Origin of the sequence: Psychrobacter nivimaris, assembly GCF_009812035.1 — a bacterium.
Taxonomy (GTDB): Bacteria; Pseudomonadota; Gammaproteobacteria; order Pseudomonadales; family Moraxellaceae; genus Psychrobacter; species Psychrobacter nivimaris.
Window position 1 is genome coordinate 1 of record NZ_VZIZ01000018.1, and the last position, 45,642, is coordinate 45,642.

The 45,642-nt window shown below is 43.5% G+C and carries 39 protein-coding genes, 2 tRNA genes and 3 pseudogenes; 22 read left to right on the top strand and 22 right to left on the bottom strand.

The genetic code is table 11. The features are described from left to right. Nucleotides 1–150: 150 nt before the first annotated feature. Nucleotides 151–582, bottom strand: a complete 432-nt coding sequence (locus tag FQV37_RS14300) for a pirin-like C-terminal cupin domain-containing protein (protein WP_277342689.1) — start codon at nt 580–582, stop codon at nt 151–153. Here FQV37_RS14300 and truC point away from each other — a divergent pair. Continuing rightward, on the top strand, nt 472–1,245 hold the full coding sequence (gene truC / locus FQV37_RS07935; RefSeq protein WP_240990983.1) for a tRNA pseudouridine(65) synthase TruC: 774 nt from the start codon (nt 472–474) through the stop codon (nt 1,243–1,245). The two genes, FQV37_RS14300 and truC, sit on opposite strands and share 111 nt — an antisense overlap. Before the next feature lie 304 nt (nt 1,246–1,549). Here truC and FQV37_RS07940 read toward each other — a convergent pair whose 3' ends face one another. Together FQV37_RS07940 and FQV37_RS07945 are read right to left on the bottom strand one after the other, a co-directional pair. Further along, complete coding sequence (locus FQV37_RS07940; protein WP_101206349.1) at nt 1,550–2,422, bottom strand: alpha/beta fold hydrolase; 873 nt, start codon at nt 2,420–2,422, stop codon at nt 1,550–1,552. 7 nt (nt 2,423–2,429) lie between these two features. Then, nucleotides 2,430–3,221: a class II aldolase/adducin family protein gene (locus tag FQV37_RS07945; RefSeq protein WP_240990984.1), complete on the bottom strand. Its 792-nt coding sequence runs from the start codon at nt 3,219–3,221 to the stop codon at nt 2,430–2,432. 85 nt (nt 3,222–3,306) lie between these two features. On the opposite strand from FQV37_RS07945, the gene FQV37_RS07950 reads away from it, so the two are divergent. The 8 genes and pseudogenes from FQV37_RS07950 to FQV37_RS07985 all read left to right on the top strand — a co-directional run. Further along, nucleotides 3,307–3,996 carry a Crp/Fnr family transcriptional regulator gene (locus FQV37_RS07950; protein ID WP_160022193.1) on the top strand — a complete coding sequence of 230 codons (690 nt, stop codon included), beginning with the start codon at nt 3,307–3,309 and terminating at the stop codon, nt 3,994–3,996. A gap of 141 nt (nt 3,997–4,137) precedes the next feature. Further along, nucleotides 4,138–5,835, top strand: a complete 1,698-nt coding sequence (locus FQV37_RS07955; RefSeq protein WP_160022195.1) for a phosphoethanolamine transferase — start codon at nt 4,138–4,140, stop codon at nt 5,833–5,835. A gap of 49 nt (nt 5,836–5,884) precedes the next feature. Next, a complete protein-coding gene (locus FQV37_RS07960; RefSeq protein ID WP_160022197.1) occupies nt 5,885–6,580 on the top strand; it encodes a response regulator transcription factor in 696 nt (231 codons plus the stop codon). A 127-nt stretch (nt 6,581–6,707) separates the two neighbouring features. Next, nucleotides 6,708–8,048: a sensor histidine kinase gene (locus tag FQV37_RS07965; protein ID WP_160022199.1), complete on the top strand. Its 1,341-nt coding sequence runs from the start codon at nt 6,708–6,710 to the stop codon at nt 8,046–8,048. A gap of 177 nt (nt 8,049–8,225) precedes the next feature. Next, complete coding sequence (locus tag FQV37_RS07970; RefSeq protein WP_160022201.1) at nt 8,226–8,696, top strand: diacylglycerol kinase; 471 nt, start codon at nt 8,226–8,228, stop codon at nt 8,694–8,696. Nucleotides 8,697–8,763: 67 nt separating this feature from the next. Beyond that, nucleotides 8,764–9,588, top strand: a complete 825-nt coding sequence (locus FQV37_RS07975) for a PAP2 family lipid A phosphatase (protein ID WP_160022203.1) — start codon at nt 8,764–8,766, stop codon at nt 9,586–9,588. Between the two features lie 104 nt (nt 9,589–9,692). Next, nucleotides 9,693–10,205, top strand: coding sequence for a c-type cytochrome (locus FQV37_RS07980; protein ID WP_240990985.1), 513 nt, complete (start codon nt 9,693–9,695; stop codon nt 10,203–10,205). A gap of 58 nt (nt 10,206–10,263) precedes the next feature. Continuing rightward, nucleotides 10,264–10,569, top strand: a pseudogene (locus tag FQV37_RS07985) (c-type cytochrome); the annotation flags it as partial. A gap of 27 nt (nt 10,570–10,596) precedes the next feature. Here FQV37_RS07985 and FQV37_RS07990 read toward each other — a convergent pair. The 13 genes and pseudogenes from FQV37_RS07990 to FQV37_RS08050 form a co-directional block, all read right to left on the bottom strand. After that, nucleotides 10,597–11,010, bottom strand: coding sequence for a PaaI family thioesterase (locus tag FQV37_RS07990; RefSeq protein ID WP_160022205.1), 414 nt, complete (start codon nt 11,008–11,010; stop codon nt 10,597–10,599). 62 nt (nt 11,011–11,072) lie between these two features. Next, the gene (locus FQV37_RS07995; protein WP_160022207.1) at nt 11,073–11,615 is read right to left on the bottom strand and encodes a DUF3124 domain-containing protein; all 543 of its coding nucleotides are present in this window, start codon (nt 11,613–11,615) and stop codon (nt 11,073–11,075) included. 44 nt (nt 11,616–11,659) lie between these two features. Continuing rightward, nucleotides 11,660–12,361, bottom strand: a complete 702-nt coding sequence (locus FQV37_RS08000; protein WP_160022209.1) for a potassium channel family protein — start codon at nt 12,359–12,361, stop codon at nt 11,660–11,662. An 89-nt stretch (nt 12,362–12,450) separates the two neighbouring features. Next, nucleotides 12,451–14,211 (bottom strand): TrkH family potassium uptake protein, encoded by a 1,761-nt coding sequence (locus tag FQV37_RS08005; RefSeq protein WP_160022211.1) that lies wholly within the window; start codon nt 14,209–14,211, stop codon nt 12,451–12,453. Between the two features lie 254 nt (nt 14,212–14,465). Beyond that, a complete protein-coding gene (locus tag FQV37_RS08010; protein WP_160022213.1) occupies nt 14,466–15,395 on the bottom strand; it encodes a DMT family transporter in 930 nt (309 codons plus the stop codon). A 78-nt stretch (nt 15,396–15,473) separates the two neighbouring features. Beyond that, a complete protein-coding gene (locus FQV37_RS08015; protein ID WP_160022215.1) occupies nt 15,474–16,628 on the bottom strand; it encodes a flavin monoamine oxidase family protein in 1,155 nt (384 codons plus the stop codon). A 131-nt stretch (nt 16,629–16,759) separates the two neighbouring features. Continuing rightward, a complete protein-coding gene (locus tag FQV37_RS08020) occupies nt 16,760–17,182 on the bottom strand; it encodes a tetratricopeptide repeat protein (RefSeq protein WP_160022217.1) in 423 nt (140 codons plus the stop codon). 432 nt (nt 17,183–17,614) lie between these two features. After that, the gene (locus FQV37_RS08025; RefSeq protein WP_160022219.1) at nt 17,615–18,103 is read right to left on the bottom strand and encodes a M48 metallopeptidase family protein; all 489 of its coding nucleotides are present in this window, start codon (nt 18,101–18,103) and stop codon (nt 17,615–17,617) included. Between the two features lie 220 nt (nt 18,104–18,323). Next, the gene (gene betT / locus FQV37_RS08030) at nt 18,324–20,369 is read right to left on the bottom strand and encodes a choline BCCT transporter BetT (RefSeq protein WP_160022221.1); all 2,046 of its coding nucleotides are present in this window, start codon (nt 20,367–20,369) and stop codon (nt 18,324–18,326) included. Between the two features lie 292 nt (nt 20,370–20,661). Next, a complete protein-coding gene (gene betA / locus FQV37_RS08035; RefSeq protein ID WP_160022223.1) occupies nt 20,662–22,362 on the bottom strand; it encodes a choline dehydrogenase in 1,701 nt (566 codons plus the stop codon). Nucleotides 22,363–22,480: 118 nt separating this feature from the next. Then, nucleotides 22,481–23,983 carry a betaine-aldehyde dehydrogenase gene (gene betB / locus FQV37_RS08040; RefSeq protein WP_160022225.1) on the bottom strand — a complete coding sequence of 501 codons (1,503 nt, stop codon included), beginning with the start codon at nt 23,981–23,983 and terminating at the stop codon, nt 22,481–22,483. Nucleotides 23,984–24,132: 149 nt separating this feature from the next. Beyond that, nucleotides 24,133–24,702, bottom strand: coding sequence for a TetR/AcrR family transcriptional regulator (locus FQV37_RS08045; protein ID WP_220456015.1), 570 nt, complete (start codon nt 24,700–24,702; stop codon nt 24,133–24,135). A gap of 1 nt (nt 24,703) precedes the next feature. Next, nucleotides 24,704–25,051, bottom strand: a pseudogene (locus FQV37_RS08050) (DMT family transporter); the annotation flags it as partial. 502 nt (nt 25,052–25,553) lie between these two features. Here FQV37_RS08050 and FQV37_RS08055 point away from each other — a divergent pair. The 3 genes from FQV37_RS08055 to FQV37_RS08065 all read left to right on the top strand — a co-directional run bounded on the left by FQV37_RS08055 (nt 25,554) and on the right by FQV37_RS08065 (nt 27,204). Continuing rightward, a tRNA-Asn gene (locus tag FQV37_RS08055) sits at nt 25,554–25,629 on the top strand. Nucleotides 25,630–25,819: 190 nt separating this feature from the next. After that, on the top strand, nt 25,820–26,149 hold the full coding sequence (locus FQV37_RS08060) for a hypothetical protein (protein ID WP_057761113.1): 330 nt from the start codon (nt 25,820–25,822) through the stop codon (nt 26,147–26,149). A 323-nt stretch (nt 26,150–26,472) separates the two neighbouring features. Further along, nucleotides 26,473–27,204 (top strand): hypothetical protein, encoded by a 732-nt coding sequence (locus FQV37_RS08065; RefSeq protein WP_160022227.1) that lies wholly within the window; start codon nt 26,473–26,475, stop codon nt 27,202–27,204. A 104-nt stretch (nt 27,205–27,308) separates the two neighbouring features. Here the strand turns inward: FQV37_RS08065 and FQV37_RS08070 are convergent. From FQV37_RS08070 to FQV37_RS08080, 3 genes are all read right to left on the bottom strand, one after another. Further along, a tRNA-Ser gene (locus FQV37_RS08070) sits at nt 27,309–27,399 on the bottom strand. 92 nt (nt 27,400–27,491) lie between these two features. After that, nucleotides 27,492–28,640 (bottom strand): type I glyceraldehyde-3-phosphate dehydrogenase, encoded by a 1,149-nt coding sequence (locus FQV37_RS08075; RefSeq protein ID WP_160022255.1) that lies wholly within the window; start codon nt 28,638–28,640, stop codon nt 27,492–27,494. Nucleotides 28,641–28,808: 168 nt separating this feature from the next. After that, nucleotides 28,809–30,746 carry an AAA family ATPase gene (locus FQV37_RS08080; RefSeq protein WP_160022229.1) on the bottom strand — a complete coding sequence of 646 codons (1,938 nt, stop codon included), beginning with the start codon at nt 30,744–30,746 and terminating at the stop codon, nt 28,809–28,811. A 507-nt stretch (nt 30,747–31,253) separates the two neighbouring features. Between FQV37_RS08080 and exaC the strand changes: the two genes are divergently transcribed. The 9 genes from exaC to FQV37_RS08125 all read left to right on the top strand — a co-directional run bounded on the left by exaC (nt 31,254) and on the right by FQV37_RS08125 (nt 42,856). Then, nucleotides 31,254–32,780 carry an acetaldehyde dehydrogenase ExaC gene (gene exaC, locus FQV37_RS08085; protein WP_160022231.1) on the top strand — a complete coding sequence of 509 codons (1,527 nt, stop codon included), beginning with the start codon at nt 31,254–31,256 and terminating at the stop codon, nt 32,778–32,780. Between the two features lie 236 nt (nt 32,781–33,016). Further along, the gene (gene adhP, locus FQV37_RS08090; protein WP_160022233.1) at nt 33,017–34,045 is read left to right on the top strand and encodes an alcohol dehydrogenase AdhP; all 1,029 of its coding nucleotides are present in this window, start codon (nt 33,017–33,019) and stop codon (nt 34,043–34,045) included. A 180-nt stretch (nt 34,046–34,225) separates the two neighbouring features. After that, entirely contained in the window at nt 34,226–34,552 is a 327-nt protein-coding gene (locus FQV37_RS08095) for a DUF779 domain-containing protein (protein WP_160022235.1), read from the top strand. A gap of 190 nt (nt 34,553–34,742) precedes the next feature. Next, nucleotides 34,743–36,371, top strand: a complete 1,629-nt coding sequence (locus FQV37_RS08100; RefSeq protein WP_160022237.1) for a GMC family oxidoreductase — start codon at nt 34,743–34,745, stop codon at nt 36,369–36,371. 459 nt (nt 36,372–36,830) lie between these two features. Further along, entirely contained in the window at nt 36,831–38,471 is a 1,641-nt protein-coding gene (locus FQV37_RS08105) for an ABC transporter substrate-binding protein (protein ID WP_160022239.1), read from the top strand. A gap of 276 nt (nt 38,472–38,747) precedes the next feature. Then, nucleotides 38,748–39,764: an ABC transporter permease gene (locus tag FQV37_RS08110; protein ID WP_057761126.1), complete on the top strand. Its 1,017-nt coding sequence runs from the start codon at nt 38,748–38,750 to the stop codon at nt 39,762–39,764. Between the two features lie 140 nt (nt 39,765–39,904). Then, complete coding sequence (locus FQV37_RS08115; protein WP_160022241.1) at nt 39,905–40,819, top strand: ABC transporter permease; 915 nt, start codon at nt 39,905–39,907, stop codon at nt 40,817–40,819. Nucleotide 40,820: 1 nt separating this feature from the next. Beyond that, entirely contained in the window at nt 40,821–41,888 is a 1,068-nt protein-coding gene (locus FQV37_RS08120; protein WP_205962071.1) for an ABC transporter ATP-binding protein, read from the top strand. Beyond that, nucleotides 41,885–42,856 (top strand): peptide ABC transporter ATP-binding protein, encoded by a 972-nt coding sequence (locus FQV37_RS08125; RefSeq protein ID WP_160022243.1) that lies wholly within the window; start codon nt 41,885–41,887, stop codon nt 42,854–42,856. The genes FQV37_RS08120 and FQV37_RS08125 overlap by 4 nt, the downstream gene beginning before the upstream one ends. Nucleotides 42,857–42,898: 42 nt before the next feature. On the opposite strand, the gene FQV37_RS08130 is transcribed toward FQV37_RS08125, so the two are convergent. The 3 genes from FQV37_RS08130 to FQV37_RS08140 form a co-directional block, all read right to left on the bottom strand. Next, nucleotides 42,899–43,945, bottom strand: a complete 1,047-nt coding sequence (locus FQV37_RS08130) for an NERD domain-containing protein (protein WP_160022245.1) — start codon at nt 43,943–43,945, stop codon at nt 42,899–42,901. A gap of 40 nt (nt 43,946–43,985) precedes the next feature. Then, nucleotides 43,986–44,735 carry a DUF3239 domain-containing protein gene (locus FQV37_RS08135; RefSeq protein ID WP_160022247.1) on the bottom strand — a complete coding sequence of 250 codons (750 nt, stop codon included), beginning with the start codon at nt 44,733–44,735 and terminating at the stop codon, nt 43,986–43,988. A gap of 153 nt (nt 44,736–44,888) precedes the next feature. Further along, nucleotides 44,889–45,380, bottom strand: a complete 492-nt coding sequence (locus tag FQV37_RS08140; RefSeq protein WP_160022249.1) for a hypothetical protein — start codon at nt 45,378–45,380, stop codon at nt 44,889–44,891. Nucleotides 45,381–45,515: 135 nt separating this feature from the next. Here FQV37_RS08140 and FQV37_RS08145 point away from each other — a divergent pair. Then, nucleotides 45,516–45,642: pseudogene (locus tag FQV37_RS08145) on the top strand (IS3 family transposase); the annotation flags it as partial.

Consider the following 45,642-nt stretch of genomic DNA (forward strand, 5'->3'; position numbering starts at 1 on the left):
TGATCGCATTAGTAAGCATTTAATCTAAATGGCAGTTACACAGAATCTGGGATGGGCTCGAGTTAAATTTTATTCTATTACAATTTACATTGTAATTATTCAGTCGTACAATATATACAGGCTATATATATCAATACATGTAAGACATTGTCACAACATGTACTTTAGTCGACCTACTTTGACATGGTAGAGGTTATCAGCTACGAAGTTCCACCACATTAGTACTTGGTTATTCAGCGGTTCGCCGCCGATAAACATGATACGTGTGCCCTTTTTAGCAGCCAACTTAATACTTTTGTTATTAGCAATATCGCTATTATGAAAACGGAATAACTGGTCTTGCTGACAAACCTTGCCTTCGGACGCTACCTCTCCTTCTGAAACCAAGATACCGTACTCAAAGTCTGACTCTAAATTTATTATGCCACTACAGGTACAATAAAAAGGATATATAATTGACGCATCTAAAATATGAGCAATAAAAACATGGATATCGAAGGCAATACTGCTGATCAAATAGAAATTATCTATGAAGATGAGTATATAGTAGCGATTAATAAAGAAGCTGGTCTGTTGGTGCATCGCAGTTGGCTGGACAAAGGCGAGACACGCTTTGCCATGCAGCTCACCCGTGATGCGGTAGGCTGTCATGTATTTCCAGTGCATAGGTTAGACAAACCTACATCAGGTGTATTGTTATTTGCCAAGAGCTCAGCCGTTGCACGTAGCCTTACCGAAGCGTTTACTGAACGCAAAGTGACTAAGCAATATTTGGCCGTGGTGCGCGGCTTTATGTCTGAACAAGGTACTGTTGATTATGCGTTGAGCTTTAAGCCTGATGCCATTGCCGATAAATTTGCCAACTTAGATAAACCTGCTCAAGAAGCGGTCACCCACTGGCAGAGTTTGGCACAAATTGAGCTGCCATTTGCAGTATCAAAGAAGCATGCCACTAGCCGCTATAGTCTGGTGCGCTTAACGCCTGAAACTGGGCGCAAACATCAGCTACGTCGGCATATGAGACATGTATTCCATCACATCGTGGGTGATACCAGTCACGGCGATATACGTCATACACGGTTTTTTCGTACTCACTATGATTGCACGCGTATGTTGCTGCATGCACAGACTTTGGCACTCAGCCACCCCGTCACTGGTGAGCCACTAGTACTACAAGCAGGATTAGACGAGCAATGGATGCGTATCTTAGAAGAGTTCTCTTGGACAGATAGTGTTGAGGTTTAAGTCCCTAGTGGGGACTGGAAAAGACAACCTCTTATAATACGCTCCAAAACCTCAAGTTTTTCAAAATATCTTTTTTATCAAATCATCAGTATCTTGTAGCACCACGCATATAGACCACTCAATCATAATTAGCCATTTATTAGTGATCATCTTATCAAAAACCTTTTCCACAGCTATGTGACTACGCTCACGGATGTTAGTCTCATTTAAACTTACACATTTTTCTTGAAAGCTAAAAGATAACAAGAGAATAAAAAACGCAGAGCACCATTTGAAGCCCTGCGTTTGTTAGATTGAACTGTATTTACAGGATACTGTATCTAAATTGCAGATAGGCCGCTGTGATTGCCACTGCATCTTCTACCTGCGGATAATGGCCTAACATAGGCATATTGGTTATATCAGCGTTGGGTATCAGCTGGCGATAACGATCAATCATATGCTGACCTGAGATAGGATCTTTGGCACCTGCGATCAATTTCACTGGTACAGTACTGTTGATAATCGCGCCTACCCATCGCTCGCGGTACTGCTGACGCTGTGGCATATAGTTAATCAGCTTATGCATCACACCCAACCCATCATTGTGATTTAACAGCTGCCATAGCGTGTCTATCACCTCTACTGTGGGCGGCGTGTTTGGGCCAAATATCCGCTGTAGACTGCCTGCAAATTTCTGTTTATTAATCAGTTTTGATACCATAGGACCTAATGGTGATAGCAGTAGTTTCTGCACCAAGATAGGTTTGTGCGTCTCAGGGAATAGACCACCGTTTAAGAAGCATACGCTGGCAATGTGTCGCTCAGCGCTCCCTTCGACTTGTCTGGCTAGCAACTCCTGAGCTACCGTATCACCATAGTCATGCGCTAAGATATGATAATCACTGACGTCCAGTTTTTGCAAAACAACTTGATAAATATCAGCCTGTTCACTGATTAGATAGCGCGCGTTTTTGGGTTTGTCTGATAATCCAAACCCCAGCATATCAAGCGTGATGACATAATAGTGCTCGGTTAGCGCATCCCACATGCCCTCCCAGTCCCAACTGGCACTAGGATAACCATGAATCAATAGCAATACAGGTGCACTTTTATCCCCTGCATACCGAGTAAAGATTTGATGCCCATGAATGGATTCATACTGCCCCTGCCGTTGCCACTCATCAAGAGTTATCATTAGCGACTTACTCCTCAAATGATGGGTCAGTACGGCGCAGTTTTCTTAGTAACGCAGGCCATGCGATATCACCATTTGCGCCTCTGGTCACTTGCTCTGATGCCGCTTGGATACCGGCCAATATTTGTGCTGGTATCGGCGTCAATGCACCACCCCCACTCTGCGCTTTGATCTGAATCTCGCAGGCTCTTTGCATGATATACATGTATAAGAACGCATTGGCAACCGTATCGGCACAGGTGAGCAGACCATGGTTACGCAAAATCATAAAGTGAGCATCGCCTAAATCAGCAACCAAACGAACCTTTTCTTCAGGGTTTAATGCGACACCTTCGTAGTCGTGGTATGCCAAATTGGATAGCGGAAATAATGATTGTTGCGAGATAGGAAGTAGGCCTTTTTCTTGCGCTGAGACGGCCACGCCATCATTTGTGTGCAAATGAATGACGCAATGTGCATCGTCGCGAGCTTCGTGCACAGCACTGTGGATGATAAATCCAGCTGGATTTACGTCGAACTCTGATGGCGATACTTTTTCGCCTGCTTTATTGACTTTAACTAAGCTAGAAGCGGTAATCTCTTCGAATAACATTCCGTATGGATTGATTAAAAACTCATCCTCAGTACCTGGTACGCGCGCAGAGATATGAGTGAATACCAAATCGTCCCAACCATAAGAAGCAATCATTCGATAACAGGCGGCAAGATTTACGCGCATCTGCCACTCTTGTTCGCTCATATTATGGTGTACACTCGAGGTTGAATCGGTTGATGTCGCGGTTTGCATAGTTGTTTGCATGGTGTATTCCTTTACTGTGTTAGATATCCTGAATGATTACTTTACACCATTTCATAAAACCAAATCTGTCAAAAACATTACACTTATGAATATCAATCATTATTTGAATAACGACCCATGGTTTAGTCAATTGCCAGTCATTGTGCAGCCGCTACTGGCAGGCGATGCGGTGCTAAAGGTATACCAAAAAGGCCAAATGATTCATGCCATCGGTGACAACGATGATGCGGCGCTACACTTTGTCGTGTCGGGTACGATTAGAGTCTGTAACGTGAGCGCTAGTGGCCATGCCATGACGTTGGCGCATCTATCTAGTGGTGAGTGGTTTGGTGAGATATCTATCATAGATGACAATCCTCGCACCCATGATGCGTGGACGATTAACAAAGTAACGCTCATCTCAATCCCAAGAAACCTAGTCATTCAGACAGCGCAGTTGCATCCTATTTTATACAAGCATCTGGCGCTTATAACTTGCCAGCGGATTCGCCGAGCATTTGATTGGATTGACGATGCTACCTCACTCAATACCTCAGCGCGATTGGCTAGCATGCTGATTGGACTGATCGACACTTATGGACAGCAAATAGGAGACGATATCAAAATAGATCTGCGCTTATCGCAAGAAGAGCTTGGCTTTATGCTTGGTACTACCAGACAAACCATCAATAAAATCATCCAATCGTGGCAAAAGCAGCACCTTATCGATATGCACTATGGTTTTATCACCATAAAGGACAAACCCCAATTGATGGCAATGATGAATCCTACCTGACTTAAATGTATAAAATCATCTCAGAAAACACCTCACCATCTAACTTATTCTAGTTAGCATCAATCGCCTTAACATCTTCTTAACAGACCACTTGCTATGGTAAGGAATGACGTTTCCTACCATCTGTTGAGAAGTATCTGTATGTCCATACCTCAAGCCATCAAGACCAATGTGCTCAAAATCAAAGCAAAAACCAGCTACCTTAGCAGGCTCTATGATCGTGAGATAAATCTCAGTTATCTTATTATTATCGTGGCTTTATATTTGGTAGCGACTGCAAATATTGCGTTCTTTGAGCAGGTGCTGGCGGTCTATCCATTTAGCACAAACATGGGTTTTATACTCTCCATCACAGGTTTGTTATTTGGACTGATGTGGCTGGTATTACAGCTGCTTTGCTATCGCCCTATTGCCAAACCAGTGTTGATTGCGCTACTGATTACTGCCGCTATCTGCGGTTATTTTACCGATGCTTATGGGACGATATTTGACACCAACATGCTGATTAACAGTCTGGAGACCGATCAAGCAGAGGCGATGGGATTGTTTGCCCCCAGCATGGTCATTCGACTGCTGATATTAGGCGTGTTGCCAGCATTTATCATTAGCAAAATTCGTCTAAAACGCTTTACTTGGCAACGCAGTATTCTACAAAAAACAGCCACGTTGATATTGTCTATCGCATTGATCGCAGCGTGTCTTTTACCCTTTGGTGACCAGTACGCCAGCTTCTTTCGTCAGCATAAACAAGTCCGTTATTATGCTAACCCGATCACGCCTATTTACTCTACGATCAAACTTGGCGAAAACTATATCGATGAGCTACGCCGTCCTGATACTTTCACGCTACATGCGACAGATGCAAAGCGTGTGTCACCTGCTAATAGTGTGAGTGGCAATGCTAAACCAAAACTGATGGTGTTTGTGGTTGGGGAAACGGCTCGCGCTGATCACTTCGGTTTAAATGGCTATACACGCAACACCACACCGCTGCTCTCAAAACAATCAGACCTCTATAGTTTTCAGAATGCTGTCTCTTGCGGCACCTCTACGGCCTACTCCGTACCCTGCATGTTCAGCTATGCAAATCGAGCAGACTACGATATCGATACAGCCAAGTATAATGAAAACGTACTAGATACACTAAGTAAGCAAGGGGTTAATGTTATTTGGCGCGACAATAACTCCAGCTCTAAAGGCGTGGCTGATCGTGTTACTTTTGAGGACTACAAAACGGCTGATACCAATCCGAACTGTGATGTCGAATGCCGAGATATCGGTATGCTTGATGGGTTTGATGCACTGGTAAAGTCAGGCAGCTCACCGAAAGAGATACCGGAAGATACACTTATTTTGTTACACCAAATGGGTAATCATGGACCCGCCTACTATCAGCGCTACCCTAAAGAATTTGAAAAATATAACCCTGTCTGCATGACCAATGAGCTGTCTAAATGTGATGCTCAGTCTGTGATAAATGGCTACGATAATGCGATTCGTTATACCGATTATTTTTTGAACAATGTGATTGATACGTTAAAACCTTATGAGCAAGATTATGATGTGGTAATGGTATATATTAGTGATCATGGGGAGAGTTTGGGTGAAAATAATATCTACCTGCACGGCTTGCCCTATAAGTTTGCGCCAGATACCCAAAAACACGTGCCTACGATAGTTTGGTCGCCTAATAGTAATAATGTTGATACTGAGAGTCTTTCTAGTATTGTCAATCAGCCTGTGTCACACGATTTTATTACGCCAACATTGCTTAGCTTTTTTGGTATTACGACCGATGAAGTCAAAGGTGCAGCAACTTTTTTTAAAGTAAATAACTAAATCCGTTTCTATATTGTTTTAGGTAACCACTATTTTTTAGGTCAGCATCATGTACAAGATACTCGTTATTGAAGACAACCCCGATATCGTGGCCAATATTTATGCTTTTTTTGAGCCAAAAGGCTTTGAGTTGGACAACGCACATAACGGCTATAGCGGATTAACACTCGCCTCAAACAATCGTTATGATGTGATATTGCTAGATGTGATGCTGCCAGGTATGGATGGCACGCAGCTGTGCAAAAAACTCAGAGAAGAGTTACATGACAAGACTCCCGTATTAATGCTCACAGCTCGCGATACAATCTTGGATAAAGTCGCTGGTTTTGATAGCGGTGCTGATGATTATTTGGTCAAGCCGTTTTCGTTGGTTGAGTTGGAATGTCGTATCAAAGCGCTCATACGTCGCACCGAGGACGATCATTTTGCCCACAGTATTGCTGTCGGAGCATTGTCCTTAAACAATAGTGAGCATACCATTATGCGCGACGGACAATCACTAAAGCTCACCCCTACTGGCTTTAAAATATTGCACATCCTAATGAGCGCAGCGCCTAGAGTCGTCAGTAAAACTGAGATTGAAGAAAAAGTATGGGGGCTAGATATACCGAGTAGTGATGCACTGCGCACCCATATGCATAGCGTGCGCGCACAGGTTGATAAGCCATTTAACACACCCATGATAGTCACAGTACCTGGCGTAGGTTACCAAGTTGTTGACCCTAACAAATCAGCAAGCGCGTAGTTGTGATTGCAGCATGAATTAAATAAACCTTATCCAATTTACTAATCGACTGACCGTATCGTATTTATCGCTCTATTATATATAGCCCTGTTATATATCGCCTTCTTCTATTAGGTTGTCTTACGCCATGCTCAATATAGACTCGATAGCCAATAAGTTCAGACTGTCTTACTTCATATTCGCGTTATTACTGTGCGCAGCTTTTGTCAGTATTTTCTTGTACGCAGAGAGCCGAATAGAGCAAGATTTGGTCAAGGCTCGCCTATTGCAGCAGCTAGAGCTTAGTCAAGAAAAGTATGGTGACCAGCCTATCTATGTCGCTGAACCAGGTATCAAGATTTATCGCTATGATAAAGCACCTGCAAGTTTGCAAGCGATAGCCAATGACACGGTGCAAGAGACTTCTGTCACTGTTAATAAATCCTCTGGAGCAGGTCATGCCGACCTGCATCTTTTCGCCTATACTCAAGATGGTCAAGCTTATATTTTGACTTACCTAGAAAACACCGAAATGGTAATGGGAAATTACCCAGTCTTGGCGATATTTGAGCACCTAGAAGACATATTTGCAGATACGCTAAAAGTAGCCGTGATTCTAAGCTTACTTATCGCCGCTATCTTCTCTCAGTTGTCTTCCAAACAAATCATCAAGCCTTTATTAGATTTGAAACGAGCCGTCGAGACTGACCATCATAACTTAAGCGATTTGACACACTTGCCATCTGAGGTTGGTGTCTTGGCAATGGCTATCGATGAGAAAAACCACAAGTTAGAGCAATATCTCAAACGCGAGCAATTGTTTACTGGTGATGTCAGCCACGAGTTACGCACACCGTTAACTATTATCATGGGGGCTTCCGAGGTATTGGCCTCGCAATTAGACGCTGACAGCCACTTAAATGAATTTACCAATCGCATTAGCACTACTGCCAAAGAAACTTCTGAGATTATCACCGCCCTGCTTCTACTATCGCGCGCGCCTGAAAAGTTAGACGCACCGCAAACCTCTATTAACAATATCGCTTTAGCAGAAATGCAGCGCCTAAAGTACTTGCTGCGGTATAAGTCTGTCACTTGTCAGATCATTGCTGAGCAGGAATATATTGCTTACGTACGGCCCGAACTACTAAAAATGGCACTAGGCAACCTCATAAAAAATGCGTTTCAATATACCGATGATGGCGAAGTAGCCATTACTATCGATGACGAAAAAATCACGGTGACTGATACTGGCTTAGGTATTCCTGAGGCAATGATGCCTTTACTCTATGAACGGTTTGAGCGACTAGAGTCTCAGTATAAAGACGAGCAAACAATCCTGTCGTCAGAGCATGAGACAAAACATAAGGTTGAAGGCTCAGGTCTAGGACTCAGTATCGTCCAGCGTATCATGTCGCATATGGGCTGGCAGCTCACTCACCAAGCCAATCGCTCAGGTGGTAGCACCTTTAGTATTTATTATAAATAACCTTATGATAATCCAAAGACATATTCATTTCCTAATCATAATTACTGATTGGGAAATAAAAATTTAAACAACCATTACGCTTTATTCTCAACCATCTATATCCTCTTAACGTTTTCTTAACCTCTCCCGTCTTATACTCAGGCTATCTTAATTTTAATAGACCATTAAGAATGCCCTATGAAGCAAATTACTCATACCAACCTTGTAGGCCCGTCAACCAAGCATAGTTCTGTCAACCAAACAGCACATGATAGTGCATTTGCAGCTGACAGCTTTGCAGGTCATGCCAAAGGTAAAGCGGGAATCCTCCGCATTATCAAAGCCACTGGCTACTCAATGGACGGCTTTAAAGCAGCATATAAATTTGAGGCGGCTTTTAGACAAGTCGTGTGGCTCAACTTTGCCCTGCTTGTGGCTATCGCTTTTATGCCTTTTGTACTGAGCATAAAAATGATGCTAGTCATCGCGTCTTTTTTGTCTTTAATTGTTGAGCTGATTAACACGGGTATCGAAGCTTGCGTTGACCACACGTCAACCGCCAAGCATCCACTCGCAAAGATAGCAAAAGATGTCGGCTCTGCTGCACAATTTTTGTCGTTATTTCTCTTAACCATCTTATGGTTAATGGCGCTGTCTGTCTTTTTATAGTTGTCTGTCTTTTTATAGCAGCACGCTGGAAGCTATCATCATTTAATATACGTTATCAGGTGCATCCATGACTTTAGAAAACCACTCAATGGCTTGGGGCTGGCTAAAATTACTGTGCGTGACCATCATTGCTACCTTGGTTTTTGAGCATAGCCAATTAGATGTACGCATCAGTGAGCTTTTTTACAACAATGGTCACTGGCTACTTGAAAAAGGCGCGCAGCCTTATGCATTTATCTTTTATGATTTGCCCAAAGCATTATTGATTATATTGGCTGTCTACCTCATAGCGATTTTAATCATCAAGTATAGACAGTCAAGGCTTAATGCTATTGCCTTAAACCGCAATAAGCTAAATCTCAGTAAGCCCAGTCATAATAAACTTGATAAATTTCTGCTTCCTTTACCAATTCGGGAGATCGGCTATCTACTGCTGGTATTAGCGATTGTACCGGCTACCATTGCCACATTAAAAGGCGTCACCCATGTGAGCTGCCCGAATGACTTGGTAATTTTTGGCGGTGAGTTGCCTTATCTCAATCTGTGGCAAAACATCGTAGCAGCTACGCCCGCCAAATGTTTTCCTGCCGCTCACGCCAGCGCAGGATTCTCCTTATATGGATTGGCTTTTTTGCCAACACTCAAAAAGCACCGTTATCAAATACTAAAAATAGTCACGCTCTTAGGCTGGAGCATGGGGCTGTATAAGATGCTATTTGGCGATCATTTTTTTAGTCATACTTTGGTCTCGATGCTGCTATCACTGACGATAGCGTGTGCGCTTGCGACGCTATTCTTTAAAGATTCGATAAAGGCAAAAGCCAAAAGCGCCAGTAAAAAACATGCCGACACAGCCACTAGCTTGCTTGGCACTGAAACCTCAAGCACTTAGAATGATAGTTATCACGTTGCGTTATTTTGCTAGACACGACTGGCGAACTGCAGGCATATTAGGATGAGGGATTAAGGATGATTTATCAGCACTATAAGGACATTATGAAGCCACTTTCTGCCGTCATGCCAGCATTGACATTGACATTGATATTTGGACTTAGCGTACTCTCTACCGCTGCGATGGCAGAGACGGTCAGTTTGCCAATGGACACTTTGCCTAACAGAATAACCCTACCAAATGTCAGCCCAGTCAATAGTGCGCTTGCCAACCGCGGCGCTTACGTGGCGCGTACCGCCGACTGTATGGCCTGCCACCGTGAAGACTATAGTGGCGGCGTGCCGATTGATACGCCGATTGGCAATATCTACTCGACCAATATCACACCATCGACGCGCTATGGTATTGGCAACTATACTGAGGCCGATTTTAAAAAAGCCTTGCGCAAAGGTCGTGCGCCAAATCATCAGATCTATCCTGCGATGCCTTACCCGTCCTATCATGGCCTGACAGATGACGATGTCAGTGCCGTATTCGCTTATTTTCAGACCGTCCCTATCGTAGACAAACCCCCTGAAAAAAACCACACACCTGCCTTTCCCGTTGAATATCCGTAGCTTAATGCTGGCATGGAATGTCATCAACGTGCCTTCTACCGAAAACCGCGCAGGACTCAAAAAACTCTATGACGACTCTTGTGCAGGTTGTCATATGCAAAAAGGTGAAGGCGCACAAGGTGCTGGCTACTATCCACCGCTAGCCAATAACAGTAAGATGCAATCGAAATACTACATTATTAGTGTCGTTATTAATGGTCTACGCGGCATGCCATCATTCCACCGCATGATGAATGACGAGCAAATAGCAGCTGTCACACAATACGTGCATAGCGATCTAAATAATTTCACTGATATAGTGACTACTGCTAACGTCGCACAGCTACGCCATGATTTTCCACCAGGATCAGACCCTAGTGAGTAAGTAAAATACACGACAAACTAACTAGCTTTAACAACGCTTAGGCGGCACCGAATACGTACCAACTACGTGAGCCACAATGTCATCAGAGCCTTCTGAATACAGAGATACCTCGCCTACTATCAACGTGCGTCCTACTTTCATCAAGGTACATTCAGCGATAATACGAGCACTTGCTGATGGCTTACGCAAAAAGTTGATAGTCAAACTCGTCGTCACCGTTAACGGGACAATACCGATTCTTCCGAGTATCGCCACATAGATGGCTACATCAGCAACGGCCATCATGACAGGTCCCGAAACTGTGCCACCGGGACGCAATTCATTTATACCGATCTCATGCGATAAGGTCGCACCATTTTCGTTGACCGTCTCGACGACGCATTTGGTTTGGGGAAACTCCAATGCCATAAAGGCGCTGATTTCTTCTTTGGTTGCAGACATAACGCTTCCTTGAGTTGAATTAAACTTTCCTTGTTACTTATTACTTCACTGAATACATTCCTTTAATGTATCACGGGTGTGCCTTCTGTACTAAAGGCAAATCCTTTATTGCTAAAGTTACCAATCATGACCGCTTCTATCACTGGTTTGACGGTTTCATCCACACCTTCGACTTCGATAATAAAGTTAGCGCCAGATCCGCCTTTGTCCTCTTCTTTTTCGACAATATAGTTGAGCGTGGCCATCGCTGGTAGCTCGATAGGCTTATCTAGATATGATTTGACCAACGCCCCATCTGTATCGTAATAATCAATTTTATTGATATATAGTGACTTTTTGAGCGTAGTGTTACGTACACTCAGCGTCGCCGATAGCAGCACTTTGCGAGCGTCTCTATCGGTATAGATATCAGAATAAATCGGCACATAAAAGGTTTGCTTGTAACCAAACTGACTGTGATCCACGTCTGAGGTAATCGCCAACTCTTTAATCGGATCTTTTTGATGCTCGGACAGAAGAACGTTCGGGTCTTGCGCTGATTGATCACAACCTGACAGTAGTGCCATTATAGCGATCAGTAGGACAGATATACTTCGCTTATTCATAATCATTTCCCTATACCTTCTGGTATCACTGCGATGGCAAGCTACTATTTGATTTTCACACCCACACTACGTAAGAACTGATTGATGTGTTTGTTGGCCCCGTAAATCACCAGTACATCGCGCTCTTGCAATACTTGCTCAGGCGTCGCCAAACCTTGGATACTAGGCTTGCTCTGCGTACGACCAAAACTGTCTTCATAATACTCATAGCGCAACGTACTAAGCAATCGGAGATTAAACTTTTGCTCTAACTGTAAGTCGTCAACGGTCTTACCAATCAGCACATTTGGAATCTTAATCTCTACCATGCTGAAGTTATCGCTCAATTCAAACGAATCGACAAAATAGCGTAGTGACAGACGCTTGGCCCAGCGATTGGCCGCTTCTTTTTCAGGGTGAATCAAATCGTCCACGCCGATAGCTTGCAGGACTTTTTCGTGTAGTGGATTGATACTACGGCTAATTAAACGCTTGGCTTTTAACGTCTTAAATAGCGCCGTTGCCATAACATTGGCGCCTTGATCTTCGCCAATCGCTACGATGACAATATCGGTATCAACGATTGGTAATCCGCTAACCGTATACTCGTCCGTGGCATCCATACACAGCGTATGCGAAATCACTTCTTTATACGCTTCAACCCGTTGCATACTACTATCAATAGCAATCACTTCATGCCCTTGACTGGTCAATGCCGAGCCTAATGATGCACCGAAATTTCCTAGCCCTACGATGATGTACTTCATAACTTAAACAACCTTTTTTAATATTTTTTGCTATTTATTAAGAACGACATAGTCTGTTTACGACGGTTTAATTAACTGTTTACGACGGATTAATTAATCGTTATTTCTTCCGTAGGATAGCGATAATTACGTTGACGCATATTTTTAAGCAGTGCAATAAAGATTGTCAGCATACTGACGCGGCCAACGAACATAATGACCGAAACCACTATTTTACTAAAATCTGATAAGTCTGCTGTCAGGTTTAAACTTAGCCCAACCGTGCTATAAGCTGAGAAACATTCAAATACCACTTTGATCAAATCAAGCTCTGGCTGATCGTAACTGATGAGGGTCACGCCGATACCAATGACCAATAATGACAACCACATAATAGAAAATGCACGGCGCACGGAGATCTCCGCAATCTGGCGTTTGAATACTTCTATCTTGGTCTGCCCGCGTGCCAAACTCAATGTATTTAATAGGGCAATCGCAAAGGTACTGGTCTTGATACCACCACCTGTCGAGTTTGGAGACGCCCCAATCCACATCAGAAATATCGTTAACATGACTGTTGGAAAGGTCAACTCACCCATATCAATCACATTGAATCCAGCAGTTCTCGGCGTAGCAGCCGTAAAAAATCCTGTGATAAGTTTACCTAAAAGACTGGTATGGTCAGCGAGCACATTATTGTATTCAAATATCATTACCCCGATCAGACCAGTCAACAATAACGCACCGGTCGTAATCAACGTAATGCGGCTATTAATATTCAGCAACCAAGGCTGATAGATATAGTGCCGGTCATTGCGATATATCATTCGTTCAGCACGATGACGCAGATAGCGCAGTACATTGACTACGATAGTGAAGCCCATACCACCAAAAATAAATGTCATCGCAATGATAAGCTGTAGAGGATAATTAAAGCGTAGCGAATCATCGTACAAGCCAGCACTAAAGGTAGAAAACCCAGCATTACAAAAGGCTGAAATCGCATGAAAGACCGAAAAGAATAATTGCTCAGACCAGTCCATATCAGGCATATCATATATACTGATATAAATCAGCGCAGCCGCCACTGCCTCAACGGCAAAAGTAACGTATAAGATAGACTTGAGTGTCGATACCACATCACCCATACCTCGCATATAAGACATCTCGCTGATACTTGCTTGCGTCTCGTAGCTGACACCGCCCTTAAAAAAGTAACTAAAATAGGTCACAAATGTCAAAATACCTAAGCCACCGATTTGTATCAAACCCATAATAATGACTTGGCCAAAAGTCGTAAAATAGGTAGCTGTATCCACTACGATAAGCCCTGTCACACAAACCGCACTGGTCGCGGTAAAGAGTGCATCAATAAAAGATAATGGCTGCGTTGTCGCATTAGGCATCATCAACAGCAATGCACCAACCAGCACCACGACTAAAAAGCTTAGAATAAAAAACTGGGCAGGATGTAGAAAGGTACGATTGAGATTGAAATTGTGATCAGAGAGTTCGCGGATGAAGGTGACAAACACGGCGATTTTTATCGCGACAAAGCCATCAACAGCGGCGGCCAATCCAGAACGAACTAAGTCCGTAAAGTGCGCTGTCAATAGAATGACAATCGCTATACTGGTAAAAGTGTCAAAAACTGCAACTTTATTGAGCGTTAGCAGCTTTTTTGTGTAGACATAACGGCCAACCGTTACCACAAAACTCAGAAAAATAATGACCAAATAAAAAATGTGGAAAATTTGTTGTATCCACGTCGGTAGCGTAAAGCCACTATCTAACAAGGCAATTGCTACCCCGATGATGCTAAAGAGAATCGTAAAGTTGTTTAATAAGCGATAACGCGTGGCTGCATTCATAGCCTGAGTCCATGACGACAATAACCACGATACTTATACTCCTTTTTTGTCGTATTCACAAAAATTGATTTAAGTTAATCGTAACCAATTATTGAGTTATAGCGAGTACTGATAACCCACATGATAATAATCTGGATGCTGGCCATCTAGGTGCTAATCACCTAGCTACAGACAATCAGAGCGAGATAAAAGGTACTCGCAGGGACATAATGGCTTTAATGGTTCTATCGCCTAATACACAATTATTAAATCTCTTATTTTACTTTTGCTATTTTTACGCCGCCCCATGTCACTAATACCACGCCAATGGCTATCAACGTAGCACCTAAAAATAGACCTTCTGGTGGACTCTCCCCTTGCAAAAAAATAGTGACGGGTACGCCGACAATGGCTCCTACCGCACCTAACAAACTCAGCAACACGGGCCCACCTGTCTTTTGTAATAGGAATAACAGTAAAAACTGTCCAGCAAATACGCATGCTTGTATAGCTATCATGCTTAGCGGTAGCCAATTCTCTAAAGGTACAGCAATAGAGAAATCTGACATCATACTAAATAAGCCTAGCAGCAGCGCTGCCGCCATCAACATACCTGGAGCGAGTGCGCCAGAAGACGCATTATCAGGCCAGCGTAACGTCCGATATATATTGCCAATAGCGAGTAGCACTGGCCCACAAAGCGCGATTAAAATCCAAAACACACTAGAATCTGGCGCAGAGAATTTATGCACGGCTAATGCTCCTGCCCCGATGAGTGCTGCGATGACCCCAAGCGCACGAACAATATAAAATTGCTCTATACGTAGTATCAGCGCGCCAAGATACGTTAGCAGTGGCGGCAATGAGAGGATTAAGGCGACGAAACCTGCGCCCACATGAGGAATGGCAGAAAATAACAATAAGTTGGCGGCCGCGACACTGACCAGCGCCGCGACAAAGTAATACTCTAAGCTGCGAACATTAAGAGGAGGGAGTTCTTTTCTGATGAGCGCTATCATAAATAAAATAACAGCAGCGCCAGTAATCGACCAAAACAAAAACCCTAATGGGGTCAGACCGACATCGATAGCGTACTTTGCCACATTGGTCGAGATACCAGTGAGTGCACCGCCTGCCAGTAGACAAACGAAAGGCACCAACCAGGTGGTCTTGTGAGAAGTCTCTTGTTTGAGCGAGTCATTCATCGACTATCCTATTGGATGATGAATTTTCTTAGTCATGTTGGATGGCCTTTAAAATAACTTATAACAGCACTCTAATAATTACTGGCGCAAAATGGTAGCAGGTAAGCTTTGTACAGCGACGGTTGCTGCATCAATTGCCCCAGCGACATAGCCTGGGAACTGTGCTGACCACTCACTACCACAACCTATTAGACAGTCTTGCCACACGCCTGTTTTTGGCTTGGACGGCGGTGCTACTGCATGCTGACCGTTACCGCTAGCATCAGCGGACATCGCTGTTAATGGATCCTGTGCCCAGTCTTTGAGATATTCAGCTTTTGGAGTACTTGCCTGATCACCAAATAGTCGCACTAACTGCGCACGGCAATGTTCTTTTAGTACCGTATCAGAAACGCTTTGACGTACTTGAGCAGGAACACCAAAGAAGCCAAACAATGCCCCATCGTTCTCTAATGTCGAGGCATCATGTATCTCAGTAAGTGGCCCTATTGCACTGCGCGCGGCACCCGAGAAACCAGCATCTCGCCAAAATGGTGATTCATAAACAGCGACGTATTTGGCATGAGGCGCCATCCAAGTGGCTGTCTCGCGCCACTGTTCACTTAAGTCTTGCGGTAGCGCTGGCTGAAATACTATCCGACCTTCTACCAATCGAGGCGGTAACGCAAGTAGCACATGCTGCGCTCGGAACGTCGTCACATGTCCGGTCACGTGCCCAAAGCTGTCTTCACTCTGTACTTCAATATATTGGGATGTCTTGTTTAATTGCTTTACGGTTTGACCAGTCATGATACAACTGGCATCTAAACGAGCATATAGCGCGTCAATCAAAGTGGCCATACCACCGACTAACCGCATAGAAGGTGGTGTGCTTTTGTAACCTTGCATACGCACAGGTGACTGATTGGCAGCGCGCTCAACCATCATATCGCCTTCTTCAAACTGCGCAAAACGTGATAAATCTAACGATTCAATAAGCGTACTTAACTGCGTTTGATAATCCGGCCAAAACCAAGACGGTCCTAAATCAAACGCCGCGCTTGATTCTGCTTGATCGATATCAGTACTGTTATTAGTAGCATGCGCATCTGAACATTTAGCAACTGCAATGCGACCACCTAAGGTATTACGCGCCTCTAACAGTCTATACGCTATACCCTTTTGCTCTAATAAAAGGGCGGCATATAATCCACTTAACCCACCACCGACGATTACCACAGGTATGTCTTGCATATCGGATTACCCTATTTATAATCGGTTCAATATCATTTGAATACAAGGAAGCCGAGTGAAAGTACTACAAGTAGTAAGCTAAGCGAGACTGACACCGTACTCAATTTATAGAGGATTGACTATAAACCAAACTACTCTGCCAATAGCTTCGTAAGCATCTCATCAATCTCAACCTTAAACTCTTTGTCTTCTATTTTATTGGCTGTGATTTTGGCATTTTGTAGGCTTTGGATAGCGGCTTCTTTTTCGCCTGTCTCAAGCTGTAACACCGCCATAGAAAAAGCAATCGATGACATATGATCTTTTGAGTTAATTGCAGTAGCCTTGGCCAGTGCTTTGTCATAAATCACCAGTGCTGCGTCCAAGTCTTCTGTGAAGTCAGCAAGCGTTTCCCATTGTTCTGGGTGGTCTTTGTCAGTGCCTTCATTATCGGCACAAATGGCGTTTAGTTCAGCATATAGCGAATCAAATTTCTCTTGATTGCCTCTGCGATCCGCTTCTAATAATTCTTCGGCTAAGGTGTAAATGGCTTTATATATTTTGGTATTGATCATTGTTTACAACCTTTTATGGACTATATCGTGTGTGGTTAGGATTATAACGTAATTCTAGGGCGTGTCCTCATTTTAAAAATGGTGATAAAAATGAGATAAATTGCAGTCAAACAAGGAAAATAGCGCAGATAATATCGGGATATTAACCAGCTATTTAACGATGTTTGGCAAAATTTAGCCATTTTTAGCCCGTTTAGATATGATCAATTGAATTGAGGACATGCCCTAGCGGCTCAGATGATTGCTACAGAGAAGAACACGATATTTATGTGGCTGTTATTAAGATTACTATGAACCTTATCAAGGTTGCTATTCATACTATAGTCGATTCAATTTAAAAGTAGTACAAGGCGACCGAGTGCAAGTTATACATTAGTATGCTTAGCGAGGATGACGATGTAGCAGATGTATATAGACTTGACTATATTAGGGTTACAACTCGCGCCAGTGCAGCCACAGTCGCGTATCCAGCTCAAATTGATGATACTCAGGCTCCATATGGCAGCATAATTGATAAAAAGCTTTGTTGTGCTCATGCTCTTTGAAATGGGCAAGCTCGTGCACCACTATCATGCGCAAAAACTCTGGCGGCGCGTCTTTAAATAGGCTGGCTACCGTGATGCTATTGTGCGATTTGAGCTTACTGCCCTGTACGCGCGATTGCGTCGTATGGATACCCAGTGCATGTTTTAAAACCTTGAGCTTACTGCTATAGCTGACATTTGATAGCTGACCAATCTTACGCATGTATTGGGTTTTTATCTCATTTATATACTGATAGAGCGCTTTGTCGCTTTGGATTTGATGCTGAGTCGGGTACTTTTTTTCCAGATACTCGCCTAATTTACCATCAGTTATAAGCTGAGCAGCTTGAGTTTGAATCTGTTCTGAGTAATGCGCTATGTACTTTAATTTGGTCACAAATGTATCCTTTGCTAATACGTTGCAGCGTATCAGTCGATCAATTTAATCTTAATGAATTTTACCTTATATTTGCGGTGCTTGTTTGCCACTTATTTGGGATACATCCCCAACCCAAACGATAGTTATTTATAAATAGTTAGTCATAAAAAAACCCATAAGCTGCGTGCAACTTATGGGGACATTTTTACTAATATTTTTACTTAAAAAGTGTACCGGATTAACGCTCTAAATGCAGATACTGCAAGTGACGTTCGTACTGATTTAAGATATCAACCAATACCTGCTCTTTTGAGTAGCCAACCAAGTCATACTCTTGCGAGCCTTCGCTTAAGAACACTTCCGCACGGTAGTAGTACTCTGCGTGCTTGGTAGATGTGCTCAATGTAAAGTTAGGACGATGAGCTTTAATTAGATTGACTTCATAAATAAAGTCATCTTCATCGCCATGACCGACACGCAATTTTAGACCGTCTACCTGACCACTGTCTTGGTCCATGCCTGCATCGATACCTTCACCGATACTAGCAAGGTTTTTGGTATCTAACGAGGTTTTGAGACCACCTGCTTTAAACTCTTTTTCGACCTCAGACATCGCTGGCATCACAACCGTATGCAGGAATTTTTCAACCTGTGCATGTCCTGGGAAGCTTACAATACGTTGCAAGCGCGCTTTCCAGCTCTTCCCGCTGTCCAACACGTTTGCCGTGCCAATTGTACTGGCTTTACGCTTGTTGCCTTCTTCTTTTAACGACTTCCACATAGACATCATGTAGAGCACAAGAATAATAGAGAATGGTAAACCTGCAATGACAGAGACAGATTGCAATGAGGCAAAACCACCTGCAAATAGCAGTCCTAACGTAATAAGACCAGTGGCTGCTGCCCAAAACAGACGTAACCAAACAGGAGCATCGGTATCATTGGTCATACCTCTTGAGCTCAAGTTCGCTAGTACTAACGCGCCTGAGTCAGCAGAAGTCACAAAGAAAATAAGACCAATAACCACACCAGCAAATGACAATACTTCACTGTAAGGGAAGTACTCAAACAGCGCAAACATGCCCATTGCCGCATCATTGACCGCGATTTCGCCAAGCTCTGTTGCGCCATTGGCAACCAAATCTATCGCTGAATTACCAAAGATAGAGAACCATGCGAAGATAAAACCAAGCGGAATAAACATCACACCAAATACAAACTCACGTAGAGTACGGCCACGGCTAATACGCGCGATAAACAGACCGACAAACGGTGCCCAAGCAACCCACCATGCCCAGAAAAATATCGTCCACCAAGATTTCCACTCGGCACCAGCAGCACCGTCATAAGCATAAACGTCAAAGGTTTTATAAATGATGGTTTGGAAATATTGACCGATATTTTGAGTAAAGGTATTTAATAGATACACCGTATTGCCCATAACCAATATGGCAAGCAACAACAGTATTGACGACAGCATGTTGAATTCAGATAGACGACGAACGCCTTTTTCGACACCTGTCATCGCAGAGACAGCAGCAGCAGCGACAACGCCGACGATGATAAGCGCCTGAACCGTTTTGCTAGATTCGATACCGAATACATGGGTCAAGCCAGCATTTGCCTGCAATACCCCAATACCCAAACTGGTCGCAATACCCATCAACGTACAGACAACGCCAAAGGTATCAATACCATCACCTAACCAGCCTTTGATTAAGCGTTCACCAAATATCGGAGTTAACGGCGAGCGTAGCGCGAGTGGCATGTTTTTGCGATAAGCAAAATAAGCCAGCGCCATACCGATTAGTGCATAAATACCCCAACCGTGTAGACCCCAGTGCAAGAAGGTCTGAGCAAGCGCTTCACGCATGGCCTCAGCACTAGCAGGCTCTAGGCCTGTATGCGGGGTCAAATAATGCATCAAAGGCTCAGAGGCACCAAAGAACAACAGGTCAATACCGATACCCGCTGAGAACAGCATGGCCGCCCACGCTAAAAACGGAAATTGTGCTTTTTCGTGGTCTTGACCAAGCTTTATATCACCGTACTTAGAAAAACCAACAAACAACGCAAAGATACTATAAGCGGCAACCACTAGCATGTAATACCAGCCAAACTTGTCTGATACCCAAGTCATGCTCGAGCTCAACAAGGCCTCACTATAATCTGGAAAAGCGATGGTCCAAATTATCAATAAAATAGAAATAATAGCTGAGCCCATAAACACGGTTTTGTTTAGGGTCAGAGGTTTCGTCACATCTTGTGATGGCGAACTGTACATAAAAAACCTCAATAGGTAAATTAAACAGGGTCCGATATTGCTTTGTCCGGCATCATCTAATAGTAGACTGATGATCTATAACCGTATAACGTGGAACCAACCGCATGACGGACAAAGCAGTACCAATAAATAAAAAGTTAATAAAATTATAAACAAATTCAACCTGAACGGTATTCATTATTCTAATACGTTAGCGCTGATAGAAAAGGCCTCTACTTGGAAAGGCCTTTTGGTTAAAATTTTCTCATATCGTTATTTATTCAGTATCCTGTATGCAGGCTTATATCGCAGCCTACACTGTCGAGAGATAATCACGCATCGGCTCTGAGCGCAGCGGTGCACCATTGGCCACGTAATAATCTGCCGTTGAACGTGGCAACTGTACGCCTCTCATCTTGTCGACGATTTTTTCGGCGAGCATAATAGTTGTAGCATTGAGATTGCCACTGATAATATTGGGCATGATAGACGCATCGACAACGCGCAAACCATCGATACCATGTACCAGACCTTCGCCATTCACTACCGAATCGTTATCTTCACCCATCGCACAAGTACAAGATGGATGATAAGCCGTCTCACTATGATTGCGTACATATTCATCTAGCTGGGCGTCGGTGACCAAATCATCGGTCGGTGCAATTGCGCGACCACGATAAGGATCAAGCGCTGGCTGATGCATGATCTCACGCGTGATACGCATTGCAGCACGGAACTCTTGCCAGTCTTGATCATGTGACATGTAGTTAAACAAAATGCTTGGATGCGCTTTCGGATCACGTGATTTTAGCTTGACGCGGCCACGGCTTGGTGAGCGCAGTGAGCCGACATGTGCTTGGAAGCTATGTGATTTCACAGCACTACGGCCATCATAGCGTACAGCTAGTGGCAAGAAGTGGTACTGAATGTTTGGATGGGTGAACTTCTCATCGGTACGAATGAAACCGCCACCTTCGAATTGGTTAGACGCACCAAGACCTGTTCCATTGAATAACCATTCTGCACCAATCGCAGGCTTATTCCACCATTTATTGGCAGGCGCGATTGACACTGGCAGTTTACATTCATACTGCATATACAGCTCTAGATGGTCTTGCAAGTTATTACCGACACCTGGCAGATCCAATATTTCAGTCACGTCAGCATCTTTTAACCACTGACCAGGACCGATACCTGAACGCTGCAATAGTTGCGGTGAGGCAATCGCACCAGAAGAGACAATCACTTCACGAGCGGCATGGAAATTTTTGGTCTGGCCTTCGTGCTCGACTTTGACACCGACAGCGCGCTTGCCGTCGAATAAAATCACGTCAGTCAATGCACCTGTCAAAATCGTAATGTTGCTACGTGGTTTGGCACGGTCAAGATAGCCACGAGCCGTTGACGCACGGCGACCATTGGGCGTCACAAAGCGATCCATCGGACCAAAACCTTCTTGCTGATAGCCGTTTAGATCTTCGGTACGTGGATAGCCCGCTTGTACGCCCGCTTCAATCATAGCTTGGAACAGTGGATTGACTCCTGGCTTTGAGGTAGTCATTTCAACAGGTCCGCCCACGCCATGATAGTCATTCTCGCCAGCGTCACAGTTTTCTAGCTTTTTAAAATAAGGCAGGCAATCAGAATACGTCCAGTCTGATAGGCCTTTTATTTTAGACCAATCATCAAAATCTAGCGCATTACCACGGATATAGCACATACCGTTAATCAGTGATGAGCCACCTAGCCCTTTGCCGCGGCCACAGTCCATGACACGGTTATTCATATATGGCTCAGGATCTGTCTTATAACCCCAGTTATAAGTCGTCCCTTGCAATGGCATAGCAAGTGCAGCTGGCATTTGGGTACGGAAGTCAAAACGATAGTCTGGACGTCCTGCTTCTAACAGCAGTACCTTAATATTGGCATCTTCGGTCAGACGCGTGGCCAGTACATTTCCTGCTGAACCTGCTCCAACAATAATATAGTCATACTCAGGTGTGGTTGATGTCATAACATACTCCATAATATTGAAAAAACATAAATCGTTTAGGGTCAGTAAAGTTTCCTAAAAAGGCTAAATAAAAGCTGATAAGCAACCTTACTGGCTTCGTTTTTCTCAATAAGATTGATTAAAAGACAGATTCAAACGCACCCAGCTCTACTTGGATAGATTTGGTCTGAGTATAGTGTTCGAGCGCTTCGATACCGTTTTCGCGGCCGATACCAGAATGCTTATAGCCACCTACTGGCATTTGTGCTGCTGACTCGCCCCATGTATTCAACCAGCAGATGCCAGCTTCGATCTGAGCGATGACTCGATGCGCGCGTTTTAGATCTGCAGTCACGACCCCAGCTGCCAAGCCGTAATCGGTATCATTGGCACGGCGAATAACTTCTTCTTCGGTCTCGTACGTCAATATCGACATCACTGGGCCAAAGATTTCTTCGCGTACGATAGTCATATCGTCCGTGCAATCAGTGAATACTGTCGGTGCGACAAATGCGCCTTTTGCAAGCTCGTTCGTTGTAACGCGCTCGCCACCTGTTAGCAAACGCGCGCCGCCTTTTTTACCTTGTTCAATATAGCCAAGCACGCGCTCCATATGCGGGAAGCTAACCAGTGGACCCATATTGATGTTCTCATCCATAGGGTCGCCCAGTCTAATACGCTCAACACGGGTTAAGATGGCTTGCTCGAACTTCGCTTGTAACGCTTTAGGGACGAATACGCGCGTACCGTTGGTACATACCTGACCAGTACTGTAGAAGTTGGCCATCATCGCGATGTCAGCAGCGGTATCGATATCTGCATCATCAAATATGATTAATGGCGATTTACCACCAAGCTCTAAAGTTACGTCTTTTAGAGATGAACTTGCCGCGCTCGACATGACTTTTTTACCAGTTGGTACGCCACCTGTGAACGATACTTTTGCAATATCTGGGTGTTCAGTTAGCGCTTGACCCACTTCATAGTTACCTTGTACGACGTTAAACACACCATCTGGCAATCCAGCTTCGGTCAATATTTCTGCCAGTTTTAATGCCGTCAACGGTGTCACTTCTGATGGTTTAAAAATCATCGCATTACCGGCAGCCAGTGCAGGCGCCGCTTTCCACATCGCGATTTGAATCGGATAGTTCCATGCGCCAATACCTGCGACCACGCCAAGTGGCTCGCGGCGAGTGTATACAAAACTAGTATCACGTAATGGAATCTGACGACCCTCAATCATCGGTGCCAGACCTGCATAGTATTCAACGACATCAGCACCAGTAACGATATCAACGTACTTAGTTTCAGAGTAGGCTTTACCTGTGTCTTTGGTCTCAAGTAGGGCCAGTACATCATTGCGATCGCGCAATATCTCAACAGCCTTTGATAAAATGCGACCGCGCTCGACCGCTGTCATCGCCGCCCAAACTTTTTGACCTTTATGTGCGGCTTTTACCGCCTCGTCAATCTGCTCTTTGCTGGTTTGCTGAATCGTTGCCAACACTTCACCAGTGGCTGGATTGATATCTTCAAAAGTCGTCAGCGATTCATCAACCGCTAGATAGCGCCCGTTGATATAAGCTGTTTGTACTTGGTCTAAATCGATAATATCTGTCAAATTATTAAAATCAGTCATAAATTCTCCTTAGGACGATTGGCAAAAGTAGCTATATAAAGGTACTCAGGCCGAATAGTGTCGTCGTTAGTTAAGTTTCGAAATTTAGTCTTTAAGAAATTTAGTCTTTAAATAGTGAAATAAAAATTATTTTATAAAACAGCGTCATTTTATGAATCAAAGTCTTGTTGCGTCATTTTTATCAGGCGATCACGTAATGACTGTTTGTCTGCGATATCGATACCTGAAAAGTCTGAGAGCCAAATACCGTCAGCGACAAGGCGAACCATACATAATGTCTCGGTATTATCCGTTGCTGCATGTTTTTTGAGTTGCTCGTTCGCCCACTTAGCCCACAACTCACGCAGCTCACTATCACCTAGCATTAGCACATATAAGGTCGCTTGGTTATCGTACTCTTCCTGCCCTTGCTCGCCGAGACTGATGGTGGCGTCTATGTAAGCGCGGGTAAATGAACCGTACTTAACAGGATCGTCAGCCATTGCTGCGTTTACTTCTGCCTCAAACTTAGCCATTGCATCATTGAAGACTTCTAGCACGAGTGCGTTTTTGGTAGAAAAATGATGCATCACACCACCCTTTGTCACCCCAACCGCATCAGCGACCGCCTGAAAAGTCACTTTAGATAAGCCCTGCTCCAATGTGATACGTGCTGCTTGATCTAACAACGCACGACGAATGACTTCTGGCTGTTTTTTACGCTTATAAGCATTTTCCATATCAATGCACCACAGAATTAGACAATAAGTTCATCACAACAACACCGCCGACGATCATCGCGATACCGACCACTGCTGCTGTATCAAGATTTTGCTTGAATAGCACCACACCAGCGAGTGAGGTTAGTACAATCCCAAGCCCGCCCCACAGCGCGTACGCAATACCTAGCGGTATGGTCTTAAGCGTCTGAGCCATTAGATAAAATGAAACCGCATAGAGCGCGCCCATCATCAAAGTTGGCACCAAACGGGTGAACTGCTCTGACTTCATCAAAAAAGTAGTGCCGATCACTTCACAAATGATGGCAATGGCTAAGTAACCATAAGCAATAGTAGTAGGACTCATCTTTAGAACACCCGCTTTTGTTCAACGCATGCTATGAAAAAACATAGCAAAGAAACCACATGGTCGGTATTTTATAGAACTCTACTGCCAATGTGAAGGGCTGTCTTGCAACTTTATTGTGTCAAACGGTGTCGCACCACCTTTATATTCAAAAACACAAAGCACCAAGTCCAGTTTTACTTTGCCGAGTTGATATCTATTTCGATACTTTTATTGTTCATCCTATATGCCATATAAAAGTTTCTGAAAATAATTTTTATTTTTAAAGCACATTTTATTTTTAAAACACATTTATCGTCATTTTCTACTACATTCTGTCTTGAAATAGCCTATCTGATAAGGGATTGGCGTTAATTTTCAATAATTGCGATAATATTTATAATTAAACGCATAATAAGGTTGACAGCCTGTAGTGACTTGGCTAAAATGTGCCCCACATAACGCAAACAAGCTAATTAACTGCTTTAATGTAAAGCATCAATAACTTGCTGTTATGACCAGCTATTCTCCAATAGCTCAGTTGGTAGAGCAACGGACTGTTAATCCGTGTGTCCCTGGTTCGAGCCCAGGTTGGAGAGCCATATACTAAAAACCTTCATCATAATTTGATGGAGGTTTTTTTATTGCTGTGTCTTTTATATTTACTTCTAATAATATTAGCACGGCTATGGTGTTCTTTTAGACATTTTTGTTGTATGGTAAGATTAGTTTTGATTGGGTTCGTTTTTGTTTGAGTGCTTCGCTCTTACTCACTAAAAGTAATGGTTTATTATGATACCTGTACGTATAAAAAATAAGTTTTCTGATCATCCGCAAAAGATCATGCGCCCGATTAGTATTCGTTTGTCTGAAGAAATGATTGGTCTATTAGAAACGACGTCATCAGACTTGGGCTTTAAGCGCATTCAAGGGCTTATTCGTCTTTATATTCGTCAGGGCTTAGATCGTGACCATCAGGATTATACGCTCGCCCATGATGAAGTATTCATCGAAACGCTACGTAAGCGCGGTGTCAGCCAGCATATTATTGATGAAGCGATTGTAGTGACGCATAATAATAACATCACTCATCCGCTATCTGAGTTGCAAGACAACGATTAAACAATTAATAATATCGTTGCTAATTAATAGTATCGTTGCTAAATAGTCTTAAAATAAAAAAGACCGAGTTTGCTAACGCGAGCTTGGTCTTTTTTGTGGCTGTTATAAAAGTTAAAGCATTATTGATATTTTTCTAACTCTCCTCTTGTTATGCCCTTCTTCCATCTAATCTACAATAAATACGTTTTTAAGTACTCTACGATATTTGCGGTTTTAGTTAGCCATAACTAAACACAACAGATGTTTAAACAAGGTATATTAAGAATATAGTCGTGACTATTTATAAGGTTTCAACATAATAAAGATCTGCAAGGAGGGGTACGATGACGGGCTTAAATCAGCGTTTCAACAAAACTTTGTTTTCAACCATGACGGTAGCAATGCTAGTGATTGCGACTGGCTGCTCATCGCCACAGACTGATCCAAGTAAAACAACGATACCGACAGATTCTGACCAATGGCAAAAAAAGTTAGGGCAAACTTTTGAGCAGTTGTCTGAGGCCGATCAACAAGTACTCAGCCGATATATGCTGCGTATGAAATTGAGCGACGCTTATGAATCAGGAGCCATGCCGCGTACCACTATCAAGCAAGCGCTAATACAACAGCGTGAATATGAACGTCTGCATCCAAACAACCCAACAGGTAAGAAAAGCCCAATCGTCAAAGGTCAGGCGGCGAACGCTACTGCACAGATGTATCCTGTCGCCCTGCTCCCAGTGAAAACCAGTGATAGCGATAGCTTAAATCAAGTCAAAATGCAGTTTATGCTATCCAACCATGGCAAAGGCGCGATAAAAAGTTTTAAGGGGACGCTAACTATGAAGGATGCCAACCTGACAAAGGGCAAAAACTTTAATGTGCCTTTGACAACGTTTGATCCACCTATCGCACCAGAGCAGTCTGGCAAGATCATTATTGAAAGCAGCATTGAGGATATCAATGTCATGCGTGCTATTAAAAATGCTAGTGGCATCACTATCGAGATTAATAAAGGCATGCTTATCTTAGTAGACGATCAGACAATCGAATTTGAAAACTCACTGGTTAAGTAGCTGTATAACCTACTGTTGAGGATTTTATAGAAGGTACTAATTAATACTTTTATTAATACCATAAAAAAAGCCCCAATCAGCAATGATTGGGGCTTTTTCGAATTTGGCGGAGACGGAGAGATTCGAACTCTCGAAGGGCTATTAACCCTTGTCGGTTTTCAAGACCGGTGCATTCAACCGCTCTGCCACGTCTCCATTGGTGCATCATTATATAGATATCATTTTATAATGCAAGCCCCTAAACTAAAAAAATTCAATTAATTTTCGAACACTTGTAAATTGATGCATTATCGCTTGCTTGAGGCCAGATGTAAGCACATATCGAGCAACCTATTGGCATAGCCCCATTCGTTGTCATACCATGCAAAAACCTTATATTGACCGCCTACTTGCATAAGCTGCTGACCATCAATGATAAGCGACTCAGTCTGATGGATGAAGTCACTAGATACCAATGGCTCATCGGTATAAGCCATGATGTCATGCAAATGTGCCTGACTGGCAGATTTAAGTACCTCTCGTACTGTCTCGACATCGACATCTGGCGTATCAAATACAAAGGTGACATCAATCGCAGCCACATCGATAGTGGGCACCCGTATCGAATGACCATTTATTTTGCCGACCATGGCTGGTAGCACCCGTTCTGTCGCAGCGATACTACTGGATGTCGTTGGGATAATATTGTAGCCAGAAGCACGCGCCCGTCTGGGATCTCGATGCGCTTGATCGAGCACCGTCTGATCGGCGGTAACCGCATGAATTTCTGTCATCATAGCGGACTTGACGCCGAACGCTTTATCCAATGTGTCAATCAGCGGCACCAGTGCCTGCGTGGTACAAGAAACGCTGGAGATAATCGGTAGCTCAAGCGTGAGCGCATCGGTATTCACGCCCATCACGATACAGGCATCCACATCGTCAAATGGCGCGGCACCGATAATTACTTGTTGCGCGCCAGCTTCGATATGTAGCGTTGCTTGTTCATACGAGCGAAAGTGCCCAGTACATTCTAAAACCACATCGACACCCAGCGCCTGCCAAGGTAGGTTTTGTGGATTGGGCTCTGATAGCATATTGATGCAGTAAGTCAGATTGTTTTTAGTCAGACAGAGCTCAGTCTTGCTCGTATCACCTGACTCACTCTCTACAATCTCAGCATTTACGCCTAATCGACTGAGACGGCCATGTGTGCTGTCAAACTTGAGTAAATGCAGCAATATATCCGCTGGCGCTAAGTCATTAATTGCCACCACATGAATCGCACGGCCCAACACTTCAAAGCGCTCTAGCAAAGCACGAAGTACATTGCGCCCTATACGACCAAAGCCATTGATAGCGACTCTCAGTGGCTGTGTGTGCTCACCAGTAGTACGGAACGTCGCCGCTATCGGGTCAGAGGTCAATTGATAAGTAGCGCTCGAAAAATCAGGCATAACATCGGACATAAAGGGTATCGCTATAAATGGGGGTAAAAACTGAGCGTTATCACGTTGAGTGCGCTAATGATTGCAATGATTGCTAAATATTAAGAAATAGCAGAAATAAAGCCTATAAAAATAAAGGTGACAAAGTTATAGGCAATAAAATTATAAGCAGTAAAACTATGGGGTGATAAAGATCAATGCGAGGCGAATGGTATTGTAGTCAATACTTTGCTTGAGATGATCATATATCGGACGCAATTTGATGCTACCGTCATCATTGAAGTCATTTGGATTATTGGCGACTTTAATGGCGACATAGGCATTACCTACGGCTGTCATTACCTCATCATCTGGACGCAGATGATCGCAGGCAAGACTTGGATCTTGTGATTTTAGGTCAGCAATATGACGCATGATGGTCGACTGTGACAATTGACGAGCTTGTGATATCTCTGCAATGGTCAAACTCTCTTCTAACAACACTCTGGTCGCAAGTAGAGTACTGTCTGATTTGTCAGAGACCTGATTGCCAAGTTTCTGTTTTTTATCGATTTTCGCTTGCTGTTGTTCGCGGCGCTTCTTTTGTAGGGTGGCGTAAGCATCGATTACCGACTTGCTCAATGTCCCACCTGACTTCAGCACGAATTTTTCATGTGCTTGCTGCATGCTTTCTTCATCTAGCATCGCATAGTTGGCATCCGCTTCTTCAGACAGTACTAGAAACCGCTTGTCTGCGCCGCGAGCCAATGGATCAAGTTGCAAGCTCATGTCGTTCATACCCAGCAGCTGTAGACCTGATAGCGATTTGAGGCGTGATAATGCCACATAGCCTTGTCCCAACTCAAAAGTACGCGACAAATCGATTTCAGCTGCATCGAGGGTCATGCCCTGGGATTTATGGATGGTAATCGCCCATGCTAGACAGAGTGGCACTTGTAAATAACTTGCCAGCACATCACCCGTTTCATCTTCGATAATCCACTCTTCAGGCTCAGCGATGACTTCTCGTCCTGAATTAAGCCGCACGACAGGCATTTTCTGGGTCGTTGGTTTCTTCGACTTTGGTTTTTCTTTGTCTTTTTTAGCAGCGGACTTCTTACCTTTTGTCGTTTTTTCGCCAGCAGCCTCTTCATCAACGTCATCGCTGCTATCGTCTTCGATTAACGCGTCACTACTGTCTTTATCCTCTATCTTGACAGCAGCAAACCCAATCAACTCGCCCATCGTTCCGTTAGAGACACCAAGCTCAGCATTGTTTTTGATAAACATTACCTTGGCGCCGACTTTTAGAATCAGCTCGTCTTGGGTACGCACGGTCTTTTTTAGCGTTTCAACCAGCTTACTATCGCCTGTTGCCGTCGCCTCAAAACGCATCATATCGCCATCTAGAGACGCCAGTTCTTTGTCATTGATTTTATTGACATTGAGATTGTGGGTATACAGACGAGTACGCTTAATATCGACGCTTTGGTCATACGTCGCTTCTAAAGCGGCAATCGCCTCAAACGTCACTTCCTGACGACGGATTTGATTGAGAATATCATCTAGATCAAGCCCGCCATTCGCCGCGTCACTGACTTGTCTATGCTGCTCTGACAGATAGCAAATATGGAACTTGGCATCGAGCCACGCCTCAGACATAAAGGCAAATTTTTCACGATTGCTCTCGCCCTTGCTACCGATGGGCGGCAGCTGAAAAAAGTCCCCTGCGACAACGACTTGTATACCACCAAAGGCTTTGTTATTTTTGCGGACATGCTTGAGGACTTGGCTGACCAAATTGAGCTGCTTGGCATGTAGCATTGATATCTCATCGATAACCAATACCGCTGTATCTTTCAACCTATCTGCTAAGAACTGCTTGCGTGATAAATTTGTCAAATCTCGATCAGACAGCTCATCCTTGATACCAATACCCGACCAACTATGAATCGTTGTGCCGTTCATGTGTGTGGCAGCAATACCGGTACTGGCAGTCACCGCAACAGGCACACGGCGAGCGCGTAGATAATCAATATATTGATTGAGCGTATAGGTCTTACCTGAGCCTGCTGAGCCCGTTAAAAAGACATTTTGACCTGTTTTTAAGATATCGAGAGCAGAAGATTGACGCATAGATTCAAACCAGCCAGTAATGTGAAAAAAGAGAATAATAAAACCATCATCATAATGAAAAAAAACGCAACATTTGCCTAAAATCACCTAAAATTTGCGGGCTGTGCAACCTTGAGGTATCGACAATAAAATAAACAATTGTCAATAGAATATAGATAAAAAATGCTTTATTTTTTATAAATGCAAAAAATCAATAGCTTATCTTTTAATTTTGTCCGTAAAGTATCTGCTTTGATCATAAATACCAAGCCTATGCATTCTAGGCTTTACAGAAATAAAATCATGGCCATTAAAGCAAACTTCCTGTTATGTGTTAACTCATCAGTCATTATAAAATTTTAGTATGATTATCAGCAGAAGCCGAGTAGTATGGAACGTGTGCAGAGAGCAATTGATGTTAATCAATCACAACATCAACTGATATTGTTTTGCGATAACAGATATTAGGATAGATAAAATTGCGCTTGTATTATCCGATAAAACAAACAACACAACAAGGAGTGTTTCATGCTGTATGCAAATCCCAATACGGAAGGTAGCCCTGTTCAGTTCCGCGAAAAATACGATAACTTTATTAATGGTGAGTGGACCGCTCCTATCGATGGAGAGTATTTTGATAACACAAGCCCCATCGATGGTAAAACTATTTGCCAAGTCGCCCGCTCAAAACCTGCCGATATTGAAAAAGCACTAGATGCAGCACATGCTGCCAAAGATGCTTGGGGCAAGACCAGTGTTACTGAACGTGCCAACTTGTTACTCAAAATTGCTGACAGCATGGAAGCCAACCTAGAAGCGATTGCGATTGCCGAATGTTACGAAAACGGCAAACCTGTTCGTGAGACACTCGCAGCCGACATCCCTCTAGCCATTGATCACTTCCGTTATTTTGCCAGCGCCATTCGCGCACAAGAAGGCGGTATCAGTCAGATTGACGAAGACACTGTAGCTTATCATTTTCATGAGCCACTTGGTGTCGTCGGTCAAATCATTCCTTGGAACTTTCCTATCCTAATGGCCGTATGGAAGCTAGCACCTGCCCTTGCTGCTGGTAACTGTGTCGTTCTAAAGCCAGCCGAACAAACGCCAGTTTCTATTCTGTTCATGTTAGAGACCATCGGCATCGCTGATATTTTACCAAAGGGTGTACTGAACGTCGTCAATGGCTTTGGGGTCGAAGCGGGTAAGCCACTTGCGTCAAATCCGCGCATCAATAAAGTTGCCTTTACAGGTGAGACTACCACTGGCCGCCTCATTATGCAGTACGCGAGCGAAAACATCATTCCAGTGACGTTAGAGCTTGGTGGCAAAAGCCCTAACATCTTCTTTGCCGATGTTATGGATGAGGACGATGACTTCTTGGACAAAGCGGTCGAAGGTCTAGTGATGTTTGCACTGAACCAAGGTGAAATCTGCACCTGTCCATCGCGGGCACTCGTTCATGAGAGCATCTATGATGAGTTTATCAAACGCTGTATCGCCCGTGTCGAGGCCATCAAAATGGGCAACCCACTCGATACCGACACCATGATTGGCGCGCAAGCCAGCTCAGACCAACTAGAGAAAATTTTATCTTATCTCGACATCGGTAAAAAAGAAGGCGCAAAAGTGCTCGTCGGCGGAGAGCAAGCTAAGCACGATGGCGACTTGACAGACGGTTACTACGTCAAGCCAACGATCTTTGAGGGCACCAACGACATGCGCGTGTTCCAAGAAGAGATCTTTGGACCTGTCCTTGCCGTGACTACTTTTAAAGACGATGACGAAGCCATGCAGATTGCCAATGACACCTTGTATGGTTTAGGCGCTGGTGTATGGACCCGTAGTGTACACAAGGCATATCGCTTCGGACGTGGTATCCAAGCAGGCCGCGTATGGACCAACTGCTATCATATTTATCCATCACATTCGGCGTTCGGTGGTTACAAACAATCTGGTATCGGACGTGAAAACCATTTAATGATGCTCGACCACTATCAGCAAACCAAAAACATGCTGGTGTCGTACAGTCAGAAAAAAATGGGCTTCTTCTAAACCATCATTTCTAATCATGGAGCGGGTTATCACAAGTGTTACATAGCCCGCTCGCTACAACGATCTAAATAAAAAACTGAGACGAATTTTTATATCCTCTAATGCGCTTAGGCGCACAGCAGGAAAAATTTGTAGCAGTCTTGCGTTCAAAATAAGGTGTTTACATATTTTGAATGCAATATCGCAACAACTTTTTATATCAACATTTATCAATCACCCATAAAAGAGAGCTTATTATGACTAACAAAATGAAAGCCGCTGTATTACATGAGTTCGGTCAAGACTTAAAAATCGAAGAAGTCGACATTCCAACCGCAGGTGCTGGGCAAATAGTTGTCAAAATGCACGCCTCAGGCGTCTGTCATACTGATTTGCATGCGGTTGAGGGGGACTGGCCTGTTAAGCCAAGCCCACCATTTATACCAGGTCATGAAGGTGTTGGCGTGATCACGGCGGTCGGTGACGGCGTAACTCATGTCAAAGCAGGTGATCGAGTTGGTGTGCCATGGCTATACTCTGCTTGTGGTCACTGTACGCATTGCTTGGGTGGCTGGGAAACCTTATGTAAAAAACAAGAAAACTCTGGTTACTCAGTGAACGGTAGCTTTGCAGAATACGTCCTTGCAGATGCCAACTATGTTGGCATTATTCCTGAGAGTGTCGACTCCATTGAGATTGCCCCTGTTTTATGTGCGGGCGTCACGGTATATAAAGGTCTTAAAATGACCGACACCAAGCCAGGCGACTGGGTTGTTATTTCAGGTATCGGCGGCCTTGGTCACATGGCTGTACAATATGCCATTGCCATGGGGCTCAATGTTGCTGCTGTTGATATTGATGACGAAAAACTTGAATTCGCCAAAAAGCTGGGGGCAACAGTGACGGTAAATGCTAAAAATACAGACCCAGGTGAGTTGCTACAAGAAGAAATTGGTGGCGCTCATGGCGTGTTAGTCACTGCAGTATCATCAAAAGCTTTTGATCAAGCCTTAAGTATGTTACGTCGCGGTGGTACTTTAGTATGTAACGGGCTCCCCACTGGCGACTTCCCGGTGTCAATCTTTGATACTGTACTCAATGGTATCACCATACGCGGCTCTATCGTTGGCACACGTCTTGACTTACAAGAGTCGCTAGATATGGCAGCGGCTGGCAAAGTCAAAGCGACCGTCAAAGCTGAGCCGTTAGAGAACATCAATGATATTTTTGAGCGGATGCGTAATGGCAAAATCGAGGGACGGATTGTGATTGACTATAGTATGTAGACATGTCTTTTGACATTTTAATACTGCTTTAATGATTCGCAGGTATAATCGTGAACGACAGGTCGTATCGTTTTCAATCACATGCTATAAATGATGTGAAAGAAAAAGATGCGACTTTTGCATTCTTACTCAATAAAACTATGGATTACATTAAGATTCTCTAAAGATAAGGAAATCATTATGCAAATTACGGCAACAGAGTCTTGTAAAGTGTTAATTAAGCTATTGAAATCCAAGCACGGTGAGCTGATGTTTCATCAATCAGGTGGCTGCTGCGATGGTAGCTCGCCCATGTGCTATCCATTAGGAGAGTTCAAAGTGGGTGGTCAGGATGTGTTGGTTGGTGAGCTTGCTGGCTGTCCATTTTATATGGGCAAGGCACAGTACAATTTATGGCAGCATACCGATCTCACCATTGATGTCGTCAATGGGCGCGGTGCGAGCTTTTCGTTAGAAATCCCTGAAGGCAAACGCTTTATCGTACGCTCAGAAATCTGTGCGATATAAGGTCGTTCGATGCAAAATTAAGTAGCATTAATTTTACATAATGTACCGAATATAACAGTCTTCGCTTGTCCTACGATATCGGCGCAAACAGATACCGCAGAGTCATTTTTATTTTATTATTTCAGCAGAATAATAGTTACTGTAAAGCGTACCCTATTTTAATTAGCATGGATGCTATAAGGAATATGAAATGGAATTTGACACAACATTTGACTATGTCATCGTCGGTGGTGGATCAGCAGGTTGCGTGCTCGCCAGCCGTCTCACTGAAAACCCAGATATCAGTGTCTGTTTATTAGAGTACGGCGGTGATGGTAAAGATCTAGCAGTACGCGTACCTGCTGGACTAATTCTGATGGTTCCTGGCAAACCGCTCAAACTGAACAATTGGTGCTTTCATACTACCCCGCAGGAGCACCTTAATAACCGTAAAGGTTTTCAGCCGCGTGGACAATGTCTGGGCGGCTCATCAGCTATCAATGCCATGATCTATACGCGCGGTAGTAAGCTAGATTATGAGCGCTGGGTAGAGAAAGGCTGTACTGGCTGGGGATTTGACGATGTATTGCCTTACTTTATCAAAGCTGAAAATAATATTCGTGGTAGCGATGATCTACATGGTGATAGCGGGCCGCTGCATGTTAGCGACCTACTCAGTCCACGAGACATCTCCAAAGCATTCGTAGAAGCTGCGATTGCCAATGGTCTAGATCACAACCCTGACTTTAATAGCGAAAAGCAAGACGGTACAGGGTTGTATCAAGTCACTCATTTCCATGGTGAAAAACAAGGCCAGCGTTGCTCTGCCGCGGCCGCCTATCTGCATCCCGTACAAAATCGCACCAACCTGACGGTTATCACTCATGCGCAGGCTAACCGCGTCATTATCGAAGACAATCAAGCGACAGGCGTCGTCTACGAAAAAGACGGTGTCGAACATACTGTCACGGCGCGTCATGAAGTCCTACTATCAGGTGGTGCGTTTGGTTCACCCAAAGTTCTGATGCTCTCAGGTATTGGCCCTGCAGAGCATTTGCGGTCTCATAGTATTGATGTGATAGTAGATGCACCTGAAGTCGGTGGTAATTTGCAAGATCACTTAGATGTTGTCTTTGATTACGAGGTCAATACTACTGATGTCATCGGTATTGGCATGGCATCTATTTCGACATTGACCAAAAGTATTCGGCAGTGGAGAAAAGACGGTACAGGGTTACTGTCTACCAACTATGCAGAAGCAGGTGCGTTCTTTAGCGTCGGTGATGACCCAAAAGAGTGGCCAAACACACAGCTGCACTTTGTCATCTCACGCGTGATCGAGCATGGCCGCGATCTAAGACGCGGCTTCGCTGTTTCTTGTCACAGTTGCTACTTACGACCTGAAAGTCGAGGTACTGTCAGATTAGACTCAGCCGACCCTTCCGATGCCGTCTTAATCGATCCAAACTATCTGTCGCATCCAAAAGACGTAGAGTATATGGTAGCCGGTGCCGAGCGTACTCGAGCCATCATGCAAGAGTCTTCACTCGCTAAGTACATCACTGAAGACTACCCCGCCCCTTACCTCGAAAAAGACGGCATGCTCGGCTATATCCGCAATAAGTCAGATACCATCTATCATCCAGTAGGTACTTGCCGCATGGGCTCAGATGACAGCTCTGTGGTCGATTTGGAATTGAAGGTACGAGGTGTGAGCGGATTGCGAGTTATCGACGCTTCAGTGATGCCAACGCTTATTAGCGCCAATACCAATGCGCCAACTATTATGATTGCCGAAAAAATAGCCGATCTCATTAAAGCGAATCATAGCCCTGTTTAATGCTGCATTGGAAAAACGGCTTATAGTTGATTGCTTTAAAGAGACATAACTTTATTATTTCTAATTGTTAACAATGAGTAAAATTGTAACTAGTTAGCGATTTAAAAGCGTGTCTCTTTGCTACTTAGAATAAATAAACATAAAGCCGTAGAATCTAGTATTTAATATCTTATTGGTGCTAAATACGGTAAAACCGTGCATTTTTTATCAAAATTAGTCTATTTATCGCTTGCATTACCACAGATTAAGAGAGTATATTCGAACGACTTACTTATATTTTTAGTTTCTATCTATATAATTTAAAGTTATAACAACATTTAATATGTTTTATTTTGTATATATAAAATACTGCATAGATAGATACTTTAGAGGTCACTAAACGCTTTCTCATCGTATTCATGCTCGAGTACGAACATATGGATACATGAGTACCTACCTACCATTACATAGGATGTAATAATGCAAAAATCACTCTTCAAACTTACAATGTTGGCGACGTTTGTCTTAGGTATCACCGCCTGTAGTGGAGACAACAAAACTACGGATGACTCTGCTGCTAGCTCAGATGCCAAAGCCGCCAAAACATTGCTCTATTGCTCAGAAGGTAGCCCTGCTGGATTCGATCCAGCGCAATATACTTCAGGTACGGATTTTGATGCGAGTGCCTTCCCTATTTACAATGGCTTGGTAGAATTCAAAAGAGCGGAAACCGAGATTCAGCCAGGACTTGCTGAAAGTTGGGATATTAGCGAAGACGGCAAGACTTATACCTTTAATCTACGCAAAGGGGTTAAATTCGGTACAACTGACTACTTCACTCCGACACGCGATTTCAACGCGGATGACATTGTCTTCACGCTAGAACGTATCACTGACCCAGACTTTGAATTTAACAAAGCTTATCCTGCTGAATTCCCATATTCGGTCGGTATGGGACTACCTGATATTATCTCTAATATCGAAAAAGTTGACGACTATACGGTAAAAATCACTCTTAGCGAAACCAATGCACCATTCTTACAGAACCTAGCGATGCCTTTTGCTTATATTGGTTCTGCTGAGTACGCAGATCAATTACTAGCCTCTGGCAATGCTGCTGATATCAATACTAAGCCCGTCGGTACTGGACCTTTTGTCTTTACTTCTTATCAAAAAGACGCGCAAATTCGTTATACCAAAAACCCAGACTATTGGAATAAAGACGACATTTATATCGACAACTTAGTGTTTGTCATCACTAAAGACTCAGCAGTTCGTGCACAGAAAGTGCAAGCTGGCGAATGTCATGTGTCAGCCTATCCAAAACCTGCCGAAATCGAATCTGTCAAAAAATCAGGTAAAGCCACTGTTCTCGATCAGCCTGGCTTCAACGTTGGCTATGTCGGTTATAACGTAGAAAAACCTCAACTGAGCGATCTTAAAGTGCGTCAAGCATTAGATATGGCGATCAACAAAGACGCTATTATCAATGCGGTTTATCAGAGCGAAGGCCTCAAAGCGACCAATCCACTGCCGCCAACGCAGTGGGGCTATGACGAGTCACTTAAAGATGCGCCTTACGACGTCGAAAAGGCAAAAGCACTGATCAAAGAAGCTGGCGCGGATAACCTTTCTATCAATCTATGGTATATGCCAGTTCAGCGTCCGTACAACCCAAATGCCAAGCTAATGGCTGAAATGCTACAAGCAGATTGGGCGAAGATTGGCGTCGATACCAAGCTTGTGACTTATGAATGGGGCGAGTACCTAAAACGCGCTGCTAAAGGTGAGCCTGATGTCATTCTAGCAGGCTGGACTGGTGACAATGGTGATCCAGACAACTGGCTCGGTTCGTTATTATCTTGTGACGCGGTCGGTGGTAACAACTACTCGCGCTGGTGTAATAAAGACTTCGATAATTTGGTGACCAATGCCCGTCAGATTAACAATCAAGATGAGCGTGTGAGTGAATATGAACAAGCTCAGCAGATATTCAAAGAGCAGCTTCCTTGGACAACAATGGCACACTCGGTAGTGACCGTATTCACCGCACCAAACGTGGTCGATTATAAAATTAGCCCACTTGGCTCAATACGCTTCGATGGTGTAAAAGTTGAATAGCCTTGACTGATTAATTCCGTTACAACATAAGCAATTTATTCATTTTATTAATTTTATTCATTTTATTAATTTTATTCATTTTATTAATTTTATTCATTTTATTAATTTTATTCATTTTATTCATTTTATTCATTCATATAAGTGCGGCTGGGTCAGATACTCTGCTCCAGCCGCACTTATATGAATGATATGAACAATATGAATTAAGCGCTTTGTCACGGATCTCTTGATCATCGCTAATACTCTAATCATTGAACCACAACTATTGAGCAGCCCATGCTACTTTATATTCTGCGTCGTATTGCCATTTTAATACCCGTCTATCTTGGCCTAACGCTATCGACTTTTACTCTGATTCGTCTCGTACCTGGAGATGCGGTCGAGATTATGATGGGTGAGCGTATGGTCGATCCAGAGCTACATGCTCGTGCCCTAGAAAGGCTAGGATTAGACAAACCACTCGTTGCCCAGTATTGGGATTATTTGACTGGCATCCTAACAGGTGATTTCGGTCAATCCTTTCGTACTCGTACGCCCGTATTACAAGACTTCTTTGCCCATTTTGTTCCTACTTTAGAGTTAGCATTATGCGCTATTGTCATCGCTAGTGTCATTGGTGTCAGCTTAGGCATCTTTGCTGCCCTGCGCCGTGGTACATGGATTGATTACACCCTAATGTCAGGCGCGTTGGCAGGTTACTCTATGCCCATCTATTTACTAGGTCCCATCCTGACTGGTATCTTCGCTCATTATTTAGGTCTACTGCCCGTCGCTGGTGTGATATCTGTCGCACAGTTTTTAGATGTACAGCCACTGTATGGTTCATGGTTACTTGGCTCACTAAGCTCAGGAGAACCTGGCGCGTTTTGGAACGTGGTCAAACACTTTATCCTACCTTCTATTGCTCTATCGACCATTCCGTTAGCGATGATTGCACGGATGACACGCTCTGCGATGCTAGAGGTGTTAGATGAAGATTATGTGCGTACAGCACGAGCCAAAGGCTTATCTCCGCGCCGAGTAATACTAGTCCACGTAATGCGTAATGCCTTGATTACTGTGGTTACGGTCGTTGGCCTACAGATGGCGACATTACTCGCAGGTGCCATTATTACCGAGACTATCTTTAGTTGGCCAGGCGTTGGTAATTGGCTACTCGATGGGTTTTTCACTCGTGACTACCCTATTGTACAAAATGGTATTTTATTGGTCGCCACCGCTCTGATTTTGGTTAGTTTATTTATTGATATTTTGTATGGTCTGATCAATCCACGTATTCGCCATACTTCTTAATTCAACATTGATAAATACTCACATTATAAATAGTGATGATTAGCGCTTGCATGGTTCTAAAGATTTTTGGCAGATTTCTAATAATTGTTAGGAAGGAAGTCCAAACAAATCCAATGCGCTAGCCACTATAGGAAATGCTCATGAAGCCTTCTGTTCTCCCCTCTGATGTCAATCTGATGGCCGCCACACCGCCGTCATCTTGGCAGCTATTTTTATCGACGTTCTGCCGAAACAAAGGCGCCGTGATTGGTTTTTTCGTACTGGCATTAATGGTACTTGTTGCCATACTTGCGCCTGCTATTGCGCCTCACGATCCTTACGAGCTGTTCACCGGTCAAGAGCAATTGCCACCTGCCTTTTTAGATGGCGGCAATGCGATGTTTTGGCTAGGCACTGATGATGCAGGCCGAGATACATTGTCTCGAGTGATGTATGGCGCGCGTTATTCATTATTTATCGGTCTAAGCGCAACGACTCTGGCGATGTTGGTTGGTATTTCTTTAGGTCTGAGTGCAGCATTTTGGCCAAAGGTCTGGGGCAAGGCGGTCATGTTGGTCAATGATATTCTGATGTCATATCCGAGCTTGCTATTGGCGATTATCATTGCCGCTATCTTAGGGCCATCTATGACCAATACGATTATTACGATCGCACTGGTCTGTACACCGCCTTTTATTCGTCTGACTCGTGCCACAGCAATGGTAGAGCTACAACGTGAGTATTTTATTGCCTCACAAGTGATGGGCGCTGGCGTGCTCAGATTGTTGTTCATTACTATTTTGCCCAACTGTATGGCACCGCTTATCGTACAGGCAACGATGATTTTCTCGTCTGCTATTTTAGAAGCGGGTGCGATTGGTTTCTTAGGCTTTGGCGTACAGCCACCTGATGCCGAATGGGGCGCGATGCTAGGTACGGCACGTCAATATATTCAAAGTAATGTTTGGCTCGCTATTTGGCCGGGTGTCGCTATTTTCTTGGCTGCCCTGTCGATTAACTTGACTGGTGATGGCTTACGCGATGCACTAGATCCCAAATTAAAGCAGGTGACCTAACATGACTGATCCATTAATTAAAACGCCTATCAACCATACCTCTATGAATGGCGCATCAAAAAAAGAATCACCCTTGTTATTAGATATCAAAAATCTTTCAGTTACTTTCGGTCAAGGGATACGCGCCTTTCGTGCAGTCGATGATGTGTCGTTAAAGATTACACAAGGTGAGGTCATCGCCGTCGTTGGTGAATCTGGCTCAGGCAAATCCGTCACTATGATGGCACTGATGGGACTGTTGCCACCCTCTGCAACAGTCCGCGCACAGCGAGTGGTGTTTGATAACAAAGATATGCTTAGCATGCCAGCCAAAGAGAAGCGCGGCATCATTGGCAAAGACATCTCTATGATTTTTCAAAATGCGATGTCTTGCCTAAATCCAAGCTTCACCGTTGAGATGCAATTGGGCGAAGTACTACGCAAGCATCTTGGTTTACGAGGCGCAGCAGTACAAGCGCGTATCTTAGAGCTGCTAGAATTGGTCGAGATGCCCGATGCTAAAAACCGTCTCAAAGTCTATCCGCATCAACTATCAGGCGGTATGAGTCAACGAGTCATGATTGCGATGGCCATTGCTTGTGAGCCAAAACTACTTATCGCAGATGAACCTACCACGGCTCTGGATGTCACGGTACAAGCGCAAATCATGGACTTGCTGAGCCGATTACAACGCGAAAAACAAATGGCCATGGTATTAATCACCCACGACTTGGGACTGGTCGCACAAAACTCGCGTGATGTCGCGGTCATGTATGCTGGACAAGTGGTCGAAACCAGTACCGTGCCAGAGATTTTTCAAAAGCCTGCACATCCTTATACTGAAGCATTGCTACAAGCAATCCCTGAATTAGCCATCGGTCAAGATCGGTTAAACAGCTTACCAGGGGTTGTGCCAAGTCAATATGACAGGCCAGCTGGTTGCTTGTTGTCTCCACGTTGCCCGTATAAAGAACCTGCTTGCGAAGTTCCGCCACCTATCTTAGATACGCCTAATGGCAAGGTGCGCTGTATTGATTCTGATATTACCTCTCGCCCCTCTCACGCTGCTACTTTGGAGTCCCAAGTATGAGTAACAAAGTGGTCTTAAAAGCAGACAACCTACACAAGCACTACCCAGTATCACAAGGTCTGGGCAAAGCAAAAGCGTACGTGAAAGCGCTCAATGGTATCTCATTCGAGCTTGAAGCTGGCAAGACATTGGCCGTCGTTGGTGAGTCAGGCTGCGGTAAATCAACTCTTGCCCGCCAGCTGACGCTGATCGAAGCGCCTACACACGGTGAGCTATTTATCAACGATGAAGGCACCACTGGCTATAGTAGAAAGGCGCTCAAAGATTTACGTACCGAAATTCAAATGGTATTCCAAAACCCTTATGGCAGCTTGAACCCACGCCATACTATCGGCTATCAGTTGACTGAGCCATTGGATATCCATACCAAATTGTCTAAAGAAGAAAAGCGTGACAAAATCAACGAGATGATGAGAAACGTTGGTCTACGTCCCGAACATGCTGGTCGTTATCCGCATATGTTTTCGGGTGGTCAGCGCCAACGGATTGCTCTCGCCCGCGCGATGATGCTCAACCCTAAAATCGTCGTCGCTGATGAGCCAACTTCCGCACTCGATGTCTCCATTCAGGCGCAAGTCTTAAATCTATTTATGGATTTGCAGGATGAATATCGCACCGCTTACGTCTTTATCTCGCACAATCTATCCGTCGTGCGCCACGTCGCTGATGATGTGATGGTGATGTATTTGGGTCAAGCTGTTGAGCACGGCCCCAAAGAAGCGATTTATAATGCGCCAAAACATCCTTACACCATCGCGTTACTAGCTGCTGCCCCAACGGTAAATGGTCATAAAAATGATTTGACCCTACAAGGTGAGCTGCCAAGTCCGCTTAATCCACCAAGTGGCTGCGCCCTACATAAACGCTGCCCCTATGCCAAGCAGCAATGCAGCGAAGTAGAGCCACAACTGCGCGAATGGGACGGTCGATTGGTAGCTTGTTTACGTTTAGAAGAGATATATGGTTAAGGTGACTAAGGTTAAAATGATTAAGGTTAAGATGATTAACGACTAATCAATATTAACCACACCGCGGCACTTAGGAAAGTTGCTACAACCAAAAAAGGTCTGACCTTGATTCAGGCCTTTTTTTGCCACACGCTTGATCATCTCACCGTTACACCTTGGACAGATTGGTATTTGAATCACATCAGCTGTATGGTCTATCACCTCAATTGTCGCAGAAGAACTCGCTGCTAGTTCAGGCTCTACAACCTCAAACGGCGTAAGAAAAACCTTATCAGCGATATTGTGCGATGTAACTGTATACTGAGTGATTGCCTGCTGAGTGTCCATACTATCAATTGGTAACTCGCTAGATTCAATTTCAGTCTGACCAGACCATCGATGCACTTCTCTACTTTTTAGAATAGCTCGTTTAGCGGTCTCTTTTACTATCGGCTCTAGTATAGGCCTATTAGCCACTTTAACAATTGGTTTATCATTAGCGTTACCGCTAGGCTGTTTATTTGTATTCTGGCTTGGATTACTATGCTTGTCTTTTAGATAGGCTTTATGCTCTCTGTTGGTGCGCCAAGACTTGCTAAATCTATTGCTATTAATCTGCTCAACGATAGATGCGACCTCATCTTCAGTGAGTATCTTATCTTGCTTCTTCTTTACATACGAGACCATACCACCTGTCAATACATGTTCAGGCAACTCGTCACGCGTTTTCAGCTCACACTCACCGATGAAGGCAATCATCGAATGAAAGTAGCTCAGCTCTAATCCTAATAAATCTGAGAGCGTCTTAATGTGCAAGTAGTTTTGACGCAATGGATTTTGGAATTTGAATTTACTTCCATTTTGGAAAACTTGTGTCCACTGTCTTTGGTTCTCGCTACCATATATCCAGCCTTTATAGTTTTTGGTCTCAATCACAAAGATGCCGTACACAGAGACGATGATATGATCGATTTGGGTACTGCCACCATTGGCTCGTGGCAAGGTAATACCGTTTAATCGGTGGTAGACGTCTTTTTCAAGCTTTAGCCACATGGCAACATTGATGACGGTTTCACCTAGGAAACCTTTAAAGGAGGATTTTAGAGACATGGTAGATTTCTCGAGAAATAACTCATTAGGTTGATACCTGTCAAATGAAAATCTTTAGCCCATATAAAATAGCTATAAATACCATTACGCTAATTACAATCTTCATTAGATTAATTCGTCCACCTCCTCCTTCAAGTTCAATACTACTTAAAATACTTAGAGAGTCATTCAGTTGCTCATTCCAATTACTCTGTTCTTTATCCACCTGATATAAACCTGGTTTATATGGCTTCTCTAATTCTAATAAATATTTTTCCAACTGCTCCCACTGTTCGTTCGAATAACTTTGCATAGCTAACTTTACTGTCTTTGCATCATTAGTTGCGTAAGATAAAGGAATAGGGTTGAAGTCTAGCCAATGTGCTAAATCGTCATTAGTTGAGGCAGTATAGAGCGCAACTGTTGGTACTCTATCGCCAACAGACACATTTTTTAATGAAGTACATTTCATTATTTTGACTACTGGGAAATGACCGTAACCTTTAGTTAAACTTGTATTAACTGCAATGAGAGTAGGATAAGTATCTACAACAATACCTCCATTTGAATCTCCACTTAGAAAATGCTCCTTTTTATTTACCCAGTAATAAAGGTTCATCACTACTGCAATAACAGTAACTAAGAAATACATAACATCAATGACCATCGTAGCTAATAATGAGCAAATTAGAAATAGTGTCAATAAGCTTACGAACATTTTATTATGACAAAACCATACCCATTTATTTAGCTCCGTATTACCGGGATTTGAAGCAATGCTATTGTCATCGACTGTATAATTATTGCTCATTTAATATCTCGCTCATCAAACCGCTCATCAAACTTGGTGTACAACTAAAAAGAGCTATTAGATTACTCTAACGGCTCTCTTATAAACTAAAAATTTAGTTTATGCTTAAATTACAGTAAACTCTTTATAGACATAACAATCTCAGATATGTAGTTAGTCATAATAAGACTCTTTAATCATATCTGCGGTATATCTAGTATTCACTTTATTCAATAAACTAGTCGCAGTAGGAGCTCTATTATTAGATAATCCAAAATCTATAAATGTTGGCATATTAAACTTTAGTGGGACGCTTCCTTCATAGCTGTAAGTAATCTCTTGGTTGATTTTTCCATTTTGACTAACATCTACTAGAGTTTTAGTTAAGTATCCTGCATTATTATATTCAGCTTTATTAGTAACATTCTGAACGTTAGCTCTAAACCCTTCATATGTTTCTGTAGCACTAGTCGCTAAGCCTAAATTATTATAAGAAACTTCAATATCGATAACAGATGGTTCGTCATTAGTTGTCTGTTTAATAATATTTTTTTGATTATCATAGCTATAGGTAACAGCTCGAACACTTCCATAATCGATTGAGCTATCAACAACTTTTGTAACATTACCTTGATTATCGTAGCTGAATTCTAAAGTATTACGCAATTCTCTAACATCATTGTTAGTAATTTCATCAACTCTTACAAAAGATAGAGCAGACTTAGCTAGGTAATTATTAATATTAAAAGTTTGAACCGCCCCGGGATTGTCGGAGACTCAACATTCTGAGAGAATACGACAATGAAAAAACAAACCTACACTCCTGAGATTAAAGAACGCGCCGTTCGCATGCTGATAGAAGCGTTGGGCGACTATCCCTCCACATGGTCAGCGATTCAAGCCATTGCCCCTAAGATTGGCTGTACGC

Bases quoted from the DNA above. Each gene is read 5' to 3' on its own strand.
- truC (WP_240990983.1), top strand. From the start codon at position 472: ATGAGCAATAAAAACATGGATATCGAAGGCAATACTGCTGATCAAATA.
- FQV37_RS14300 (WP_277342689.1), bottom strand. From the start codon at position 582: ATGCACCAACAGACCAGCTTCTTTATTAATCGCTACTATATACTCATC.
- FQV37_RS07940 (WP_101206349.1), bottom strand. From the start codon at position 2,422: ATGATAACTCTTGATGAGTGGCAACGGCAGGGGCAGTATGAATCCATT.
- FQV37_RS07945 (WP_240990984.1), bottom strand. From the start codon at position 3,221: ATGCAAACAACTATGCAAACCGCGACATCAACCGATTCAACCTCGAGT.
- FQV37_RS07950 (WP_160022193.1), top strand. From the start codon at position 3,307: ATGAATATCAATCATTATTTGAATAACGACCCATGGTTTAGTCAATTG.
- FQV37_RS07955 (WP_160022195.1), top strand. From the start codon at position 4,138: ATGTCCATACCTCAAGCCATCAAGACCAATGTGCTCAAAATCAAAGCA.
- FQV37_RS07960 (WP_160022197.1), top strand. From the start codon at position 5,885: ATGTACAAGATACTCGTTATTGAAGACAACCCCGATATCGTGGCCAAT.
- FQV37_RS07965 (WP_160022199.1), top strand. From the start codon at position 6,708: ATGCTCAATATAGACTCGATAGCCAATAAGTTCAGACTGTCTTACTTC.
- FQV37_RS07970 (WP_160022201.1), top strand. From the start codon at position 8,226: ATGAAGCAAATTACTCATACCAACCTTGTAGGCCCGTCAACCAAGCAT.
- FQV37_RS07975 (WP_160022203.1), top strand. From the start codon at position 8,764: ATGACTTTAGAAAACCACTCAATGGCTTGGGGCTGGCTAAAATTACTG.
- FQV37_RS07980 (WP_240990985.1), top strand. From the start codon at position 9,693: ATGAAGCCACTTTCTGCCGTCATGCCAGCATTGACATTGACATTGATA.
- FQV37_RS07990 (WP_160022205.1), bottom strand. From the start codon at position 11,010: ATGTCTGCAACCAAAGAAGAAATCAGCGCCTTTATGGCATTGGAGTTT.
- FQV37_RS07995 (WP_160022207.1), bottom strand. From the start codon at position 11,615: ATGAATAAGCGAAGTATATCTGTCCTACTGATCGCTATAATGGCACTA.
- FQV37_RS08000 (WP_160022209.1), bottom strand. From the start codon at position 12,361: ATGAAGTACATCATCGTAGGGCTAGGAAATTTCGGTGCATCATTAGGC.
- FQV37_RS08005 (WP_160022211.1), bottom strand. From the start codon at position 14,211: ATGAATGCAGCCACGCGTTATCGCTTATTAAACAACTTTACGATTCTC.
- FQV37_RS08010 (WP_160022213.1), bottom strand. From the start codon at position 15,395: ATGAATGACTCGCTCAAACAAGAGACTTCTCACAAGACCACCTGGTTG.
- FQV37_RS08015 (WP_160022215.1), bottom strand. From the start codon at position 16,628: ATGCAAGACATACCTGTGGTAATCGTCGGTGGTGGGTTAAGTGGATTA.
- FQV37_RS08020 (WP_160022217.1), bottom strand. From the start codon at position 17,182: ATGATCAATACCAAAATATATAAAGCCATTTACACCTTAGCCGAAGAA.
- betT (WP_160022221.1), bottom strand. From the start codon at position 20,369: ATGTACAGTTCGCCATCACAAGATGTGACGAAACCTCTGACCCTAAAC.
- betA (WP_160022223.1), bottom strand. From the start codon at position 22,362: ATGACATCAACCACACCTGAGTATGACTATATTATTGTTGGAGCAGGT.
- betB (WP_160022225.1), bottom strand. From the start codon at position 23,983: ATGACTGATTTTAATAATTTGACAGATATTATCGATTTAGACCAAGTA.
- FQV37_RS08045 (WP_220456015.1), bottom strand. From the start codon at position 24,702: ATGGAAAATGCTTATAAGCGTAAAAAACAGCCAGAAGTCATTCGTCGT.
- FQV37_RS08060 (WP_057761113.1), top strand. From the start codon at position 25,820: ATGATACCTGTACGTATAAAAAATAAGTTTTCTGATCATCCGCAAAAG.
- FQV37_RS08065 (WP_160022227.1), top strand. From the start codon at position 26,473: ATGACGGGCTTAAATCAGCGTTTCAACAAAACTTTGTTTTCAACCATG.
- FQV37_RS08075 (WP_160022255.1), bottom strand. From the start codon at position 28,640: ATGCCTGATTTTTCGAGCGCTACTTATCAATTGACCTCTGACCCGATA.
- FQV37_RS08080 (WP_160022229.1), bottom strand. From the start codon at position 30,746: ATGCGTCAATCTTCTGCTCTCGATATCTTAAAAACAGGTCAAAATGTC.
- exaC (WP_160022231.1), top strand. From the start codon at position 31,254: ATGCTGTATGCAAATCCCAATACGGAAGGTAGCCCTGTTCAGTTCCGC.
- adhP (WP_160022233.1), top strand. From the start codon at position 33,017: ATGACTAACAAAATGAAAGCCGCTGTATTACATGAGTTCGGTCAAGAC.
- FQV37_RS08095 (WP_160022235.1), top strand. From the start codon at position 34,226: ATGCAAATTACGGCAACAGAGTCTTGTAAAGTGTTAATTAAGCTATTG.
- FQV37_RS08100 (WP_160022237.1), top strand. From the start codon at position 34,743: ATGGAATTTGACACAACATTTGACTATGTCATCGTCGGTGGTGGATCA.
- FQV37_RS08105 (WP_160022239.1), top strand. From the start codon at position 36,831: ATGCAAAAATCACTCTTCAAACTTACAATGTTGGCGACGTTTGTCTTA.
- FQV37_RS08110 (WP_057761126.1), top strand. From the start codon at position 38,748: ATGCTACTTTATATTCTGCGTCGTATTGCCATTTTAATACCCGTCTAT.
- FQV37_RS08115 (WP_160022241.1), top strand. From the start codon at position 39,905: ATGAAGCCTTCTGTTCTCCCCTCTGATGTCAATCTGATGGCCGCCACA.
- FQV37_RS08120 (WP_205962071.1), top strand. From the start codon at position 40,821: ATGACTGATCCATTAATTAAAACGCCTATCAACCATACCTCTATGAAT.
- FQV37_RS08125 (WP_160022243.1), top strand. From the start codon at position 41,885: ATGAGTAACAAAGTGGTCTTAAAAGCAGACAACCTACACAAGCACTAC.
- FQV37_RS08130 (WP_160022245.1), bottom strand. From the start codon at position 43,945: ATGTCTCTAAAATCCTCCTTTAAAGGTTTCCTAGGTGAAACCGTCATC.
- FQV37_RS08135 (WP_160022247.1), bottom strand. From the start codon at position 44,735: ATGAGCAATAATTATACAGTCGATGACAATAGCATTGCTTCAAATCCC.